This is a genomic window from Acinetobacter sp. YH12155, from assembly GCF_013418255.1.
Lineage (GTDB): Bacteria > Pseudomonadota > Gammaproteobacteria > Pseudomonadales > Moraxellaceae > Acinetobacter > Acinetobacter indicus.
Map to the genome: position 1 here is coordinate 230,687 of NZ_VPCK01000001.1, position 57,671 is coordinate 288,357.

The following is a 57,671-nucleotide window of genomic DNA, read 5'->3' on the forward strand; positions in this document are numbered from 1 at the left end:
ACGTATGGTCCGATTATAGCGTTCAATATACGCATTCTGCTGTGGCTTACCCGGTTGAATATATTCAATACGAATACCGTGCTCAGTAGCCCAGCGCACAAATTCGTGACTGATAAATTCGGGACCATTATCGCATCGGATCACTAACGGTTTTTCTCTCCACTCCAGCAATTGATTCAACGTACGAATAACCCTGATTGTGGGCAATGAGAACCCTGCTTCAGTGGCTAGGCCTTCGCGGCGGTAATCATCAATCACATTCAATAATCGAAACTTGCGACCATCGGAAAGCTGATCATGCATAAAATCTAATGACCAAACCTGATTTTCTCGGATTGGTTCTTTCAATGGTTCAGGCGCATGCCGTTTTAGTCTTCTTCTCGGTTTAATACGCAGATTCAGTGCCAACTCACAGTAAATGCGGTAAACCCGCTTGTGATTCTGAAGATATCCTCCTTTTAGTTGAGCACTTTTTAAAACGCTTTGAAAAAATGTACGACAAACAAATTCAGGGAGTAAGTGAAAAAGCCACCGCCTTTATGCAAAGTTATGCTTGGCCAGGCAACATTCGTGAACTGGAAAACTTGTTGGAGCGTGCAGTACTGCTCACCGAAGCGCAACAAATGATTAAACTGAATGCGTTATTCCCACAAAAGCATGAACACGATGCTGAAGATGTGCAAGACAGCACAGATTTAGACAGATTGGTCACCGAAGGTTTTGACTTAGAACAGCATGAGCAACAATTGATTATGACCGCCATGCAAAAAGCCAAACAGAATGTATCTGAAGCTGCCCGCTTATTGGGAATTTCACTTGCCGCACTGGATTATCGTTTAAAAAAATACGCCATGCGTTAAAACTTCCTTCAATAAAAAAAGCCTTGTTTTTCAACAAGGCTTTTGCACTTTAAAGCAGCAATATTACCAACTCAGGGTCTGTGTGCCTGGGCGGAAAATCGCTTCACCCATCACATCTGGATTTGAATATTTTAAACCTTTGATTAAATCACCCTCGGCAACACCATACTGATCCATACACATTTTGCAAATATAGACCTCACCACCTTTGGCCATAATGCTTTTTAGCATTTTTTGATGCTCAGCATATTTATGTTCAAAACGGTTAGATGCCAACATCACACCCTGATCAACCAAGTAAATGGTCAGTGGATGACCTTTGCCAAACTGGTTATTGCTCATGCCAATTGCCATTTTGGTACGGTGTGCATCATTACTGGTGAGCAATACAAATAGCGGATCTTTGTTATTCTCTGCCATAGCAGGCGATAGACTTGCAAAGCTCAGGAATAAAGACAGACACAACAGCTTAATCAATTTCATGGTTGATCTCAGAGTCAATTTAGATGTGATTAAAATAGTAGCATAATAAATATAATATATTTAAATAATTAATATATTATGCTTCGCATCTACAATTGACTTAAAAACCAGTGCTGCAAATGACCAAGTGCAGCCATCCCAGCTACAAAAAAAACAAAGCGCCACCCAATAGGCAGCGCTAAATACAAATTAAGCATTCGTGTTTTAAATAAACAGTTTAAGCGGCTAAATTTTTCTTAAGCTCATCTTCTACAATGCTAATTTCTAGCTCACTGAAACGACGGATTTCACCTTCTGCATGTTTTTCTAACATACCACCAATCAATGGAACTTTAACTTTAATGGTCCAGTCCAACTGAATTTCAATTTTTTCTTGATTACCTGTAACGGTACGCTCGCCTTTGGCTTCCAAAGGTAAGTTAGCGCCCAACTCAACTGTAGAAGTAAGTGCTGATAAGTTGGTCACATCATTACGTTTTAAACGAAATGCATCTTTTAATAGTTTTTTTGCCATATCTGGAATATTCACATCCAAGTTATAAGCACGACGCAGGGTGTAAATATCACCATTCTTTTTTGATTCTAAAATTTCTAAATTTTCACCTGGAATACGTTTACACACCGCTTCATGTAACGCAATATCTGCCACTAAACGCTTAAATTCGTCAATTGAAACGCCATGAATAGTGGCATTAACAGTAAATTGATGAGCCATTTGAGTTCCTTTTATTTTGTTTATTGATGGAGTAGGTCTAGCATCATCGTGCAATATAATTTGGCTGATGCTCAACGGGTATAAGTTGTTTTATATCCTAAATACAACTTTATTTTCAGGCTATTAAAGTATTTTTTCCACCTGTTGTCATTGACTCTAATTGTTCAAATCTGTGTGTAGGATGCCAAATTCAGCAGCATAAATATCATGACTATATAAAGTAAGATAATGCCCACAAAATTCGATTTTGGCATAAAAATGCTCTGCCCCATCATCCAATCCTGTGGCATACCAAGTGGTGCCTTGAGGAAAATCATCCAACCATTGGGCTTGATAAAAATCTGCAATTGAATCGAACTGTAAATAACGTTCTGGATTAGACAGAATATTTTGTGCAAGATGATCAAACTGAGCAAGCTGTGCCTGTTTAAAATGGATCAGGTTACTCATGCTTATCCTTTAAGGCAAAACTTGCACATGTTGTTGCTGACGTATTTTGCTCCATTCACGCCATCCTAAATAAGCCAATACCACAAATCCTACATAAAGCGCTGCGGTTAAAAATAAAGCTTTATAAATAAACATGCCTACGTAGAGTAGATCGACCACAATCCAAAGCAACCATGTAGCCAAATATTTACGACTGGTCCAATAGGTTGCCAACAGACTCAAAGCTGCAAGTTGTGCATCTAATAACGGTACAGATGCCTGCGTCCACTGCATTAAACTTAGACCAAAAATAAGCCCCAAGCCCATACTGAGTATAAGCTGCTGCAGCATTTTATTTTGCGATAAGGTCTGAATCACGATGGCTTGAGTGTCTTGCTGTGTAGTTTTCCACTGGTAAAAACCGTAAATTGCCATTACCATAAATAAGGTTTGCAATACTGTTTCGCCATACAATTGATATTCAAAGAATAAATAGGCATACAACAAACAGGCAATAAAATTTACCACCCAACAAGCAATATGCCGTTTGATGGTTAACGTCACGCCTAAGACACTGATCAATACAGCAATTATTTCTAAAACCGACATTGATGCAGCCTATGAAAAAGAAAAATGCATGATACCTTGTTTCTGTAATACTGCTCAAACTCAGACTGAGTTAAGCACAAGTCAAAACAATAAAAATAAACACCCGATAAAATTGGCTTTATACATCTGCATGATTATATTTATGTTCTTGTCCAAAACGGTCTACATGGGTAATAAAAACACCATATTTACCCACATAATATTCCAAAGATTGTTGATAAAAACTCCAGTAAATCGACCACTCACCTAAATCTAACTGACGAATCTGCGTTTGGGCTTTAGCAGGCATTTTATTGAGTAATTCTTGCTGTATGGTTGTGGCATCATCAGGGTCGGAAGTAGAAACTTTTAGGCTTAAAAATAACGCTGCGACATCATCAAACAGTTGCTGTTCATAGGCAGCGACTTCTTCAATCACCTCTTCAACCGGTCGCGGGCATTTCTGGCTAATCGGGCCTTGTACCATATTGCAATAGGCGGCCTGATGTTTCTGAAAGGCACGGTTAATTCTGATTTTGATCATGACTTTCCACAGCGCATAAAAGGCCAGAAAAATCAGGAGGATTGCCAGTATTTTTGCCATAAGCCCGCTTACCTCAATGGTTCGGTTCTCATTTCCCAACGTTTGGTCTCGTGTCTCTTATTTCAGCACTCTTACAGATGGATCATGCCTGACGATGAGGATGATTCCATGCGCTCATCAAGATGACCCCATCGCATCTGCGCTGCCAAACTGCTGTCTTTTTATTCATTTTGACACAAAACAGTATCAATCCCCCAATAAAAAATTCTCACAACGCCTAAAAAACTGCGTAAATCACAACAAGATTGTCATTTTATTGAAGGTTTATTTACATTCAAATAGGTTCTTGTTTATGCCTTTACCAACACAATGATTAGATCCGCTCGAATTCAAGATGTCCCGAGCCTTATTCGCGTTTTGCACGACAGTATCCGATCCTGTAGCCTCGATCATCAACATCGTGAAATCAAGATTCAACGCCTGCTCGAAAATAAAAATCAGGAAAATCTGCTGTTACTGATGCACTATAACAACTGCTGGGTGTATGAGCTACAGCATCAGGTGGTCGGTTTTATTCTGGCCAGCGATCAGGGTGAAGTATTAATGAATTATGTCGCGCCCGATGTCCAGCAGCGCGGTATTGGCAAGCTGCTGCTCAATGAAGTGCTGCATTATTATCAGCAACGCCAGATGAAACGGATTGTACTGGCCAGCACCCGCACGGCGCTGCCCTTTTATCAAAAATATGGCTTTCAGATTCAGCCGCAGGCAATTGAGCCTGTTTTACATATTCCTTTGGTCAAATATCTGGACTAAAGATTTTTCTCTGGCTTAATGTCCGGCAATCCTGCACTGATCCCGGCCGGCTTCTTTGGCCAGATACAGCTGCTGATCGGCTGCTTTCATAAATTCCAGTACACTGGCATAGGGCTGCTTGCCGGTCATCCAGGCCACGCCCATACTGACCGTAACATAGTCTTTCGTATCCTGACGGGCAATGTGCTGCATTTGCTCGGCACGAACCGCCTGTAATACCTGTGCCATCATCGGCTCTAATAAGGCAATCGGGACATTGTGCAGTATCAAGGCAAATTCTTCACCGCCATAACGTGCCACATAGGCATTTTCAGGCAAGGCACGATTTAAGATCAGCACCAGCTGCTGCAAAACCTGATCTCCTTTTAAGTGGCCATAATGATCGTTATATTTTTTAAAATAATCGACATCCAGCATCACAAACGCCAGGGTATGTTCAGGCTGCTGACAGGTCTGCTCAAAACGTAGCAGGATTTCATCATTCAAGGCACGGCGATTATAGGCACCGGTCAGCGCATCAATTTTTACCTGCAATTCCAGCTTGGCATTTAACTGGCTTAACTGGGCGGTACGTTCCTTGACTTTAACATCCAGCGAATTATTCAGGCTCAGCAAACGGTTATTCAGTTTTTCAATATAGGCAGTATCACGCGCATAGTTACGTGCCTGCTGCAGCATAATCAGCAAGGCATACAGACTGGTAGAAATAAACGATAAAGGAATTGATTCAATCAGGTTTAAGGCCAGCAACAGATCATGAATAAAGCTGCCAAACAGCAGCAATACTGCACATATGGTTAATTTGGAATAACTCAGTTTCTGCCGCAAAGTTTCGGCAAAACCGTAGATAAAATTGACCAGCACCAGCAGACTGAATAAAGAACTCCATAACGCCAGCTGTTCCAGCACCATCGGCGGTGCCCATAATGCAGCGACCAGATTAATGGCAATGAGCAACAGCGCAGCACAATATACCCAGCGATGTAAATAACGCTGGTTAAACAGGAACATATAGCTCAAGAAAAATAAAATGGCCAGAAAACTGAACAGATATTGCAGCCGCAGTCCCCAGATCCAGTTGATGTCGGTAAAGGCGGTATAGGCATACGGGGCTGCAAACAGGTTATGCAGCGCCAGAAACACAATAAAAATGCCAAATACAAACACACTTTGTGCATTCGGCGGCATCACCCCACGGAAAAAGGAAAAGACCAGGGTAAACAGTCCAATCCCGAGCACACCGCCGCTGATCATGGCCACGCTCATCATCAGGCGCTGGTATTGGTAGTTTATGGTACGGCTGAGTCCAATTTTTATTGAATGTTCCAGCCCGCCCCTGAAGTTCTGGAAACTGGAGGCCTGAATCGCCAGGGTAAAATATTCACTGTCGGCAATAAAATAGGCAAGCCGATGACTATTGCCGTTTTCATGGCGGGCAGCATCAGGACCGGCTTCCCCCACGCGTGCCAGCGGCTCACCATTTAAATACACCCGGTAGGCACCCTGCTGGCTAGGCATCCAGATCGCAATGCGGCGACCGACAAACTCTTTTGGCAACTGAAAATGCCCAATAAATGTGCCATAGCCTTCCATTTGGCCAGTCAGTTGCTGAAAAGAAGCCGGTAAATGCACCCGTTCTGCAGTCAGTACTGCACTGGGCTGTTGAATAAACTGCTGATTGTAAAACAGCCACGAACCATCCAAATTGGTGCTGGAGCGTTCACTAAACTGCAGGGTCGTAATCAGCTGCTGCTGATAATAGGAGTCTGGTGGGGAATCATAATGATGTGCTCGCGCCGGAGCAAGGCTGAGTGCACACAGACACAGCCAGGCCATCAACAGGAGAGAAATCCGAAAGTAGGCGCGCTGTTCCAATAAAATGATAATCCCTGCAGACATTGGAAAGGAATGATTTTAATGTACTGTGTATTGAAGGGCTTTCAAATTACTTTTTGCACTATTTTTGCACAAGCCGACCAGAGACATCCTGTTCTCCGGTCAGGGAATGTGGAAGGCTTATTCGTCGCGGGTTTTCACGTCAAATAATTCAATTTCAAAAATCAGGTTGGAATTGGCCGGAATAATATTGCCAATTTTACGCTCGCCATATGCCAAATGGGATGGCACGATCAGCTTGCGCTTACCGCCAACTTTCATCCCGAGAATGCCCTGATCCCAACCTTTAATCACACGGCCGGTACCAATCACGGTTTCAAAATAGTTACCGCGGTCAATGGAAGAGTCGAACTTGGTACCATCTTCCAGCCAGCCGGTATAGTGAGTGGTAATTAAAGCGCCTTTGACCGCTTCTTTGCCCTCACCCACTTTTAAATCAATAATTTCTAATTCTTTTGACATGCGTCTGCTCTCTTCAACCAAATCAATTGTGCATGAGTATAAAAGGAATTGATGACAGCTGCATAATTTAGGCCGCTAAATTGCAGCCGTTTATTGACCTGACACCACAGCAGCAACCGGATGGGTTACTGCAACTGTTCCCATTCAATCACGGCCTGGGCCTGATCGCCAATTAAGGTCCATTCGCCATCCATCACATTTAACTGTAGCTGCATGGTACGTTCACACAGTTGCTGAATTGCTTCGGTGGTGGCGGTAGACAGTTTCCAGACCTGAACATTTTTCAGGGTTTTCAGCTTGCTGGAGCGTTTATACCAGTCATCGACATTGCTGCCATAGGCCACCACCGCCACCTGCTGGCAACGGGCGCTGGCTTTTTTGACTTTATCTTCATCCGGGCAGCCGACTTCAATCCAGTTTATTAACTGGTCTGTAAGATCTTTTTGCCACAGCGCCGGCTCATCGGTTTCAAACAGGTCTTTGGTGAATTCCAGTGCCTCATCGGCATAGCGGGCAAATGCCAGAATACGCACCATCAGGCGCTCGATGGTTTCAGACGGATGCAAGGCCATGGTGAGCTGATAGTCACCATATTGATGCACATCCATATTGGCAATATTTAAATCTGCTTTATAAATTGTTGCTTTAAGCGCCATACACGTGATCCTCAAATTTGGCGCCTAGCATATCGGATTTTGCTGCCCCGTGCTGAACAGATTCTAGGCAGTATTGTCAATACGACAGGCCAGCAGCTGTTCCTCAAACACACTCCAGTCCCGGGTGTTACGATAAATCAGCTCGATCCGGTTATCGGTATTTTCGGGCGATGACTGATAGTTAAATTGCTGCGGATTGAAATTAAAGGTTTTCCAGCCCTGATTGGTGTGAAAAATTGCTTTAATCCGCAACCAGTCCTGCTGCTCACAGAGCAGATCCAGTAGCGCATAAAAGTCAAATTGCCAGCGCCGGGAAAATTTCCAGCCGGCCACCGAATACCCCTGCGCCGTTTCCACATAATGATAGGGCAACTGTTTAATTTCCGGCAGCTCTGCCTGTGCCGGCAGTGTGCGTTGCAGCTGCAATAAAGGCTGGATTTTACGCTGGATGCCGACATGGGCCAGATCAATTTCAGCCAATGGCAGCTGACCGTTTTCAGCAGCTAGCCAGCGCGGTGCATAGGCCTGATATTCCTGTTTTAATTTTTCCAGGCCCTGTTCATCTGCCGGCTGCATCTGATCCGGATGTGAAATCACAATAATCTGGGCGGCTTTTAACTGGTCGGTATACAGGTTTTGCTGGGTCCAGTCGGCATCGTGCAAACGTGAACCATCCACCACCGTGACCAAGGCGCGCATGTCCAGATGGCTGTGCCAGTGCGGTTCGGTCAGCTGTTCCAGCAATTGCAGCGGATGGCCCAATCCGGTGGGTTCAATAAACAGCCGGTCGGGCTTGGCTTCATCTAGCAAGCGTGACAAGGCAATCTGCATTGGTAACTGGCTGCTGCAACATAAACAGCCACCGAGCAGTTCCTTAATTTCAAAACCGTCACTTTGTGGCAAAATCTGCTGGTCAATGCCGATCTGGCCAAATTCGTTCATCAACACCGCCCAGACTTCCTGCTCCGGTTTTTGACGCAGCAACTGCTGTAACAGCGTGGTTTTCCCGGCTCCCAGAAAACCGGAAATAATATGGGTTGGAACGGCGCGTGTCGGTGCAATCAGTTTCACAGGTCTACTCTTTGGCTGGGCAACGTTTGCATGCTATGCAAGATTGCCATGTGGTTCAAGCCAGCACTGCGGCTTTCTGGCTGAGATTTTTTCAGCTTGAGCCAGAAAATGCGCCTACCTTTGCTATCTTTTAGAAAAATTTAATTACATTTATCTGCCTGCAGTTTTTCTCCGTAACACTGAAATATCGGTAGCAATGTAATTTTATTTATCCCGGCATGGGGATAGTTCGAGCTATCTCCTCTGTAAGTTCGCCGATTTTAGATGCAAAAAACGGTAAATTCTTACCCAATTGCTACATTTTCTTCATTCATGTAGAGCCAATGTTAAGCAGATTTTTTGCTTTGTTGCTTCGATTGCTCAATCTCCCACTGCGGCATAGCATGAAGCCTGTCCTCGATGCAGGTGATGTGCATACGAGGTCAACTCTAAAATGAATATTAAAGGATGCCCAAAATGAAATTAACTCAAATTTTACTTGCGACCACGTTTGCGGCTGCTACCGCAACCACTTTTGCTGCACCAGCAGCACCAGCCAATACCCAAACTGAAGACAAAGTGATTGTCAGCACCCAGGAGCAGCCAGCAGCAGCGGCCAATGCCGGGGCAGCAGATCAGCCTGCGTCTGAAGCCGTATCAAGCGATGAAAAAGAGAAAACTGCACGTTAAGAGTTGCCATACTGTGCGTTGCTATCTTTGATGGCAGCACCGTATTAAATACCATTGTGTGAAGGTGGAACCGCTTTGATGCGGTTTCACTTTTTTATGGAAATGGTCTTTTTACTATAGAAATAAATGATCGTAACATCATCCTGAATGATCGTATTTTTATTATAAATATTCATCTAATCAACAAATTATAAAAATCATCTTATTTACTACCCTCTACAGTCGACCTCTGTTTCCACTATGGCATAACTTGTTGAATCCCGGCCTTTCACCGTTAATGGACGTTAATCTGACGTGATGGATGGACCTCGCGATGAACACAACAAACTATACAACTGAAGTGGCAATTTTGGGTGCCGGTCCGGTCGGCTTAACCATCGCCAATTATTTAAGCAAACAAGGTATTCAGGTGATGGTAGTGGAACAGCTGGATCGCCTGATTGATTACCCACGCGCCATCGGGATTGATGATGAATCGTTGCGGACCATTCAATCTTTAGGTCTGGTCGATCAGGTCTTGCCGCATACCACGCCCAATCATGCCATGCGCTTTCTTACCCCAAACGGCCGCTGCTTCGCCGATATTCAACCGCTGACCCGCGAATTTGGTTTCTCGCGCCGCAATGCCTTTATCCAGCCGCAGGTCGATCAGGTGCTGTTAAACGGCTTGACCCAATATGAACAGACCCAAGTACTTTTTTCCCGGGAACTGACCGAGTTTCGTCAAGATGCAAGTGGCGTGACGCTCAAACTGCATACCCGTGAGGGTCAGCAGGAAGTGATTCAGGCACAATATCTGATTGCCTGCGATGGCGGCAACTCTCTGGTACGCCGTCGTCTGAATATTGCCTTTGATGGTAAAACAGCTCCGAACCAGTGGATTGTGATTGATATTGATAATGATCCACTGGCCACGCCGCATATTTATCTGTGCTGTGACCCGGTGCGTCCTTATGTGTCCGCCGCCCTGCCACATGGCATCCGCCGTTTCGAGTTTATGGTGATGCCGGGCGAAACCCAGGAAGAACTGAGCAAACCGGAAAATATCGCCAAGTTACTGTCTAAAGTACTACCAACCACCGATGGCATCGAGGTGATTCGCCAGCGCGTCTATACCCACAATGCGCGTATTGCCGAAAAATTCCGTGTTGACCGGATTTTACTGGCCGGTGATGCAGCACACATTATGCCGGTGTGGCAGGGTCAGGGCTATAACAGCGGCATGCGTGATGCCTTTAACCTGGCCTGGAAAATGGCGCTGGTGATTCAGGGCAAAGCCGCTGCCGAGCTGCTCGATTCATACCAGATTGAACGTAAAGACCATGCCAAAGCCATGATTGATTTATCGGTGATGGCCGGGCATGTGCTGGCGCCGCCAAAACAATGGCACGGTATTGTCCGTGATGGCATTTCTTATGTGCTGAACTACATCAAGCCAATCAAACAGTATTTGCTGGAAATGCGCTTTAAGCCGATGCCGAAATATCAGGATGGCGCCCTGTTGCCACAAACCGATAAATACTCGCCGGTCGGTAAAATGTTTATTCAGCCGCAGGTACAACTGGCCTCAGGTGAAACGGTGCTGCTGGATGACGTACTGGGCAATGACTTTGCGATTATCGCTTGGGGCGTTGATCCAAAATGGGGACTGTCTGACAGCAGCATGCAGCAATGGCAGAAACTGGGGGTGAAATTTATTCAGGTGATTCCTGCGGTGCAGCTCAAACATCCACAGCCGAAACACTCTGCAGATGTGATTACCATTGGTGATCTGGGCACAGAAATTCGCAGCTGGTTTGGCAAAACCACAGGCTCGGTGGTAATTTTACGCCCTGACCGTTTCGTTGCGGCGCTGGCAATTCCGCAAACCCTGGAAAGTACCAGTCAGCAACTGTTCCAGAAACTGCATGCCCAATAAGATGAACCCTTCAAAAAACCACGCTCAGGCGTGGTTTTTTGCTATTCGCGCTCATGTTCATGCCGCTATTTCAATGCTGATCCAGCTGCTGAAACCAGATCACCTGACTTAAGGATGGCCGCTGCGCCATCCATTGCAGATACGGCCGGAATTCTTCCAGATAAGGAATGGCCTTCAGAGCAATGGCATAGGCCAGCCAGTACGCCAGATACAAATCTGCGGCACTCATACGCTCACCGAGCAAATAGGGGTTGGCCTGCTGCAGTCCCTGTTTTAAAAACGCCATCAGATCTTTCGGCAATCCCATCCCTAAACCGCGTTTATGCTGTTCGAGCTGGGCCTGACTGATCTGGAAATTGCTCAAGTCAATCCATTCGGTTAATGGGCCATGACAGAAAAATAGCCATTTGAAATAGGCGCCGCGCTGCGGATCATCCAGGGCCGGGGCCAAACCTTGTTCAAAGAAATGATCAGCCAGATAGGCAAAAATTGCCGGGGTTTCACTAATAAAAACCGGGCCATCGACCAGTAGCGGCACTTTGCCCAAAGGATTCATGGCCCGATACTCTGGCTGTTGCAGATCTTCCCAACTGACCTGAATAATCTCGATCTGATCCTGAATCTGCAGCTCCTGTAATAGCGGCATTAGGGTCTGACCACGTGATTGAGGATGCGTATACAGTTGCATGTGGAGTTCCTCGACAGTGCATCAATGCTTATATTTTAAGCCTGCTGTCCGGCGAGAAACGCTGTTGATTTGTGTCCATCTTTAACGGCTTCACCAATTTTAAAAAACCGGCTGCGCCGATATGTAGTTGGGCGTAACACGTTTGCTTTAGCCAAAATCCATATAAAACTGTGCTTTCAATACTTTTAAAATCAGCTCAATCGCTTCGCTGCGATGTTGTTTGCGATAGCTGGCATAGAGGCCAATCATCGGCAGTGGCTCTAATGTATTTTTCACCACAATTTTATCGCCAAGTAGCGGAATCACATAAGCCGGCACCAGACTCCAGCCGACGCCCATCCCGACCAGATTAACGTTCATCAGAATATTGGTGGAATGCTGCACCACATGAATCTCCAGCCTAGACTGCTTTAAAAAGTCCTGAATAATTTTGTACAGCTGCGGTGAGGCGTGCTCATCACTAATCACAAAATCCTGCTGCTGAAAACTTTTGATGCTGATATGTTTTAAGCTGGCCGCCGGAGAATCTTTCGGCACAATCAGGGTCAGTGGTTCATCAAAAATCTGGATTGACTCAAACGCTCCCGATTCATCTGGATAGCGGGTAAAAGCAATATCAATTTCCGCCCGACTTAAGGCCTTAAACTGCTCGGCATCCGGCAGGCTATGAAAATGGATTTTTAAATCGGGAAACTGGGCACGAATATTCGGCATGATATAAGGAAACACTTTCATTTCGGCCACCGGCACAAAGCCGATATTCAACTGTGCTTTTTGCGCCTGTGCCACTTGCCGCGCTTCCTGAATGGCTTTGTCGGCATAGTCCAGACACAAACGCGCCTGCTTTAAAAAGGCCTCGCCTTCTGGAGTCAGTTCCACTTTACGGTTGGAACGCAGCAATAACTGTACCCCGACCTCCTGTTCCAGATCTTTAATTTGCTGGCTTAAAGATGGCTGCACGGTATACATTCTGGCTGCGGCCCGGGTAAAGTTCAGCTCTTCTGCTACCGCAACAAAATAACGTAAATGTCTTAATTCCATGTTGAAGCCTCTTAGGGAGCCTGACGCAAGGTTGGTGTGACCATGGCTTTGTAAAGCAGCAAGGTCAACAGCACCAGCACGGCGCAGAGTAAATAGGTCAGCTGGAAGCCCATCCAGGCAATCAGGATGCCCATCAGCACGGAACCGAGTGCCAGCCCCAGATCAAACAGGGTAAAGAACGTTGAAATCGCATGACCCATGCGCTGTTTATTGACCGTTTGAATGGCCACGGTTTGCAGACACGGAAACAAGGTGCCGTAGCCAATACCAATAAACACCGCCGACAGCCATAAAATCCACGGATTAGATAAAAAGCTGACAATCACCAGTCCCATGGCAAAACACACAAAGGACGGATACATCACCGCACTTGGACCTTTACGATCATAACGCTTGCCGACCCACGGCCGCACCACAATCATGGACACAGCAAAGACCACAAAGAACAGACTGGTATAGGCCAGTAACTGCTTGGCTTCACTATAGGCAGTAATAAAACTGATCACGCTGGAATAGGCCAAGGCAGTCAGCATGGCCACCAGCCCCACCGGAATGACCCGGGTTTCGACAATATCATGCAGGCTCAGCCGGGGTTTCGTGGCAGATGGATCAGACAGATTAGCTGGTTTGACCCGATCATCCTGCAGTTTCAGGCTAAGGCAGAACAGAAAACCCATCGCCATAATCACTGCCAGCACGGCAAACAACACCCGAAAACTGGTGAACTGGATGGTGGTTAAGGCAATTAAAGGCCCAAAAACCACGCCCAAATTGGTCGACATCACAAAATAACCAATGCCCTCGCCTTTACGCGCTTCTGGAATAAAGTCACTGGCCACCGGCACCGCCACCGTGGTTAAAATACTGAACCAGATGCCATGTAAAAAACGCACCAGCAGCAGGCTCCACATGCTGTCAATCCAGATATAGCAAAAGGCAAACAGCACAAAGCACAGCTCAGAACCACGAAAAGACAGTTTCTTGCCCAGCTTTTCCACGATTAAACCGGAAAACGGCCGGATGGCAATCGAGGACACCAGAAACAGGGTCAGAGCCAAACCGGCTTCTTTGACCGTGCCGCCCAGATCATTCATGATATAAATTGGTAATACGGCTAGCAGGGCAAAATAATAAACAAACAGAAACAGGTTATTGAAAAGACACAGAATAAATGCACGATTCCATAATGCAGCAGAACTTTGAGCAGACATAGGCTTAGCGCTCCTGCGCATCAATAAGCGGCTGAACCCGGACTGGTCCCAGCACCATCTCAATCAGCTGCTGAATATAGTCGGCATCGGGCATCCGGTTAAAGAAAATAATCTGGTAATGAATCGGTGCATATAGCGTGTCGAGCATCAGTTCAAACGGATACTGCGCCACAATTTCGCCACGCTGAATCGCCAGCTGAATCAGCTTGCGCATCTGTTCACGCCGTGGCAGCAAATATTCACGAAAAAATGCTGCGGCAGTTTCACGCTGCTCGGCCATCACCACCAGTACCGCCCGCCCAACCTGATGGTTCAGCGCCTGACTCAGCTTAAACAATTGCTGGGTCAGGTTAAACTGCAAAGACTGGCTAAAGTCGAGTTCAAAAATCGAGGCGGTTTGCAGCTTAAAGGCATCGAACACCAGTTCGGATTTATGTTTCCACCAGCGGTAGATGGTCGATTTCCCCACACCGGCCCGCGTGGCAATATCCTCAATGGTCAGATGGCTATAGTCATACTCTGCCAGTGCCTCGACCACAGCATTTAAAATACATTGCTGCCGCCGTGATGATTTTTCAGTTTCCATACCCAGTCCAAAACGAAACGATACGTATCGTTTTATAATAAGCCAGTTGGTGCCGGCTGGCGAGTGATTCTTCTGTCGTCTGGTATAAAAAATGTGGCAATAAAAAAGACCTGAAATTTCAGGTCTTTCTTCAACACAGTGAAAGTCAGACTTAAATCGACTTCTTGTAAATACTGCAAGATGGATGAGTACCTTCCTGTAAACGTGCCACTTTACGCTGTTCTGCCGCTTCAAAACGGCAGCGTTTCCAGTCATTGTCCAGATTTAAGGCCGGCACCTGTTTGGGTTTGCCCTGCTCATCAACTGCGACCATGGTAAAATAGCAACTGTTGGTATGACGCACGGTGCGTTTTTGAATGTTCTGCGCTTCGACGCGAATGCCAATTTCCATGGAAGTACGGCCTACATGGTTCACACTGGCCAGGAAAGTCACCAACTCGCCGACATGAATTGGTTCCTTAAAGTTCACTTTATCTACCGAAAGTGTCACCACATAGCTGCCTGAATAACGGCTGGCACAGGCATAAGCCACCTGATCCAGTAATTTTAGAATTGTTCCCCCATGAACATTACCGGAAAAGTTTGCCATATCTGGCGTCATTAACACCGACATGGTTAATTCAGATTGATCTTCTAAGATGGGTTTAAGCTGATCTAATGGGGACATCTTGTTTTCGGCTCTTATAAAAGACAGGATATGTGAATATTATTATATCGTTTTTAACACAAATTAAATGTTCAATTCGGCAATAAAGTCATCATTATTATTTATGGTGATTGGGGTATTATTTAGAAAAATATATAGTGTTTTGCGCTATTACTTGAATTTTCAATTATTTATCCACATCCCGACACCACTTGAACAGGATTTCAGCAGGCGCGTCAGGAGGTGGATTTTTTCCATTCGGGCAGATGAGTTCAGCCCAAAATTGGACTTTTTACTGCCTGAGCTTTTAAGCCGGGTTGATATGACGCAACATTTCCGGCGACACGTGACCATAATTTAAAACATTTTGTACATCGAGCTGGGCTTCAATTTCATAGGAACCATCGGCATTAATTTTTTTAATGGTAAAAATAATTTGTTCCATGTTGGCCAGTTGTACAGATTGTCCAATGTGTAATTGCTTCATGCTCATGCCCTGCTCAGTTTTAGCTTCTAAGATAAATCGTTATATTCTGATGCGGCCAGTATAAGAGCTTTATTAACAACAGGTAAACTTAAATAGCTGAATTAAAATACACTTATATATAAACTTTAAATATTAATCACAACCTTTTGAGCATGAATCGAAATACCTTTATTGAATAACATCAGGCAATTAACGCCAAAAGCAAATTGCGATATGAGCATTCTTGCCATTTTTATTCGACTTAAGTTATAGAAAAAACCGGCAGCATTCTAGCGCCACGAATGTATCTCAACAGTATTTTGTTGCAGGTTATAGGTTTGAATCCGGTGACCATCGGCATAGCCTTTATGCTGATAGACCTGCGAAATCTGCCCCAGCTTGCCATAGGCGGCGACCACACCGGCCTGCATGGTGGCTTCACGACCCTGCACATCAAAAATATGTGCTTTTTCGCGTAAATCTGGCTGAATCACAATATCGGCATGTTTCAGCTCTTCCTGAGCCAGATGCTTCTGCATGATATTAATATTCTGGTTAAACAGCCCCCAGACATGGCTGGTTTCGGTATACATCGGCTGGGCCAGAATATCGACCGCAATCACAATGTCCGCACCCAGTTCGCGGGCCACATTTACCGGCACCGGACTGACCAGTCCACCATCGACATATTCGGCATCGGCAATTCGGGTCGGAATAAACATGCTTGGAATGGACACCGAAGCCCGTACTGCCTGTCCGGTATTGCCGGCATTAAATACCACTTTCTTGCCCTGTTTTAATTCAGTGGCCACCACATACATCGGAATTGGCAGCTGCTCTAACGGCAACTGGTTGACCTGCGTATTGACATAGTTCTCGACTTTTTTGCCATCGAAGAAGCCTTTCATATCCAGCTTGATGTCACGGACATCATTGGCCTTCATGTTCAGGGCAATCTGACGCAGCTCATGCGCGCTTTTGCCGCTGGCATAAATCGACCCGACAATACTGCCGGCACTGGTCCCGACGATAAAATCCGGACGGATGCCATTTTGTTCCAGCACTTCAATTACGCCAATATGGGCATAACCGCGCGCGCCGCCGCTGCCCAGCACCAAGGCAATGACCGGGTCCTGTCCGGTATATTGCGGCAACGTTTTAAAGTTCATGCGTGCGTTCTGCTGGCTGGCCTCTGCCATTGCCGGGGTTGCCATTAATTGGGAGGACACCCGCTGATGCTGTTCTGGCAGATGCTGACAGGCGCCTAAGGTCAGCATGACTGCCCCCATCACACTGATAAAGCCAAGATTTTTATTCAACATGAATTCCTCGATCTGAACTCGACAGGCCTGCTGTAGTCTAAGGAGATTTTCTGCAGTGCATTGTTTAAATTCGTTAAACTGTCATCTGCTCAGTTTAAACTTAAGTCGGGTTTTTTAAAATTCTAGCCAATGTCTTCTTTATCTTATTCACAGATTTTTCTGATTTTCTTTAAGCTGGGATGCTTGTCTTTCGGGGGCCCAGCCGCGCATCTGGTGTTTTTTCACCAGACTTTTGTGCAGCGTTTGCACTGGCTCAAAGATGAAGACTATGCCCAGGTCGTCGCTTTAGCGCAACTGTTGCCCGGCCCGACCAGCAGTCAGGTTGGACTGGCCATTGGCTATTTAAAACGTGGCTATTTAGGCTCGGTGGTGGCCTGGCTGGGTTTTACCCTGCCCTCGGCCTTGCTGATGACGCTACTGGCCTTTATCGGTCAGCAGTTATTCCCGTGGATCAGTTCGGCGTATTTTCATGCCATTCAACTGATTGTACTGGCGGTGGTGTTCTGGGCCTTCTGGCAAATGCTGCAAAGCTTTTGCAAAAGCTGGTGGCAATACCTGCTGATGCTTGTGTCTGCGCTCATGATCTGGTTCCTGCCACTGTCATATAACCAGATTCTGGTGATTGTGCTGGCTGGTCTGGCCGGCATGTGGATTGCCAAAGCACAACCTCAAAGCGGCAGTCATACCACGCCGAGTTTTCAGCTGGAACAGCGCAGTTTCGGCTCGACTACACTCTGGCTAATCTTGTTTATCTGTCCGTTTCTGCTGCTCGGTGCGCTGAACTGGATCAATCCGAATCTGCTAACTGAAGGCTTTTTAGGCTTTTATCAGTCTGCTGCACTGGTCTTTGGTGGTGGGCATATTATTTTACCGCTGCTGCATCAGGACTTTGTCAGTACCGGCATGATCTCAGCCCAGCAGTTTGATTTAGGCTATGCCTTTGCCCAGCTCATGCCGGGTCCTTTATTCAGCTTTGCCAGCTATGTCGGCTATTTTCTGGATTTAACTGCCTATCCTGTGCTGAACGCGATTATTGCCACCATCGCCATTTTCCTGCCCTCGTTCTTTCTGATTTTTGCTACCCTGCCGCATTGGTCCTGGCTGATGCATCAGGACAAAATCAAACATGCGGTGATTGGTATTAATGCCGCGGTGGTGGGTTTATTGCTCGCGCTCATTGTTGATATGGGACAGGATTATTTAACATCAGTGCTGGATCTGGCGTTTGTGATGTTTGTGATTGTTTTACTGAAAAGCAAACTGCCGGTGTGGGTCAGCCTGATTGGCAGCTTTGGCGTGTATATGGGTTTGCTGTCTTTGCTAAGCTAAAGCATCTAAAAGATAACCTGCTATTAATAAAACAACAGCCTCATGATGAGGCTGTTGCTGTTTGTATTACCAAATATCGGAATTAACCCGGTCTTTAAATTTAGGATGATTGTCCAGTTTAAATTCCGGTTCTTTCACGCCACGCTTCAGCTGAGCTTTGAAGTCTTTTAGCAGCATCAACACAAATGGCGTCAGCAGTAAAATGGCAAACAGGTTGATGGTGGCCATCACGCCCATAAACAGATCGGCCATCGACCAGATCAGTGGTACGGTGGCAATCGCGCCGAAATACACCATAAACAGCACCAGCAGACGGAAAATCAGCATGATCTTGCGGTTATTGTTAATAAACTGCACGTTGCCTTCGGCATAGGCGTAGTTCCCAATAATCGACGAATAAGCAAACATAAACAGGATAATGGCCAGGAAGTCATCGCCCCAATGGCCAATCTGGCTTTCCAGCGCCATCTGGGTCAGGGTCACCCCTTCAAAACCGGCATTCTGATATAAACCGGAAGACAAAATGATGATTGCGGTACATGAACAGACAATAAAGGTGTCCACGAATACGCCCAGCATCTGTACCAGCCCCTGATTCACTGGATGTTTTACATCCGACACAGCAGCCGCGTTTGGTACAGAACCCATCCCCGCTTCATTGGAGAACAGACCACGCTTGATGCCCATCATCATCGCCATCGACACCATCGCCCCAAAGAAACCACCGGCAGCGGCATCAAATTCAAAAGCCTTGCTGAAAATCAGGCGGAAAATATCCGGAATAATCGGCAGATTAATCACGGCGATATACAATGCCACCACCAGATACAGCAGCGCCATAATCGGGACAAATTTCTCCGCCACTTTGGCAATGCGTTTAATCCCGCCAAAAATAATCATAGCGGTCATGACAACCAGAACCAGGCCCAACCAGGACAGTTCAAAACTGAACGCACCCATTGGAACAGTCAGATTGGCCTGATTCCAGCCCCAAGCATGTGATGTGGCACTGATAATCGAGTTGGCTTGCACCGCGTTAAACACGAAACCGTAAGTTAAAATCAGGGCAACCGCAAATACTACACCCAGCCATTTCTGTTTCAGGCCTTGGGTAATGTAATAGGCCGGACCACCACGGAACTGATGGTTGCTGGTATCACGCACCTTAAATAGCTGCGCCAGTGAAGATTCGACAAAGGCCGAACTCATGCCTAAAAATGCGGTAAACCACATCCAGAACACCGCACCCGGACCACCAATCGCAATCGCAATCGCAACACCGGCAACGTTACCAACCCCGACCCGACTGGCCAAACCTGTCACAAGGGCCTGAAATGGAGTAATCCCATAACTGTCTTCGCCTTTTTTACGGCTCGACTTCATGGCTTTAATACTGTGCCAGAACAGACGAATTTGTACAGCGCCGGTGATCAGGGTATAAAATACCCCGACAAAGACCAGAAAGATCACCAGAAAATCCCACAGCGGGGTATTTAGAAGCGTCACCCAGGACATTAGGGTTTCATTTAATTGTTCATTCATTTTTTCGCACCCTTTGCTGATTGAGTCATCCTAAAAAGAAAAGCCTTTTAACAAGGCTTTTCCACTCAAATTACTTAAACAAAAAACTTAAGAATGACTTGAATGACAGTCGCATTAATCAAGTCGACAAAGAAAGCACCACACAGCGGTACAATCAGGAAGGCTTTATGAGAAGCACCGTACATATTGGTAATGGCCTGCATGTTGGCAACCGCAGTAGGTGTTGCACCCATACCAAAACCACAGTGACCCGCAGCCAGTACAGCAGCATCGTAGTTTTTACCCATAACACGGAAGGTAATGAAGGCCGCATACAAGGCCATGGTGATGGTTTGCGCGCCTAGAATGACCATTAACGGGCCAGCCAGATCTGCCAGTTGCCATAATTTCAATGACAGCAATGCCATCGCCAAATATAAAGACAATGAAGCGTTACCAAATACGTCAATCGCACGGTCAAAAATAGTGACTTTGAAAATACCTTCTAATACGTTACGCAGAATTACCCCACCAGCCAAAGCCCAGACGAAAGTTGGCAACTCAAACAGCGTACCTTTGGCATAACCAGTCATAAACTCGGCAAAGGCCAGACAGGCTGCAAATAAACCTAAAGTGGTAATGGCATTGTCTGCGGTAATTAAACGCACCTGATGCGGATATTCAAATGGTACAAACTCACCCGGTACCGGTTCAACTGGCGTATTGTCACGCTGTTCAATTTGTGCATCGGTACGTGGTGTAGCCAACTGATAACGGTTGATCAGCAGCTTGGCCAATGGCCCACCAATAATACCACCAATAATCAGACCGAAGGTCGCACTGGCCATCCCCAGGGCCAAAGCACCCTGAATACCATGTTCAACCTCAAGGATTTCACCCCATGCACCCGCAGTCCCGTGACCACCGGTTAAGGTAATGGAACCGGCAATCATACCAATTAGCGGATCAATGCCCAATACTGTCGCCAGACTAATCCCGACAAAGTTTTGTACAATGATGAATAGTGAAATTGCGATCAGAAAGATCACCAGACCAATACCGCCTTCACGCAGTTTGGCAAAGTTGGCACTTAAACCGATGGAGGCAAAGAAAATCAGCATAAAACTGGTTTGTAGCGCACTACTGGTGGTAATGCTGTAGCCCCAGAAATTGTGCACGATTAAAGACACTACCGCAGCGACCAAACCGCCCGCGACAGGTTCCGGGATGTTGTAACGTCTTAGAAAATCAATATTGTTAACTAAAAAACGTCCCAAAAGGAGAACGATTACAGCCGCAATTAAGGTGTAAAACGCATTAAAAGTAAATTCCATGGCAATATCCATTTAATATGGTCAATGCTTATTGTTTTCCGGTTCTGATTATTTAAACCTGATGATATAAGCACCTTTTATGATAAGGCTGCTCTGTTTAATTTAAATAAACGGGAAAACTCTGCAATATGAATAATGTAAATCAGAAAAATTTCTGATTTGGCGATGAAGCATCTGAGCTGGAGCGCAAGACTCAGCTTCGCTCCTCAAATTCATATCAACCGGCACTGCCTGAAAAAGAAGGAGTGAAAAATAAAATACAGACACTTCAGTGGCAGGGTAATGTCAGGCTGAAATCTCTGAATAGGCTTACTATAGAAAGATAATCTCATATAGGCTCCTAAACATAGAAAATGCATTGCTTCATGTAGCCAACAAATACATCTTAATTCATAGAAAAAGCTGAACAATACAGCTTAAAAAATCGCACATTATGCATCTTTTTCTCTAAAAATCTTTATTTTTTTAACGCTATTCGCTATTAGTCTAACTTATTGCTTTTAACTATAAATTTAAGCAACTGAATTTAAAATTGTTTTTTTAAAAATCGGTAAATAAAAAAAAGAGGTGGCAAGCCACCTCTTTTTTGGTTCAGCACTTAGAAGTTATAACGTGCCATTAAACCAAAACGGTTATCTTTAAACTTGTTACCTGCAAAGGTTTCACGCTCACCGTTGATATATTCAATACCCAAATCAACTGGTTTTACTGGCGAATAAATGAAGTTTAACCATGCTTGATACACTTCTTTATTTGCATCTTCATTTGAGACTGCGTAGTCTGTGCCATCATCTGAAAAAATAGCACCATAGCCCAGTGTTGAACGCAAGTTTGGCGCAAACTTATAAGTCGCACCGACCTGGAAAGCAGTAAATTCGTTTTGTTCAATGTCACCATTCTCTGGATTAACATAGAATGCAGAGTTACTACCGTATAAATAATTGCTGTTGCCTTGAACATAAGAAACATCAGCCGATACTTTTAGCGGTTCTGCAACCTGATAATTCACACCTGCTGCTACACCCCAACCTGTTTTATCATCACCTGATTCAGCCTTATAGTGTTCAACTAATGCACGTGCTGATGCGGCACCCTTACCTTCGGCAAAACCTTGAGTCAATTTAGCAGTTAATACAGGTAAACGGTAAGTCACATTTGAGCCGGTGGTTACTGGTTTATCATCATCATTTAATTTAAGTGCCTGAGCAGAGCTATTCCCTTCTTCAGCAGAAACCAACAATTGAGTCGCCGGTGCCAGTTTGTGGCTATAACGCACTTGTGGAATACGGGTAGTACCGCCGCCGACGTTGGTACCAAAGTCAATCATTTCTGGTGCATGATTTGACAGGAAGTTAGAGGTGGTTTGACCCAATAACCAGTTGTCCAGCGTTAAGTATGCATGACGGATACGTAATGCATCGTTGCTCCCTGCGAAGTCAACTTCAACTTTACCGCCCACTTTACGGTCACCTACTGGTGAAGAGAAATCGAGACCTAAACGTGTAGTTTTTGGGGTTGCACGTAATTTGTCTTTAGCAGCACCTGTGCTGGTATGTACCGAGTTGAAGTCATTGTCTGCACCTTCAACAATATAGTTGGCATCACCACGCACAAAACCGTACAGATTGACTTCAGCACCGCCCTTCGACTTTAAGGAAAATGGTGAAGCCGATTTTGCTGCAGGTGCCGGTTGCGCCTGAACTTGCTGGATCTGGACTTGTTGCTGTTGCTGAACCTGTTGCTGCTGTTGAATTAAAGCTTTGAGTGCTTGTACTTCTTGGCGTAATTCTTGAATTTGTTGTTGTTCAGTGCTTGCCGCCTGTACCGTAGAGGCCATTGCTGCTGTAATTGCGACCGCTAATGTTTTTGTGATAAGTGAAGTTTGGATTTTACGATCCATGGGTTTCTCCAGAGTAAAAAATAATGCGCATCCGTGCTCTTTTAAGACATTTTAAATACTGACTCAGATGGCAAGCATCCCTGATTTAAATGTCATTTAATCATCACACTTTTGCTATTTATCAAATAATTAAAAGTCTTATCGATAAAGAATTACACAAAACTGTAATCGTTTTATGCTTTCAATCTAACAATTAATTTATTTTATTAAAATCACTTTTAACGTATAAGGATAAAGGACTGATCAATTTTTCTAATTCTCATTTGCAAAAATATCGAATTATCATGGTTTTATCGAAAAGTAAAAGCTGCCTACCCGGTTAAATATTAGACTATTGTATATAGCGACAGTTGATTAGAACATAAACATTTTAAGGGATTTTTCATGGATAAAGGACAAGTACAACTGGTCGATCAGGCCATTAGCTCGCGTCATTCGGTGCGCGCCTTTTTAGATCGTCCGGTCGATCCGCAAATGATTAAAGATATTCTAAGCGTGGCCAGCCGCGCACCATCCGGCACCAATATTCAGCCGTGGAAGGTGTATGTGGTGACCGGTGAAAAGCGTCAGGAACTCATTGATCGGGTCTGTCAGGCACAAACTGAACTGTATTTACATCCTGAACGTGCGGCCGATTATCAGGCCACCTTTTCCTATTATCCGGAACAATGGTTCTCGCCGTTTATTGAGCGGCGCCGTGAAAATGGCTGGGGGCTGTATGGCCTGCTCAATATTGAAAAAGGCGAAAAACAGAAGATGGCCGCGCAGCATCTGCGTAATTTTCAGCTGTTTGATGCACCGGTAGGCCTGTTTTTTACCCTGCACCGTGACCTGGAAATTGGTTCAAAAATGGATCTTTCTATGATGATGCAAAACGTGATGATTGCCGCCAAGGCACGCGGGCTGGACACCTGCCCACAAGCGGCATGGAATAGTTTTCATCGCATTGTACTGGAGGTCTTAAATGCCCCGGCCGATGAAGAACTGGTCTGTGGTATGGCCCTGGGTTATGCCGATCCTGAGCATATTGTAAATAGCTTTATTACCCCACGGGTACCGGTCGAAGAATTTGCCGTGTTTATAGAATAATTGTTTAGCTGCGGCCCTCACGCTGCAACAGCTTAAAGAGCAAAGAAGAAACCGCCCGGGTTTCTTCTTTTTTATTTTAAAGATGGATCGGGTTTAGGCGGTTTTTAATTTCCGCTCCCGATGCATGATGTACATCGCACTCACCCCAATCAGAATAAACAGCAGCATCACACTGCCCATATTTAATAAAGCATCCCAGATCAGTACATTCAACATTAAGCCGCCAATTAAACCGCAGCTAAATTGCATACTGCCCATAATCGCGCTAGCTGTACCGGCACGGGCACCCTGCTCCGACATTGCCAACGCCATGGCATTGGGGCCAGTAAAACCAATTCCGGCCACAGCTAAAAACAGCCCGGCAAAAACCACAACAATCGGCGCATGGCTCATCAGCCCGGCGATGACCAGAATTAGCGCGCCAGTGCCCTGCACCGTACCGCCTATTTTTAAACGGGTCATTAAAGAGCTGCTGGTTGCCAAATGCTTGTTTAAGGTCGAGGCCAGCATAATACCGACCGCATTGGCACCAAAAGCAATCGAAAACTGCTGCTGGTTCAGGCCATAACCATCCATCAGAACAGCGGCAGAACTGCTGATATAACAGAACATCGCCCCGCCGGTAAAACAGCCGGCAATCATCGGTAAATAAAAACTGCGGTCCTTAAAAATCGCCAGATAGAGGGTCAGCACCTGATAGAAATTCAATTTCAGACGGCGCTCTGGCGGCAAGGTTTCCTGAAAGAAAAAATGAACACATAACCAGCAAACTAAACTCATCATGGCCAGACAGACAAAAATCGCCTGCCAGTCAAAAAAGCTCAGGACGATGGCCCCCAGACCCGGCGCAATAATGGGCGCAATGGCGGTCACAATCATCATGCTGGAAAAAGCCTGCGCGGAGGCCTGCATATCCAGCCGGTCACGAATTGCCGCACGGGCAATTACCACCCCAACACAGCCCCCTAAGGCCTGCAACACCCGCGCCGCAATCAGACTCCATTCATCCTGGGCATAAACACAGAGCAGGCTGGCCAGAAAATACAGTCCCAAACCAAAATACAGTGGGGTTTTACGGCCAATCCGGTCACTTAAAGGACCATAAATTAACTGTCCAATTGCCAGGCCCAGAAAATAAGCCGGCAGACTGTTGGCCACCATTTGCGTGCTGACCCCAAAATCATCTGCCATTTGGGGCAAGGCCGGCAGATACATATCAATCGACAGCGGACCAAGCGAGATCAGCAATGCCAGCAGTAAAATCCAGGAAGATGGATACTGCTGCGGGCTTGCACTGGCATGGGAATCGGACATATTCATATTTCTTTTTTAAATGACTGATTTAAAGACAAAGTACACAGTCCATAGTATTATTTCAGGGTACTGAAAGTGAAGTTTCACATAATTGCTGCCCGCTGCATAGCATCTGGCTTCGTTTAAGGAACAGTCTTGAAATCCTGGCTCACACGTCTCAAACACTTTGCCTACAACACGGCCTTTATCTATAACATCCGGATGATGATCGCCTTTGCCGGCACCGCCTTTGTTCCTTATCTGCTCGGCTATCAGCTGGCCACCATTCCGCTAACCTTGGGCGTGGTCGCAGCCGGTTTAAGCGATATTGATGACCGCTTCTCTTTAAGAATCCTGAACCAGACTTATACCTATATCGGCTTTTTTATTACCGCCGCCTCCATTCAGCTGCTGTTTCCACATCCGGTGCTGTTTGCCATTGGCCTGATTATCTCCTGTATCGGCCTGATTCTGCTTGGTTCTCTGGGCCGGCGTTATGCCACCATTGCCTATGGCTGTCTGGTGATTTCGGTTTATGCCATGCTCGGCGTGGACCTGTTTGAAGACTGGTACACCCAGCCAGCCTTGCTGGTGGTTGGTGCAGTCTGGTACGGGCTGATTTCCACCATCAGCTTTTTACTGTTTCCGGTACGGCAGCTACAAGACAAACTTTCGCAAAGCTATGCCTCGTTAGGCGATTTCCTGTTTGCCAAATCCAATCTGTTTGATGTCGATATGACCCCCGGCAGCTATCAGCAAAGCCTGATTGACCTGTCAATGGAAAATGGCAAGCTGATTGGCCTGTTTAATGAACTGAAAACCGCGCTACTGACCCGTTTAAAAGGTGACCGCGGCCAGAAAGACACCCGCCGCAGCCTGCAGTATTATTTTATTGCCCAGGATATTCATGAACGCGCCGACTCCGCGCATATTGACTATCAGAAACTGGCCAAAATTTTTGAACACAGCGACATCCTGTTCCGTTTCCAGCGCATTCTGGCGATTCAGGGCAAAGCCTGTAAAGATTTAAGCGAAAGCATCCTGAAGCGTGAACCCTATATTCACAGCAAACGCTTTAAACATGCTTTTGAAAACCTGAAACATTCGCTGCAAAAGCTGCGCAGCGAACAGCAGTATGATCAGGTCTGGGTCAATGCCCTGTTTGCCCTGTATCAGAATCTTAAATCCATTGACGCGCAGTTACGCAACCTGGAAACCGAGCGTTATATCAAGCTGGATAAAACCAAACATATTGAAAACCAGCTTAAAGATGATGACTTGAAAGGCTGGGATGATATGGTCATCCGGATCAAGCAGCATTTAACTCCGGAATCGGTGCTGTTCCGGCATGCCATTCGATTATCGGCGGTACTGCTGATTGGCTATATTTTTGTCCAGGTCACCAATATTGAATACGGCTACTGGATTTTACTGACCGCGCTGTTTGTCACCCAACCCAACTTTAACGCCACCAAACGCCGCTTACGGCTGCGGATTGTCGGTACGCTGGTCGGGATTCTGGTCGGTTATAGCATCTTATATTTTATTCCATCGGTCGAAGGTCAGCTGTTGCTGCTGGTAGTCAGCGGAATTCTGTTCTTTGAATTGCGCAGTAAGCAGTATGCACAAGCCACCGCCTTTATTACCATTCTGGCACTGATTAACTTTAACCTCGATGGTATGGGCTTTGCCGCCGCCCTGCCGCGTATGATTGATACTTTAATTGGCTGTGCACTGGCCTGGTTTGGCGTCAGCTTTATTTTCCCGGACTGGAAATTCCGCCGCTTGCCGCGCACCATCCGTCGTGCCTTAAATGCGCAGTGTGATTATCTGACCGAAGTGGTTGAGCAATACAAAACCGGGCGCAATAACGGCCTGACCTATCGCGTGGTACGCCGTGCAGCGCATAATACCGATGCCGAGTTAGCTTCGCTCATTTCTACCTTGGCCACTGAGCCGGATTTTGATGCCTCGCAAAAAGCTCAAGCCTTTGAACTGCTGTGCCTGAATCATACCTTTATCAGCTATATTGCCGCGCTGGGCGCACACCGGGAAAAAATTGAAGATCCGGAGATCTTAACCCTGCTGGATAAAGCGCTGGAAGATATTCGCGGTGCCTTACTGAACGATGAAGTACCCGATCTGTCTTCGCAAAATATGCTGCATACCATCCGGCAGCGTTTAAGCCAAAATCATCAGGAAGATCAACAGGGATTGATTATTTTGCAGCAGTTATCGCTGATGCTGACCATCCTGCATCAACTGAGTCAGCTGAAGCAGAGTTTAAGCCATGACCGTGATCAGGATGCCACCGAACTGGCCTCGTTATAATTCGGATGATTTTGCAACAATAGACTCCTGAAATGCTGTAATTAATGCTAAACTTTTCTGAGTTTGAAATTTGTTAGTTCCACTATGACCGCGAAAAATTTATACGCTTATACTTTACAGCCTGTGAACTACGACATTAGCGAAGCCGAGCAACGTCATGCCCAGCTTTTAATTTGGCGTAGCACCAACAAAATTGGCACCAAAGCCTGGGCGATCATGGGCATTATTACGGCCCTGTCTATTCTGGGGATTATCCTGATCAAGAACTATTCCACCATTTTCTGCTGGGTGGCTCTGGTCTGTGTAGTGCTGTACTTCCTGATCCGTAAATTCGGTCTGGAATGGTATGCCAAACGTAAAATGAACGAATTTCCAGTACAGGAAATTAAAGGCATCCGTCTAGGCGTACAACCGCACGGCATCATCATGCGTCAGCAAATGGGCCTGCAAGAAGGCATGGGCGCGATTAGCTGGAAAGATATTTATGAATGGTATTCTACCCCGGATTTCATTCTGGTGAACTTTACCGTCAAAGGTCAGCAAGGCGCTTATATCTTGCCAAAACGTCTGGATTCTAAAAACTTTTCTTTTAAAACCATTCGTAAGCACCTGCTTGAATCTGTAGGTGAGCCAAAACAGCTTTAAGCCTGTAAGCTCAAAAAAACCTCCACCCTGCTGGAGGTTTTTTTATCCGGTTTGTACCAATCTAAATGATAATGAGAATAAATATTATATTCAAACTCTATTCCATCTCGCTATTCTTCAGTTATAATTTCGCCCATTGTTCTCTTCACACTGCTGCTGTATTGCTATGCTTAAAAAAATATTTTTCCAGCTGCACTGGTTCCTTGGAATTAGTGCGGGCCTGATTCTCGCACTGATGGGTGTTACCGGTGCGATTTATTCCTATGAACAACAAATTCTAAAATGGATGAATCCGGACAGTTATACCGTGCAGGTCGAAAACCGGGCCAAGCTCACCCCGGCGGAAATCTATCAGCATTTTCAGCTGACTCAACCTGAAACCAAAATTAATAGCATTACTATCGCCTCCGATCCGGCAGCATCTTCGAGTGTCAATATTGCCAAAGAAGGCGCACGTCGCGGCCAGAATGTGCTGATTAACCCCTACAGCGCAGAAGTGTTACCCGAGATTAAAGGCCGTGAATTTTTCCAGTTTATCCAGCAGTTACACCGTAACCTGACCGTTGGCCCGGTCGGCAAGCAGATTACCGGCGCCTGTGCCTTGATGCTGATTTTCTTTGTCTTGAGTGGTCTGTATCTACGCTGGCCGAAAAAGCATTCGGTAAAACAGTGGTTCTTTGTGAAGCCGAAACTTAAAGGCCGGAACTTCATCTGGGATTTACACGCCGTTGTCGGCACCTGGGTGGTGATTTTCTACCTGATTCTGGCCTGTACCGGTCTGTACTGGTCCTATGACTGGTGGCGTAATGGCATGTTCAAGGTGCTGGGCGTAGAGCGTCCACAACCGCAAATGCAGGCCAATGCCGCGCCGCAAGGTCAGCGTGGTGCGCCGCAAGGCCGTGAACGTGGCGAAGGTACTGCGCGTGAAGGTCGTGGCGAGCGTGCGGAAGGACTGGATTCGCTGCAAATGCAGGCTGTATTAAACCAGACCTGGACTGGCGTACAGGCACAACTGGGACGCGACTACTCAACCATGACCCTGAATCTGCCCAAACAGGCCAATGGCGAGGTTAGCCTGAACTTTGTCGATGCAGTACCGCAGCATGAACGTGCCCGTAATAGTGCAACCTATAACTATCAGACGGCCAGCCTCACCGACATCAGCCTGTATGAAGATAAAAAACTCAATGAAAAAATCATGAGCAGCATGTTACCGGTTCACCGTGGCAGCTTCTTTGGTCCGGTGTACCAGTTCTTTGCCATGGTCGCTTCCCTGCTGATGCCGCTGTTCTTTGTGACCGGCTGGATGCTGTATCTGAAACGTCGCAAGCAGAAGAAACTGACCCAGGCAGCACGGAATAGCGCAAGCGCCGTCACGGTTGATCCAAATGCCAAACCGTGGCTGATTGCCTACGCCACCCAAACCGGCGTGGCTGAACAGCTGGCCTGGCGTACTGCGACCAGTTTGCAGGAAGCGCATCAGCCGGTGACCGTGAAACCGGTCCAGCAATTGAGTCTGGAAGATCTGCAATCGGTAGAACAGGTGCTGTTTGTAGCCAGTACCTATGGTACCGGTGAAGCACCTGATTTAGCCTCCAGCTTTGACAAGAAAATCCTGAGCAGCTCGGCCAATTTACAGCATCTGCGTTATGCGGTACTGGCGCTGGGCTCCAAGGAATATCCGGACAGCTACTGCAGCTTTGGTCATAAAATTGATCAGTGGTTACAACGCAATCAGGCACAGCCTCTGTTTGCCACCATTGAAGTGGACAATGCCAGCAATGAAGATATCCAACGCTGGAATACAGCACTAGCTCAAGCCACCCAGCTTGAATTGCAAGGCATGGACATTCACAAGACCTTTGACAGCTGGATTCTGAAACAGCGTGATCTGCTCAATCCGAACAGTCTGGGTGCACCAGCCTATAATATCGAGCTGGCGCCGCAACACGAAGCACACTGGGAAGCCGGTGATATTGCCGAAATCCAGCCAGGGAACAGTCCTGAGCGTCTGGCAGCCTTTATACAACAGCATCAGATTCAGCCAGGTACCCTGCTAGATTCGACCGGTGAACCGATTGAACAGGCGCTCTGGGACAAAGATCTGACGGTTGAAATCGAGCCGTTTGCCAATCTGGAACATTTACTGGAACAGTTACCGACCCTGCCTGCACGTGAATACTCAATTGCCAGCATTCCATCGCAGCAGATTTTGCGTCTGGTGGTCCGCCAGCAATCCGATGCCCAAGGTCAACTGGGTCTTGGTTCGGGCTGGCTCACCCAACATGCGCCGCTACAGAGCAGTATTGCCCTGCGCATTCGCACCAATGAATCGTTCCACCTGATTGATGACAACCGTCCAATCATCTGTATTGGTAACGGGACTGGTATTGCCGGGCTAATGAGTCTATTACAGGCACGTATCCGTCATGACTATACCCAGAACTGGCTGATTTTCGGTGAACGTCAGCGCGCACATGACTTTTTCTATGAAAATATTGTGTCTGCATGGCAAAGCACCGGCATGTTGCAGCGTCTGGATGTGGCCTTCTCGCGTGATCAGGAACAGAAAGTCTATGTACACCATAAATTGCGTGAACAGGCCAAAGAACTGCAACGCTGGATTGAGCAAGGTGCCGTGATTTATGTCTGCGGCAGTATTGATGGCATGGCCAGCGATGTTGACCAGACCCTGATTGAACTGCTTGGTGAAGCTACGGTGGATCAGTTACGCAGTGAAGGCCGTTACCGCCGTGATGTCTACTAAGTTTTGCTAACTTGCTGAAAACTAAAATTGAAAAAACCGGACTTGATGTCCGGTTTTTTCATCTTGATCTTTTATAATCTGCAGATACATCACGCTATTTATGATTATTCCGCCATGCAGAGTCACAGCCACGCCCCACTGAAACGTATCTTTAGCCTGATGGCTGCAGTTCTACTGCTGGCCAATGGTTTGTGGTTGCTCAGCCTGAACAGCTTTCATTTTGGTACCCTGCTGCCGATGCTGCTCGGTACAGCACTGTTCATTTATGCCTTGTGTTATGTTCCGCTACAGCGCTGGATTCGACAGCGCCCGATCTATCAACAAGGCTGGCGTTTAGTATGGGGTGCTTTCTGGGTCTGGCTACTCAGTGTGGTACTGTTCTTTGGCTACTTACACTGGCAAAGCCTGCATAGCCAACCCAATCCAAATACGCAGGCGATTCTGATTTTAGGCGGGGGAATCCAGCACAACCAGCCAACACCGACCTTGGCCAAACGCCTGGATGCCGGGGCAGTGTTGGCCAAGCAGCTGCCACAGATTCCCATTATCGTCAGTGGTGGCGCCGCTTTTGGGAATCAGTGGACCGAAGCCGAAGTGATGGCGCACTATTTAACAGAGCAGCATCATCTTCCGAAAACACGAATTCTATTGGAAGCACGCAGTACCAGTACCGCTCTGAATTTCCACAATTCCAAGGCCTTGTTGACTCAGCACGACATTCAGCTCAGTGATCCGATTGCCGTGGTGACCAGTGATTTTCATTTACCGCGTGCGCTGGCCATTGCCTGCAAACAGGGCTATCAGCAGCCCTTGCCCTATAGCGCTCCTACACCACTCTATATTCGCTATAACTCCTGGTTACGCGAATATTTTGCTTATGTAAGTGGTTGGCTACTCAATGAATATTAATACCCAATAAATATTAATTAAGGCGAATGGAACGTGGCGAAGGCAGTTGCAGGTTTTTATAGACCTCAGGTTTTTGCAAATAAATCTGGTAAAGATAGTTTTTAATATCCAGCAGCAGCTTTTCCGGTGCCACCAGTACATTCTGCCCTTCAGGACTAAGATTCATTGACACCAGTGTGCTTTCCTGCCTTAAAAATGGCAGGACTTTTTCAATAAAATCTTTAAAGCTGACTTCCTGAATATCGTAATTTTCCCAGTTGTCTTTGACCAGCAGTTTGGCCAGACTTTTATTTTGCCAGACCGCAAAAGCACGCTGTCCGGTGGGTGTGGCACATAAGGCCCAGCCGTCATGATACAGCGCAAACACTTGTCCCTGGCTGACCATAATTTCAATAAACTGTTTGTAAATATCTTGAACGTTATAGCTTGAAGTTTGAGATTTAGACGCGGCCTTGCGTTGATATGGATTTCGCATAGATCATCCAGTCCATTTTATTGTTTTATAATGCTGGGATTCTATGGAATATTTAAGATTTAGGCAAGAAAGATATGGTGGGCGCTGACGGGATCGAACCGCCGACATTCTGCTTGTAAGGCAGACGCTCTACCAACTGAGCTAAGCGCCCTGAAGAGTAAAAAATAATATATTATTTTTTACGACGCAAGACCAACGAAGTGTGTAGTCTTGTAATTGATCACATTTTTCACATCAGGGCATAAAAAATGGCGCAGCGGACGGGGCTCGAACCCGCGACCCCCGGCGTGACAGGCCGGTATTCTAACCAACTGAACTACCGCTGCAACGGTAATTGCGTAAGCAATTAAGGTCTTTTAAGCTTTACAGCTTGAATATGGTGGGCGCTGACGGGATCGAACCGCCGACATTCTGCTTGTAAGGCAGACGCTCTACCAACTGAGCTAAGCGCCCTGATTAAGATTGTCAATCTTGATTCCACTATAAGCTCAGGAAACTTATAGGGCTATTCTTTGAGTTGGCGCAGCGGACGGGGCTCGAACCCGCGACCCCCGGCGTGACAGGCCGGTATTCTAACCAACTGAACTACCGCTGCATCGCAAAAGAATCATGGTGGGCGCTGACGGGATCGAACCGCCGACATTCTGCTTGTAAGGCAGACGCTCTACCAACTGAGCTAAGCGCCCTCAAAAGCGTTTTATGTAAATGGCGCAGCGGACGGGGCTCGAACCCGCGACCCCCGGCGTGACAGGCCGGTATTCTAACCAACTGAACTACCGCTGCACTTACACAAAGTCACTATTGTGGTTCAAACGAATATTAAAGAAGCTTAAGTGGCGCAGCGGACGGGGCTCGAACCCGCGACCCCCGGCGTGACAGGCCGGTATTCTAACCAACTGAACTACCGCTGCACGTAAGAATCTTTAACGTAAAGGCTTGGTGGGCGCTGACGGGATCGAACCGCCGACATTCTGCTTGTAAGGCAGACGCTCTACCAACTGAGCTAAGCGCCCTTAACGTCTTCATCGTTTGTGAGGTGCATTATAGAGAATCTTTACCGCCTGTCAAACGCTTTTCTGCCAGTTTTCACTTTTTTATGACTGAGTGATTAAAAAATAAGTGATTCGCTAGAAAAACAAACAAATTCTGTATGTTATTTGACTTTATTCAAAAAATTTTATTTTTAGCTCACTTGAGAATAGAAGAAATTTCTTGCAATTACCCCCCTGCTCGCCTGCACATTTTTATTTTTTCCCTGTGAAAAATGGCAGCAAAATTCAGGCTTAAGTCTTATGGCTGTGGTTCAATGGCCAAGGGGCTAAAATCCAGCCGCTTTTCAGACAAATACACCAATGCCTGTTCTGGAATCAGCTCGAACAGCTCGATAATGTCGCGATTGCGCATCCGGATACAGCCATGTGACTTGGGAATGCCCATCGGTTCGGTATCTGGCGTGCCATGCAAATAAATATAACGTTTAAAGGTGTCACAGCCAGCGCCCTGGTTAAAACCATCCTCCAGCCCTGATAGCCATAAAATACGGGACAAAATCCAGTCACGTTCAGGAAACTGTTCGGCCAGCTCATCATCATAAATTTCACCCGTTGGCTGACGGGCAATAAACACGGTATTTTCCGGCGCATCTGCACCAAACTTGAGGGCCACCTGATGCCAGCCACGTGGGGTTTTGCCACTATTTTCTGCTTCACCAATGCCCTTTTCACCGGTAGACACCACATACAGTTTATTGTGTTTTGGTAGATATAAGGTCTGCTCAGATAAATCAACCAGAATATCCGCAGCATGTAGAGGGTAGATCATTCTTGCTTTACCTTTGGTGGAGTGACAACAACAGGTTCAGGGCGTAGCCATAACCAGATTGCCACCACAAACATGGTCAGGTTGGTAAAAATTTTGACTGCCAGCGGAGCCGTGGTAAATAACATGATGCAGGCACTGATCAGCATCATGATGGTGGCAAACCATTTGGCTTTACGCGGTACGGTGCCATTGGCACGCCAGTCTCTTAAGGTCTGGCCATATTTGGGATGGTTCAGCAACCAGGCATCCATTTGCGGCCAGCCTTTGGACGCGGCCCAGGCCGCTAAAATCAGAAAGACTGTTGTTGGCATACCGGGCAACACTGCACCAATGAAGCCGAGGATGACAAAAATCACCACCAAACTTCGCCAAAACAATACTCTCATACCGCAACCCTACCCGTCGAATTGCGCTAGTATAAAGCGTTTTTAAACTTTTCTTCGTTGTAATTCTGCTGTTTAACCATGGATTTACTGATGTCGCCTAACACCTTTACTGATATTTCTGCTGAACCCTGGTTAAATTTCCGCAATCCGCTGGTGCGGCAACTGGCCTTTAGCGTGGCCAGTCCCAACATTTTACAGCAGCTGCCACCAGCACTGGAGCAGCGTTATGGCTTTGATTTTCATCCTACAGATTGCTGGTTGCAGCACTTTGATCATTATCAAAGCCGGCTGAAGCATTTAGACCAGCATCCGGCTGCACTGGAAGATTTTTTAAGCCAGCTCAAAAGTACCCGGCTAGGGCTGCGGTTTGAAATGCTGCTCTGGTTCTGGCTGACCGAGCGTGACTATCATCCTTATGAATTGCTCGGACATAGCATTCAGATAATTGATGGACCACGCACCACGGGCGAACTCGATTTTCTGCTGCTAAACCATGACCACCAGCAAGTTGAACATTGGGAAGTGGCGCTCAAATATTATCTGGCTGAACGTGATTTGAGTCTGCCCTACTGGTATGGGCTGAACCGCAGCGACACCTTATTACGCAAGTTAACCCACTTTACCCAAAAGCAGTTTCAGTTTCAGCAGGCCCAAGGTCATACCATTCAACAGCGCTTTGCCGTGTTAAAAGGCCAGCTGTATCTGCCTGAACATGCTACTGCACAGGCTCTTCCTGACTGGGTCAATCCCGAGCGCAGAATTGGCACCTGGGGCCAGCATTTGCCGAAAAATCATCAGGATTTTTACCGACTGCAACGGCATGAATGGATTTGCCCACATGCCAGTCCAAGCAGTTCAGCCAACGCATTCTGGAGCAATGGCTTATATCTGAATCAGGACCAGTCTGCATTTTATATGTATCGCAACCCGGTGCTGATGGATGCGTGTTATCAGCACTATTGGACTAAAAGCCTATCTTTGAACAACATTTAATTACTCAACCACAATCAAAGCACTATATTTTTTTGGCTGTATATTTCTTACTCTAATTTTCACATCAGAATAATTTATGCTTAATGATACGGAGATGATGATGAAAAAAATTCTAGCGACTTCATTACTAATGATGTTTGTTCTGACTGGTTGTAATACAGTAAAAGGTCTAGGTGAAGATGTCTCTTCAGCAGGTAATGCGGTAAGTAATACGGCTGAAAAAACTCAGGACGAAATCCGTCAATAATCAAATTTCAATGCAAATTCCCGGCAAAAACCTTATCTCCTGATAAGGTTTTTTTATATTAAAAACTCCCCTTCTCGGCATGATTCCCCTATTATAGGGGCAAATTTTTTGCATGATTCCAAAGCCATGAACCACTCAGATACGCTCGAGCTCAGCTTACAGTTATTACGTCAACCTTCCGTAACACCTGTTGATCATAACTGCCAAGACATCATGGCGGAACGCTTAAAAAAGATTGGCTTTAATATTGAATCAATGCGTTTTGAAGATGTCGATAATCTTTGGGCGCGTAAAGGCACAGAAGGCCCGGTGTTCTGTTTTGCCGGTCATACCGATGTGGTCCCTACCGGTAGTTTAGATGCCTGGCATTCTGACCCGTTTGCTCCAGAAATTCGTGATGGCAAGCTCTATGGCCGCGGTAGTGCCGATATGAAAACGGCATTGGCAGCCATGGTGGTGGCTTCAGAACGCTTTGTGGCCAAACATCCAGATCATAAAGGCTCAATTGCGTTCTTAATTACCTCAGATGAAGAAGGTCCATCCATTAACGGTACCGTAAAGGTGGTTGAAACCCTGGAAGCACGTAATGAAAAAATGGACTGGTGTCTGGTCGGTGAACCATCAAGCACCCATCGTCTGGGTGATATTGTCAAAAATGGCCGTCGTGGTTCATTAAATGCGGTATTAACCGTGAAAGGCAAACAGGGCCATGTGGCTTATCCACATCTGGCAATTAACCCGATTCATACTGCCTCTAAAGCGCTGGCTGAACTGTGCGAAACTGTTTGGGACAATGGCAACGAATACTTCCCGGCCACCTCTTTCCAGGTGTCGAATATTCAGGCCGGTACCGGTGCAACCAACGTGGTACCGGGCACCATGACCGTGACCTTTAACTTCCGCTACTCGACTGAAGTGACTGCTGAGCAGCTCAAAGCCCGGGTACTGGAAATTCTGGACCGCCATCAACTGAACTATGACATTCAATGGACACTGTCCGGTTTACCATTCCTGACCCCAGTTGGTGAACTGGTCAATGCCGCCAAAAATGCAATTCGCAATGTGACTGGTGTTGAAACTGAACTGTCTACTTCGGGCGGAACATCAGATGGCCGCTTTATCGCGCCAACCGGTGCACAAGTGCTGGAACTCGGTGTGCTGAACGCGACCATTCACCAGATCAATGAACACGTGAATATTGATGATTTAGAACCACTGGCTGAAATTTATGAGCAGATTCTTGAAGGCCTGCTGACTTAATTTTTTGCTGTTGCATAAAAAAGGAACTCCGCGGAGTTCCTTTTTTTGTGTCTGTTGCCAACTGTTAAATTAGCTATTCAAACCCAGACTGGCCTGAATATGCGCCAGATTCGGGACATGGAATACCTGCTCACCCATACGTACATACTGGAATACCGCCGGATGCTGGCCTTCACGCTCATCATCGACCACTTCCGAAATACGCAGACGGATGGTTTTTGGCATGGCATTGCACATCAGGGCAAAGCGCTGGTCAATTTCATCACCTTCAATCACCAAGGCAACGCCCTGATTTTGCTCTGGATGGGTAACACGGTACACCGGCAGTTTTAGATCATGCCACTCGACATGATCGACTGCGGTAGAACTGTCCAGCGCCGACAGGACAATATTCTGCGGAATCAGCATATCTTCCTGATCATGACATTCCACAATATAGGCATCAATAAAACCGGTCGAAACGGTAATCAGATGTTGCAGTTCCTGCTGGCTAATCTGGTCGATTTTGCTGGTGCTGTTGCTTTGACTCATGCTTTAGCCTCACTGCTATGCAAAATGTTTTCAATATTGGCAAGCAATTCTGCTTCCTGGAACGGTTTACCCATATAGTGCGTTACCCCCAAGCTAAAGGCACGTTCGCGGTGTTTTTCACCGGTACGCGAGGTAATCATGATAATTGGCAAGTCACGATGGATGTCATGGTGGCGTACCAGGTTGGTCACCTCAAAGCCATCCATACGCGGCATTTCAATATCCAGCAGCATCAGATCCGGTTTAACATTTTCCAGCTGCTCAATCGCATCGACACCGTCTTTGGCCGTGACCACATCAAAGCCCTGACGTTCGAGCAGACGTGACGTGACCTTACGTACGGTCACCGAGTCATCCACAATCATCACCAGACGACGGGTATCACGACGCTGTACTTCACGCGGCTCCATCACATGCTTGATGCGCTGGGTTGCCTGAATCTGACGGGCAATATTCTGACCATCCAGAATCAGACAGACCTGACCATCACCGAGAATGGTCGCGCCGGCAATCGAACCCACGCTGGAGAACTGCTGCCCAATCGGTTTCATCACAATCTGGCCACGTGAACCAATCAGCTGATCGACCAGTAAGGCAATGGTCTGACCAGTATTGCCTTTAATCAGCAGCACCGGCAATGAATGCGCGATATTGCTTAAACGCGGCAATGGCTGATTGGCAACAAACTCGGACAGATAGCGCAACTTATAGTTTTGCTGATCAATCTTGAAGTAGTCATCTTTGCTGGTGAAGTAACTTTCCAGCGCAGAAGGTGAAATTCGTACAATACGGTCAATTTGCGCCAATGGAATTGCGAACTGCTGATCGCCAACTTTTACCATCAGGGCATCGGATACCGCCACTGTGGTCGGTACGCGAATACTGAAAGTAGTGCCTTTACCGAGTTCAGAATCGACCTCGACATGGCCGCCCAGCGCTTTAATTTCGCTTTGCACCACGTCCAGACCGACGCCACGACCTGAAATCTGGGTCACGGCTTGTGCGGTACTAAAGCCCGGATGGAAAATCAGCTGCAGAATTTCTTTCTTGTCCAGCTGCTGCTCTGGCTGAATCAGGCCAAGGCTCAGGGCTTTGGCGTGAATCTTGGTTTCATCAATACCTTTACCATCATCGGTAAAGCTAATCAGTACATCAGTGCCCTGACGGCCGATGTTCAGCTCAATCTGGCCCACTTCCGGCTTCGCTGCCTGTTTACGTACAGCGGCATCTTCCAGACCATGGTCCACCGCATTACGCAGCATGTGTTCAAATGGTGAAATCAGGCGTTCCAGAATGGTCCGGTCCAGCTCGCCTTCGGTATTGTGTACCACCAGCTCGGCAGGACGGTTTAAGGTCGATGAAGTCTGACGCACAATCCGCTGTAAACGTGGCAACATGCGCGAGAACGGTACCAGACGGGTACGCATCAGGCTTTCCTGAATTTCTGCCTGAATCCGCGACTGTTGCAGTAACAGACCTTCGGCATCACGAATCTTGTCCGCCAGCGTGGTCTTAAAGTCCACCAAGTCCGACGCCGATTCCGCCAACGATTTTGACAGCTGGTTCAAGGAGGAGTACTGGTCCATCTCCAGCGGGTCGAAGTCGGTATAGCGTGAATGTTCATCACCATGTTTGGCAATAATCTGGCTTTCCAGCTCGCCTTCCATTCGGCGTAACTGATCGGCCAGACGTTTAATCGCCAGTTCCATTTCATTCAGGGTACCGCCCAGCTGACCCAGCTCCATCTCGATTCGCGAGCGGTTAATCGCGTTTTCACCCGACAGGTCAATCATCTTCTCAACCAGATCAGCCGAAATACGGATCATCTCATTGCTGTTATCCAGCTGTGCGGTTTCGCTCCATTCGCCCTGCATGGATGGCGGCTCGGCACCATCACCCTGCACAAATTCGAAGGTTTTGCTTGGCGCCAGCAGATCGGCGGTATTGAAGCGTTCTGGCAGCTGCGCCGTCGCATTGACGTATTCAATCGACTCCAGGCTGGCTTTCAGGCTATCAAAATTGCTGTAATCGCGCTGGAAGATGGCTTCTTTTAACCAAGCCACAGTGGTGTTGAGCAAGGCATCATAGGCATTGGAATTAAACTGATGCACCGCGAACTGTTCAAAGGTATTTTCCAGCTGATAGGCAATCACGGCCACCGGCTCGATTTCGGCCATACGCGCGCCGCCTTTCAGGCTGTGCGCAGCACGTTGTAACTGCAGCAAAATGCTTCGATCACTACGATGGTCAAACCACTGCTTTAACAGGCTTTCTGTGGTGTCGAGCAGCTCTTCAGCTTCTTCCAGGAAGGTTTCTTCCACAATCGAATGCAGATTGTCTTCACCGTCATTTTCAGTAGTAGATACCGCATCTGTAGGGATGGTTTGCTCAGCCAGGGTCGGTGCATCTTCCAGTACCGGTTCGCTGCTGGTGTCTGGCTGCTCATCTTCAGGCGCAGTATAGGCTGTTTCTGCAGGTGCTGGCTGTTCCAGTTCAAACTCAAGTGCAGATGCATCAGACTGTTGTACATCTGCGCTAGAGGTTGCTTCAGCCGCCACTGCCAGCGATTCAGCTTCAACCAGTTGACCTTGGGCCAGTTCGCTAATATTTTCCAGAATCGCCAGTGATTCTTGCGCCGGATAATCGACCTGCTGTTCACGGATGGTCTGGATACGGTCCGCAATATTGTCCTGAACCAGACGGATAATCTGAATCAATGCGGTCGATGCGCTCATCTGACGGTTAATGATGCGCTCATAAATGGTTTCTAAATGGTGCGCAATCAGACCGATATGGCTGGCTGCAATCATGTTGGCACCACCTTTTAAGGTGTGCAAATGGCGCATCAGATTGTTCAGCGCAGCAGTATTGCTCGGGTCTTGGCTCCAGCTGTTAACATCCTGGTCAATACCCGTAAGTAACTCTTCGGCCTCTTCCAGGAAAATGTCCAGCAGGTCTGGATCAAAGTCCTTGTTGGCTTCAGCGCTATCCATGTATTGACGGTCAGCTTCCAGACGCTGTGACAATACGGCCAGATTCAGCCCGGCACCGGCTTCAACCGTTTCGGTTACAGCTTCTATGGTATCAGTTTCTGGGCTTAGTGCTTCAATATCCTGCTGTACAAAGGCACTCAGGTTATTGATGATCTGCTGAGCATCTTCGCTTAAGCTGACGCGTTGCCCGGCAGCCAGGGTATCAAACAGATGGATAAATTCCTGATGCGCCTGTCCAAATAATTCAAAGGCATAATCGCTATGCAGCAGGCTTGGCTTGTCCAGCAAGGCCGCATAGGCCAGTTGTAATTCCTGGGTAAAATCATGAATACCCTGAGAGGCGCGGTTATCGGTACGCTCTACCAGCAGCTTCGCCTGATGGCTCAGGGTCTGGATATATTCCGGATATTCAGCCTGCGCACGCTGGTCAAATTCGAACTCAGCATCGAGCAACTGATCAATATTCAGTTCAATCAGCTTGGATACCAGACCTTGCGGATTCACTGATTCATCAACATCTTCCAGGCTAAAGCCATAGTTCTGCCATGCAGTATTGAAAGTCTGATAAATCCGGTCCATGCCGGCACTGTCATTCTGCGGCAACAGATGCAGATAATCCCGCACAAATTCAGCATATTGCAATAACAGTGCGGTTTCTTTGGAAGTCGATTCAATTTCATCCTGTAACAGGGTCTTGAACAGGTTTTCTACCTTGGAGCTGGCATCAAAAATCTGCTCGATGTGTGCCATGGATGAACTGCCGCGCAAGGTATGCAGGGCACGAATCAGGCCATTGTAATCTTGGGTTTTCAGCTCATCGTGTGCCAGGAAGCGATCCACCGTTAACAGGTGTTCTTCCGCTTCTTCAATAAAGATGGCCAGTGTTTCAGCTGCTAGCGGATCTTCTTCAACACTATCAGCCACAGCCAGCTCGGTGTCTGCAGCAACCTGCTCATCAGTACTTGCTGTATCAAACTCCAGACCGGTGATACTGTCGCTGGACCTTAGGCTGCTTGCCAGTTGTAACAGCTCTTCTAAAGCCGGTTCAGGACTTAAATTTTGTTGTAATTGTTGTCCTAATAGCACCAATGGACGCAGGTCCAGTGCCATCGGCTGGGCATGTTTAAAGCTTGGATAAAGTTTGTATTCAAAGACGTTCGCCACCGCGGTTGCAAACTGCTGCACCTGCGCTGACAGGGTCAGGCTACCGGAAATGACCCGGTTTAAGGTATCTTCAACCGTCCAGGCCAGCTCCCCTGCCGACTTGGCCCCAACCATACGTCCCGAACCTTTTAAGGTATGAAAATGACGGCGAATGGTGGTTAGCGTTTCCTGATCGTTAGGCTGCGTGGCCCATTGAGCCAACAGGTCTTTTAGCTCAACGAAGATTTCTTCAATTTCTTCAACAAAAATTTCTAGAATTTCTGCATCTTGATCAAGATAACTATCTTCAGGAAGCGCAGTCGTTTCAACTAAATTTTTTAATATTTCTTTCATAGCTAAGGCTTCTTATGTTTTCAGCGCCCAGCGGCACTCAAACTTAATTGTAACCATCACGTGTAACCTAACCCTGAAGTTAAGCTGATCTTGTCGATGCTTGGCTTGATCTGTGTAAAACAGAGAGCTTCCCGAAAGAAGCTCTCTGTGGCTTCCTTAGTCCGGAAGTTTAAAGTCGGTTACAGATTCACGTAATGATTCTGCCATGCTGGCCAGTTCAGAAACCGAACGTGCCGTATCGAAGGTTGCTGTTGTGGTTTGCGAGGTAATTTCCTGTACGACGTTCATCGTGGTCGCAATATGACCCGCCGAAGCCGACTGCAGTTTCGCAGCGTCAGAAATGTTGGCAATCAGTTTCGCCAGGTTATTCGATACAGTCTGAATTTCATCCAGTGCCACACCGGCATCCTTGGTCAAGTTCGCACCACGAACAACCTCAGAGGTGGTTTGTTCCATCGAAATTACCGCTTCGTTGGTATCGGTCTGAATGGTTTTAACCAGCGTTTCAATCTGCTTGGTTGCAGATGCTGAACGTTCCGCAAGACGCTGTACTTCGTCGGCTACGACCGCGAAACCACGACCTGCTTCACCGGCCATCGACGCCTGAATTGCTGCGTTTAAAGCCAGAATGTTAGTCTGGTCGGCAATATCGTTAATCAGGGCAACGATGTTACCAATTTCCTGCGAAGATTCACCCAGACGTTTAATACGTTTCGAGGTTTCCTGAATCTGCTCACGAATGATATCCATACCCTGAATTGAACGGTTTACAACTTCCGCACCATTCGATGCAATTTGTACTGAACGTTCCGCAACCGCTGCAGATTCTTCGGCGTTGGCAGATACCTGGTCAATCGACATCGCCATTTCGTTAATCGCGGCAGATGCACCGGCAATTTCCTGCGCCTGGTGTTCAGATGCTTCGGCCAGCTGGTTGGTAATTTCCTGAGTATTGGCGGTATAACGCGCTACTTCGTGAGAAGTTTCATGAATACGCGATACCAGGTCACGTAACTGGTCAATTGCGAAGTTAATCGAGTCGGCAATCGCACCGGTAAAGTCTTCCGATACGGTCGCGTATGAACGTAAGTCACCATCCGCCAGGTCGGCAATTTCATCCAGTAAACGTAAAATCGCGTTCTGGTTACGGTCATATTCGTCTTGCAGACGGGTTACACGTTGTTTATCGGATTGACCACGTAAAGTCAGTAATTTGAATACCAGTACCAGGAAGACCAATAAGCTGGCAATTAACAGTACGGCCGGAATAATGACTGCCGGGCCTGCACCGCTAGATAATTTATTTAACTGGTTTAACAGCTCATCTGACTGACTAAAAATGTCCGATGCAGCCTGACGTACACGTACAATCTGCGCCGAGTTATTTAATACCGTTGCCGATGCAGATTTTAAAACGTCATCATATTCAAACTGGATGCCTTCTAAAGCTTCACGTAGGCCTGGGTCCGCAATACGCTGTACACCGAGCTCTGCACTACCGTTCAGCTGGGCATTCAAGTAAGCACCGAATGTTTCGGTATCGGCACTGAAGTCATCAGCAGATTCACGCGAGTTTTCTGAACCGGTTAATACCGAGCTGATTGAACGCAGGATACGTTCTGCAATGAACACCTGGTTCTTGGCAATAACCACCTGGCTACTTGGCATGTCCTGACGTGCCATCTGGTCAACCATCAGGTTATATTCGGCCTGAATCCCCGGAATGGTTTCACTGATCGCGATGTTGGTGTCATACAGTTTGCTAATAATAGCCTGTTGCGAGCTGATCGCATCAATATTCTGAGAAACTTTGGCCCAGTCGGCTTCGACTTTTTCCAGCTCGGCCGAGTTACTGCCAATATCTTTTACCGTTTCCAGGTTGTCTTTAAAGCTTTGTTGTGACTGGGTCAGCTTCTGGATCGATTCTTTGGTGCCTGAAGCAGTGGCTTCAGTGGCCTGACGTGAAATGGTCTGCGATAACAAACGTAATTCACCCAGACTCTGGGTTAACTGGTTGGTACGCGGTACGCTATAGAATAAAGACAAAAGACTGATAATCGAGACCAACAGCGCAACTGCGGCAATGAAAATAAGTGGCTTTGATTTATTGGTATCACCGAATACACCCGCAAACTGGTCAATTTGCGTCTGTAATTTTGCGACCGATGCCGAACCGCTTTTGCGGTTGGTTCCATCGCCTGAGTTTTTCTTTTTAAGTTTAAAGCCCATGCAGCTTCTCCCCGATTTTCGCCTTTATATATGCGTACGCGATAGTTAATTTATAAATTTTATAGATGCGTTCATAAATTTTGGGTTTTGCAATAAACGACTAAATAAGAAAATATGCCATTGCTGGTTATGCTGGTGGAAATACCCCTGACAATATTCTTGTAAATTACTATCTAAATCATTGTGTTTAGAAAAGAAACTTTTCTTATTAAAGTGTTGGATCCCCAAAACTTGATCTACAACCAAACCGACATAATGGTCTTGATGACTAATACACATTACTTTTTGAGTCGGTGAATAAGCACTGCTATGTCCAGAAACATAATGTGCCAAGTCTGAAACTGAGAGTAATCGGCCCCGGATATTGGCCAGTCCCATCACCCAGTTCTGGGTGTTAGGTACCGGCGTATATTTTGGTGGATAGATAACCTCAGTGACTTCCCCCAACGGGGCAACGAAATATTGCCCCATCATCTCAAACGCAATGCCAGACCATCGGTTTACTTCATTTTCAGTTGTAACGTAGTTTTTATTTCCCCGTTTAGACAACCGAAGTAATTCGATAAATCCATTTGCGGCCATAAGTTATCCTGCATTCAGGTGTTGATTAATAACGTCTATTAATTGTTGTTCATCTACAGGTTTAGTCAGATAATCGCTGGCACCCTGACGTTTCCCCCAAACGCGGTCAGTGGCTTGGTCTTTGGTACTCACGATCACAATTGGAATATGCTTGGTGGTATCCCCACGGGCAATTTGACGGGTTGCCTGGAAACCGTTTACACCCGGCATCACCACATCCATCAGCACCAAGTCAGGAAGCTCGGCCTGTGCCATGGTCACCCCGTCTGCACCATTGGCTGCTTCAAGCACTTCAAAACCATGCTTGGTCAGAATTTCTTTGAAGCGGAATGTTTCTGTTGGAGAATCATCTACAATTAAAATACGTGCCATCTTTATATTCCCCGAGTTATGCGCTTACGTGATTACGAATCGCGTTTAAAAGCTCATCTTTACTAAAAGGTTTGGTTAAATATTCATCTGAACCCACCACGCGGCCTTTGGCCTGATCGAACAGACCATCTTTACTGGACAGCATGATGACTGGAATATTCTGGTAGTTTTGCGAGTTTTTAATTAATGCGCAGGTTTGATAGCCATCTAGACGTGGCATCATGATGTCAACAAAAACGATATCCGGATTTGCATCGGCAATTTTAGACAATGCTTCAAAACCGTCGACGGCAGTGACCACTTCATAGCCTTCACGCTGTAATAAAGTTTCAGCTGTACGACGAATGGTTTTTGAATCATCAATCACCATGACTTTTAGATTTTGGAGTTTATCGTCCATTTAATGACCCTTCCCATTTTGTTTGTACAAGCAATTCGGTGTAGTAGAATTTTATTTACATAATTATGGTTATTTTTAACATATCTTTACTTTAGGTTTCAATGAACAGTTTTTGCCCAAACCTACACTTTATAGGAACTTTGTATAACTGCTTCACACTTTTCCATGACCATTGATTTTTTTTTGTCTATTGTATTTTTTAAATTTCTGATTCTGGTCTAATATAACAGTTTAAAGACTTAAAAATAAGTAAATTAGTCAACTTTATCTCGGGGAAGCTTGTGCGTACTTTTTTTCAAAAAGCTCTCACAAAAAGGGCGCATACATCATTGTTCAGTAAATCATTACTGGGCCTGCTGCTGGCTTTACAGATAGGACAGCTGTCTGCCAATACCGACAACAAGCCGGCGTGGTATCGCTACTACGATAAAAACGGCGTGGCCAATATCAGCAGCAATGTTACGCCAAACCATATCCGCTATGGCTATGAAGCACTGGACCGCAACATGCAGGTGATTCAGCGTGCGCGTCCCTATAATAGCGAAACCGATGCCCGTCAGGCGCCACAACGTGCCGCGCAGGCCCGTCAGCGCGAGCAGGATTTAAAACTAAAACAGGCCTATACCAACAGTCATATTGCTACCCAGCAACGTGACAATGCGCTGGCACATATTAAAAAGCAGATTGCCTTTCAGCAGGAACAGTTAAAACAATTACAGAATGACCGGATTGTGTTTAAACGTCAGGAAATGGAATATCTGCGCAAAGTCAAACCGGTCCCGGAACAGCTGAAAAACAATTTAAACAACAACCTGACCAACTTAAATCAGAAAAGACAGCAGATTCAATCGTTACAAACGAGCTATCGAAAAACACAGGCAGAATACGACAGAATTATTACTCGCTTAAAAGCACTTGAATAAAGTGAAGTTTTTAATTGAATTGTCATGTGACAAGAAAAATAAGGATAAATATGCATGCGACCAGCACCGCGTATATCACATACTTCTACCCGTTTTCGTACGCCCCTACTCGGCCTCAGTACACTTTGCCTGTGCCTGCTGCTGACCGCCTGCCAGAACTCAGAACCGGAACAGGCCCGTAGCGAACCAGAAACCATTGAACTGATTCAGGATGATGTGGTGGCCGTGCAAACCGGCGACTCGGTGTCCAAAACTGCCTTTACCGGCACCATTCGTGCCGTACAACACAGCAGCATTCAGGCACAGGTCACGGCCACCGCCAGTGCAGTCAATGCGCAAGTGGGTCAGCGGGTTAGCAAAGGTCAGGTGCTGGTCCGTTTAAACAATCAGGATAATGCCGCGCGTCTGGCGCAAGCACGCGCCAACCTTGCCTCCACGCAGGCACAAGCCAATCAGGCCCGGGTGATGATGGAGCGTAAACGTCGCCTGCTGAATCAGGGCTTTATTTCCAAAGTTGAATATGAACAAAGTCAGGTCGATTATCGTGCCCAGCTGGAAAATGTCCGTGCCCAGCAGGCCAACGTCGATATTGCCGAAAAAGCCGACCGTGATGGCACCATTCTCAGCCCGATTAGCGGCGTGATTACCCAGCGTCAGGTCGAACCCGGCCAGACGGTTTCTGCCGGCCAGACCCTGTTTGAAATTGTCAATCCGGACCGGCTGGAAATTCAGGCCAAACTGCCAAGTGACCAGCAGTCTGCGCTCAAGGTCGGCCAAAAGATTGAATATAAAATTCAGGGCAATCCGGCCCAGCTGACCGCCACCTTAAGCCGGATATCTCCAATTGCCGATCTGGCCAGCCGTCAGATCGAGTTTTTTGCCACACCCAATGAATCCATCAACTCGCTCAGCATCGGTGCCTTTGTTGAAGGCAATATTGTTTCATCCAACTCGATTTCTGGTCAGCTGATTCCTTTAGACACCATTCAGGATATACAAAACAAACCTTATGTCTGGGCCATTCGCCAGAACAAGATTGTCCGGATCGATATTCACGTGCTCGAGCAGCGCTATAGTGATAATACCGCCATTGTAAGCGGATTGCAGGCCGGCGATTTAGTGAGTCGGGTCAAGTTTAGTCCGCAGAATGAACAGCAACCGGTCAGCATCAGCCAGACCGCCGAAAACGCCTCAGGATAGAAAACTATGTGGTTTACCCGAATTAGTGTCAAATATCCCGTTTTTACGGTCATGATGATGCTGTGTCTGATGGTGCTGGGTCTGGCTTCCTGGCAGCGTATGGGCGTTGAAGAATTTCCGGATGTCGACTTTCCGTTTGTGGTGGTCTATACCAACTATCCGGGCGCCTCGCCGGAAACGGTTGAATCTGAAATTACCAAGAAAATGGAAGATCAGATCAACACCATTTCCGGTCTCAAACAGGTAATTTCCCAGTCCAGTGAGGGCCTCTCCACCATTATTGCCGAGTTCAACTTGGAGGTATCTTCTGCCGTAGCAGCGCAGGATGTACGCGATAAAATTGCCAGTGTCACCGCCGAATTCCGTGATGAAATCCAGGACCCGGTGGTGGAGCGTTACGACCCGACGGCCAACGCGATTATGTCGATTGTGTTTGAATCCGAGCAGATGTCACTGCGTGATTTAAGTGCTTATCTGGATCAACGCATTGTGCCGCAACTGCGCACTGTACCGGGGGTGGGAACAGTCAATTTACTCGGTGATGCACAGCGCCAGATCCGGATTGAAGTACAACCAGAAAAACTGCAAAGTTTCGGGATTGGCGTAGATCAGGTCATCAACACCCTAAAAGCAGAAAATGTTGAAGTGCCGGGCGGCACCCTGAAACAGGCCAACAGCGAGCTGGTGGTTGAAATTAACTCCAAGGTTATCCATCCGCTGGCCTTTGGGGACCTGATTATTGCCAATAAAAATGGTGCACCGATTTATCTGAAACAGGTCGCTGACATTCAGGATAGCCAGGCCGAGCTAGAGTCCAGTGCCTTTTTAGATGGCAAAACTGCGGTTGCGGTGGATATTCTGCGCAGTTCAGATTCTAATGTCATTGAGGTGGTCGATAACACCTATAAAGTGCTGGATGACCTTCAGCAACAATTGCCTGAGGGCACCACAGCCAAAGTGGTGGTCGACAGCTCCAAAGGCATTCGCGGCAGTATCCGTGATGTGGCCCGCACCATTATTGAAGGTGCAGCGCTGGCAGTACTGATCGTCCTGCTGTTTTTAGGCTCGTTCCGCTCCACCGCCATTACCGGCCTGACCCTGCCAATTGCCCTGCTCGGCACATTGACCTTTATTTGGGCCTTTGGTTTTACCATCAACATGATGACCTTGCTGGCCCTGTCTTTAAGTATTGGTCTGCTGATTGATGACGCGATTGTGGTGCGGGAAAATATTGTCCGTCATGCCGACATGGGCAAAGACCATGTTAGCGCAGCGCTGGATGGTACCAAAGAAATTGGTCTGGCGGTTCTGGCCACCACCCTGACCATTGTTGCGGTATTCCTGCCGGTGGCCTTTATGGGCGGGATTATTGGCCGTTTCTTCTATCAGTTTGGGGTCACGGTCAGTACCGCAGTTCTGATTTCCATGTTTGTTAGCTTTAGCCTGGACCCGATGCTGTCGGCACACTGGGCCGAGCGTAAGAACCCCAACAAACAGCCAGGCCGGGTGAAACGTTTTCTGAACTGGATTTCCACCAAACTGGACAATCTTAGTCATATCTATGAAAAGCTGCTAAAACTGGCCTTACGGTTCCGTCTGATTACCCTGCTGATTGCCGTAGCTTCGTTATTTGGCGCACTCGGTTTATCCAAACTGATTGGTACCGAATTTGTACCGGTACCGGACAAAGGTGAAATCCGGATTAAATTTGAAACCCCGGTGGATGCCTCGCTGGAATATTCACAGGCCAAACTGAAACAGGTCGATCAGATTATTCGCCAGCATCCACAGGTTATTTCTACCTATGGTTCGGTTAACAGTCTGACTGACCGCGGTAAAAACCATGTCAATTTACGCGTACGTGTTACGCCGCGCAATGAGCGTGAACAAACCCTGACTGACCTGAATAATGAATTCCGTGAACGCCTGCAAACCGTGGCTGGCATTCGTGTCACCTCGGTGGCCTCGGCAGATGAAACCGTATCGGGCGGGCAAAAACCGGTGATGATTTCGATTAAAGGGCCGGATTTAAACCAGCTACAACAGATTTCCGACCGCTTTATGCTGGAAATTGCCCAGGTAGATGGCATTGTCGATCTGGAAAGCTCCTTGAAAGAACCGAAACCGACGCTGGAAGTGCAGATCAACCGGGTACTGGCCAGTGATTTAGGCCTGTCTGTGAACCAGATTGCCAACGTGATTCGTCCACTGATTGCCGGCGATGACGTCACCACCTGGCAAGATGAAAACGGCGAAACCTATGATGTAAATGTCCGTCTGACTGAAGACCGCCGCAGCCTGCCGGGTGATGTCCAGCAAATGTCGCTGACCTCACAAAAAACCGATGCCAATGGTCAAGCCATTCTGGTGCCGTTGGCCAGTGTGGCCAGCTTTGAAGAAAACCTCGGCGCTTCGCAGATTAACCGTCGTGATCTGGCCCGTGAAGTTCTGGTTGAGGCCAATACCGCAGGTCGCCCAGCTGGTGATATTGGCCGGGACATTGAAGCCATTCAAAACAACTTTGAATTGCCACCAGGTTACAGTTTCGACACCCAGGGTTCCAATGCCGATATGGCTGAGTCCGCAGGTTATGCACTGACCGCCATCACCCTGTCGATTGTGTTTATTTATATTGTGCTGGGCTCGCAATTTAACAGCTTTATTCACCCAGCTGCGATTATGGCCTCGTTGCCACTGTCGCTGATTGGGGTGTTTTTGGCGCTGTTCCTGCTGAACTCCACCATGAACCTGTTCTCGATTATCGGGATTATCATGCTGATGGGACTGGTCACCAAGAACGCCATCCTGCTGATCGACTTTATTAAAAAGGCCATGGACAGAGGTGAGCCGCGTTATGAGGCGATTATTCAGGCCGGTAAAACCCGTTTACGCCCGATTCTAATGACCACGTCTGCCATGGTAATGGGCATGGTCCCGCTGGCACTCGGTCTGGGTGAAGGCGGCGAACAGAGTGCGCCCATGGCCCATGCGGTAATTGGCGGGGTGATTACCTCGACCCTGCTCACGCTGGTGGTGGTGCCCGTCATCTTCACCTATCTGGATGATTTCAAGAATTTCATGCTGCGCCAAAGCCGCAAACTGATGTCTTGAGCCAGAAGAAAACACAATGAGGTGACATTCCGAATGTTCACCTCATTTTTTTATCGTATAATCTCTGCTTTCACGATTAATTATCAGGACAGTTTCCATGCGCGCGAGTCGCTTTTTGTTTGCTACGTTAAGAGAAACCCCAAATGATGCTGAAGTGATTTCACATCAGCTCATGTTACGTGCGGGGATGATCCGTAAATTGGCTTCAGGTCTGTATACCTGGTTGCCGATGGGGGTACGCGTATTAAATAAAGTCGAAGCGATTGTCCGTGAAGAAATGAACCGCGCCGGCGCTTTAGAAACCTTTATGCCAGTGACCCAGCCTGCATCGTTATGGGAAGAATCAGGCCGTTATGTGCAATATGGTCCGGAATTACTGCGTTTTACCGACCGTCACAACAACCCGTTTGTGCTGGGCCCAACCCATGAAGAAGTGATTACCGATCTGGCACGCACTGAGCTGAAAAGTTACAAACAGCTGCCAATGAACTTCTATCAGATTCAGACCAAATTCCGTGACGAAATCCGTCCACGTTTCGGGGTGATGCGTTCACGTGAATTCATCATGAAAGATGCCTATTCTTTCCACGTTGATCAGGCTTCTTTGCAAGAAACGTATGATGTCATGTATGACACCTACTGCCGGATCTTTAGCCGTCTTGGTCTGGATTTCCGTCCGGTACAGGCCGATACCGGCTCAATTGGTGGTTCAGGTTCCCATGAATTCCACGTTCTGGCAGACAGCGGTGAAGATGATATCGCCTTCTCGACTGAATCAGATTACGCAGCCAATATTGAAATGGCGGAAGCGATTCTGGTCGGTGAGCGTGCAGCGCCAAGCCAAGCCTTAACTGTTGTAGATACTCCAAATCAAAAGACCATCGCGGATGTATCAAGCTTCCTCGGTACTGATCCTGCGCATTCTGTTAAAGCTTTACTGGTACAAGGCATTGCCGATGAAAATGGCACTGTTCCGGTGATTGCCCTGTTCCTGCGCGGTGACCATGAACTGAATGAAATTAAAGCTGAAAAACATCCTTTAATTGCAGCGCCATTAACCTTCGCTACTGAAGAGCAAATTGCTGCGCTTGGTCTGACCGCTGGTTTTGTAGGTCCACAAGGCTTGGTTGAAAAAGGCATGACCGTGATTGTCGATCGTGCTGCTTCTGTCTTGTCTGATTTTGTTGCAGGTGCCAACGCCGCAGATCAACACGCAACAGGTGTGAACTGGGAACGTGATGCTCAGTTTACTGAAGTTTATGACCTGCGTAATGTGGTAGAAGGCGATCCATCTCCAGATGGTAAAGGTGTACTTCAAATTAAACGCGGAATTGAAGTGGGCCATATTTTCCAGCTGGGCCAAAAATATTCTGAAGCACTGAACTGTAAAGTGTTAGGCGAAGATGGCAAACCATTTGTAGTGACCATGGGCTGTTATGGTATTGGTGTGACCCGTGTCGTGGCTTCTGCAATTGAACAGAATTATGATGAGAAAGGGATTATCTGGCCAGCTGCCATTGCTCCATTTGAAGTCGCAATTGTACCAATGAATGCACACAAGTCACCGCGCACATTAGAAGCTGCAGAAGCCTTATATGCAGAATTAAGTGCTGCCGGTTATGATGTACTACTGGATGACCGTAATGAACGCCCAGGAGTGAAATTCTCTGATCTGGAGTTAACCGGTATTCCACACCGTATTGTGATTGGTGAAAAAGGCTTAGATGCGGGTACTTTTGAATATAAAGGTCGCCGTGATGCTGAATCAACCAACTTAAGCAAAGATGAGTTATTGGCGAAGCTCGCAAAATAATAAGTCTTTGTATATAAAAAATCCCGCTTCGGCGGGATTTTTTAGTTTTAAGGCTTAGCAGAACTTCATACTTCCATAGCAATTACGGTATGGTTGCTCAAGCATTGTAATATTCCCTTGAGCAGCCAAACCGGTTTGTACAATATTGGACATTAAGGTAGTTAAAGGCTGATTAATATTAATCGTAAAAGCATCTTCTAAATACATTGACCATCCCTTGGTTGCTTTTGCATCCTCAGCAAAACCAGGGAAACGAATACCATTCCCTAAAGAAGTTAAGGCAATACCAAACAAGTTAGAGTCAACATCAATTTGATGTACATTGCCTAAATTATAAGGCAAGACATAGGCATTTAATAAATTGGTGAGTTTAGTACTATAAGCACCATCCAGCTCCAAAGTACCTTGCTCAGGAACAGGAAGATTTAAACCTTTTAATGTTTCCTGTTTCATATAAATTTGAATTCCTGTACGTAATAAAGGCAATAACGTATTTCCAATCGTTTCTGTACCAATAGCACTACACTTGCCAGGATCATGACCGGTACACATTTGGTTAATTGTCAGATTTTGTACAACTTCATCGACCAAGCTTCCTAATTGCAAACCATGGATTTGTACTTGGGTCATACGATTTCCGTTTGCGACAATACCTAAGTTTTCCCGTTGAGCTGCTGCTGTATTAATCGTCTGGTCACGATATTCCACAGTTACAGCACCAAAAAAAAGATTAAGGATTTCAGCATTTTTAACCCCTAAATATGCACTTGCTTCATATTGTTGCTTTTCCCCACCAGCAAGAAGACCATAATCACCAACGAAATCTTGAGAATACTTTGAAGCATCTGCATCGGAACAGTTTGCTGTTCCCTGCTTACAGGTAACCGCCACATTGGTTTGTGCCTGAATATATAAATTATTGATTCCGGTTAAATAACCACTAAAATTATTCATAGCACCAATGCTCATCGGGCCTTGGGCTTTATCCGCACCCACTCTTACCCCGACCACTTCACGAGTTGCAGCTTGGTCGCCTCCTTTGATCGCAAATTGGAAAAAGGGATTCGTTAAGACAAAATCTCTTAACTCTTTTTGATTACTTAAACTGTTATCAAAATCTTGGCCTTTGGGCTGTCCTGCAATATTGGTAGGTAAGGTAATACAATTTCCACTCGCGCCCACCACACAGCCCAATGACAGAGCAGAGATATCAATATCACAAGCACCCGCACCATTTTCACCGCCACAGCCAAGTTGCAAGGATTTAATATTGGCATTTAGTGATAACTCAGCATCAATTCCCAGTTTAAAAAAATCTAAACCTTGACTAGCATCTGTTTCTTTCACGACAGAAAATAGAGCCTGTCCTGTCACATCCGATAATTCAGCATCTTCAAGCACAGATAAGGCATGACTTGTGTTCGTCATGGATAAAGCTGAACCTATAAGAGCCCACATTATTGTTTTTTTCATACTCAAATCCTTAAGCCAATTTCATCTACTTAGCGTGGTGTGATCCCTAAAGTGCTACGCATATTGCCACCAGGAATGGCAAAATCAGCAATTTTTTGCATCGTTCCAGATGGAGACATCGCCATTTCTGCTTTAAAAGCTTGTCCCAATCCAGGCTGCATTGTCGCTTTATAATTAAAGTTCACCTGATTATCCAAGACCACCGTATCTTGTTTCACTAGAACACGGGCATCTAAACCGACATGACCTTGCATTTTGTTTAAATTTACACTGGAGGTTTTAGTCCCGACGCCATTCTGGTCTTCATTAATCAGGCTGATATAACTGCCCAAAACACTTGGATCATCTTTATCTGTCTCTGCAATCGGATTAAATTCAAAATTTGCTTTTAAAGATAAAAAATTAGTATCGGGTGTGGCATTCGTGGACTCAAGACCAGGAATAATCATAAGTTCACCTTTACCATCAAGCTTGAAGGCTAAAGAAGCCAAGATGTCATCTTTTCTGGCAAAGTTATCGATAGGAACTACCCGGTTCTGGCACTCCACTTCAGCACAGTTATATAAAGAGCCAGGCAACTGACCAATTGCAATTTCAGCTTTTGCAGCCAGCAGCAAGTTATCTGCCTTGACATAAATGCCATCTTCTTCAAAACCAATCACCCCATCCGATTTCAGGTACGCATCTATATTTCTTAGGCCCGCATAATAGTTGACTTCTTCACCACTGTATTTACCGGTCGCACCATCAATAATCAGAATAGAGGTTGTACTTGGTGCACCTGTTTTCTGGTCAATACCATAGCCTTCCGTCGAAAGTGCCAGGTTATAGCCTAAACCAGAACGGTCAACGCCATTACGACTATAATTTTTTGCATACAAAGCCAGGTTGGTATTTAAGTTAAAGATTGGAATACCAATTCCCCACTCATCAGAAGTTGCGGTAATGGCATCAATTGAGTTATCTGAAATGAATCTGGCCTTACGCGCGATGGCCTGAAAATCCATACCTCGCACCGCAATAAGCGCTAAATTTTGTGCATTCTGATCAGGGCTAATGTTATAAATCAATTCTAGAGTATTACTGCCCAGCACCTTTTGCATATTCTCATTGATAATAAAGTTTAAAGATTTGGCCTGAACGGTATTAATAAAAATATCACCAAAATCAATATAGGCGTTGCGTTTAGTCAAATCATCAACATTATTACTATCACGTACTGCAAGTGGCGATAAGTTAGAAAATTCAATTGCATAGCTGCCTGTACCTGTATGCCCAATCTCGAGTGTAGTCGGAGCCCTGCCATTGAGTAGCGGGTTGCCTTCTCGGGTAAATTCGGCAGACATACCCAGATGTAAACCACCCGGACCGGCTATATCATAACCACCGGCTTGCCGTGTTGTTTCAGTCAAATCGCCTGAATTACGACTAACCGTATTAAACTTCCCAATTCCAGCCTGGTTGGCATTAATAAAGAGCTTACCATTGGTCACTGCTCCAGAAGCTCCCATACGAATCAGGTTATTCTGGCTTCCCTCTGGACCATAACGTAAATCAATATTCACCCCTGGATTGGTTGCTCCTGACCGGTTATCGGATACATTGGTCAGATCTTCTACCCGTCCTAAATTTACAATATGGTCTTGGCCAGTAGGACTGTTTTTAGTTGCCAGCACAATCCCTTCATCCTGATCCAAATACATATACCCATCTGCAGACAGGTTAAAGTTAAAATCTTTTAAGGTCAGGTTCTGGCCATTTAGACCATAAGAAATACTGGCATTTTTAAGCTCAAAATCTAAATGAGCCAGATCATTCCGGTTAAATAATCCATTACTGGTAATTAAGTTAAAACGTAGTGGTGAAATAGTATGAAAGCTTAAAGACCCCAGGTTCTGATCTGTTTGGTTATCACCACAGTTCGGCTCACAAATGAGCATGATGTTCTGAACCGTAGATTTAAATGGCGAAATACTCGCCTGGATATGCATGCCGACACCATTTGCTGTGGTACCAACGTCAACATCAAGGGTACTTTTAATATTCTGCCCCCCCGAGCTGAGCACTTCAATATCATGCATCCCCAGTTTCATACTGCCGGTATTGTGATAGTCCACCCAGTTCAATTGATCAATTGTCACCTTCGAAACTTCATGGGTAATAGAAATACCATCCTGCCCTGTCACCTGACTGAGACTACGATCAGAAATAGGCTGTAGTGCGTATGCCTGCTGAGCTAAACAGATAGATAAGGCAAGTACATTTAATTTTATTGTTTTATTCATTTCAATGTCCTTTTGAAATCCCAACGCTTAACAGCGGCTGGTTGCAGCTCCTGAGCAGTTATAACTGAAAATTTTAATATCTCCTGACAGATGCAAGTTGCCATGAACATTCAGTCCCATGAATCCCTGTTCCTGCCCCTGATCAAATGAAGGAACCTGAGAACCATTGTTATAGGTGGTATATCGGGTATTGTTTAAATAACCTTCATCACCTGACTCAACCGCCAGACTCGCAAAACCCAAATTCCTGATTTTTAGAGGATGCTTATCATAAAATTTAAGCAGCATCGCTGTTTGTGGATTTTTATCCTTATTAATAATGGTGGTGCCTTCCAAGGAGAATTTATCAATCTGAATCGTGCCCTGAATCTGTTTAAACACCAGCCACTTCTGACCATTTTCATCACGATGATTATTGGGAGAAAAAGCAAAACGGCATAACACATCATTGCTACATTCATACTGATAATTTGCCGTAGTGACCTCACCATTACTGAGTTCGGAAATATTCTTGAGACTCATGTCATTGGCATATTTATGGTTTAAAGAAAGCGTCCAGCTTAAATCGGCACCGCCCTGCCCGACCGTATTTAACAGTTCATCTTGATTTAAACTGACCAGTTGAGCAGAACTGAATGTGCTGACACAAAGAGCCAGTGGAAAGCAGATTTTTTTCAGCATCTCAAATTCCCTCTTATAGTCCCGTGGTCTTAAACTTCAAGTGCTGGATCAGCACACCATCAATTGCCACCGAGCCCAAGTTTACAGGTGCTGCAGTTGCATGCGGGCTTCTAAATACCACACCGGTAGAATTACTCGCAGTGTTGGCTTTTAACAGATTCGTGGTCGGATCACGTGTCACGCTACCAATTGAAATACTGCTATGTGTTGCATT

At 46.4% G+C, this 57,671-nt stretch carries 49 protein-coding genes, 8 tRNA genes and 2 pseudogenes (2 of these 59 running past the window's edge); 17 read left to right on the forward strand and 42 right to left on the reverse strand.

Translation table 11 applies throughout. The features are described from left to right. Nucleotides 1–453, reverse strand: a pseudogene (locus FTU86_RS01105) (IS3 family transposase) (its annotated part extends 135 nt beyond the left edge of the window); the annotation flags it as partial. On the opposite strand from FTU86_RS01105, the pseudogene FTU86_RS01110 reads away from it, so the two are divergent. Beyond that, a pseudogene (locus tag FTU86_RS01110) lies at nucleotides 444–860 on the forward strand (helix-turn-helix domain-containing protein); the annotation flags it as partial. The pseudogenes FTU86_RS01105 and FTU86_RS01110 sit on opposite strands and share 10 nt — an antisense overlap. A 63-nt stretch (nucleotides 861–923) precedes the next feature. Here the strand turns inward: FTU86_RS01110 and FTU86_RS01115 are convergent. The 5 genes from FTU86_RS01115 to FTU86_RS01135 all read right to left on the reverse strand — a co-directional run bounded on the left by FTU86_RS01115 (nucleotide 924) and on the right by FTU86_RS01135 (nucleotide 3,679). After that, a complete protein-coding gene (locus tag FTU86_RS01115) occupies nucleotides 924–1,343 on the reverse strand; it encodes a DsrE family protein (protein WP_104505546.1) in 420 nt (139 codons plus the stop codon). Between the two features lie 217 nt (nucleotides 1,344–1,560). After that, nucleotides 1,561–2,058, reverse strand: coding sequence for a DUF2505 domain-containing protein (locus tag FTU86_RS01120; protein WP_104488713.1), 498 nt, complete (start codon nucleotides 2,056–2,058; stop codon nucleotides 1,561–1,563). A gap of 156 nt (nucleotides 2,059–2,214) precedes the next feature. Continuing rightward, the gene (locus FTU86_RS01125; RefSeq protein ID WP_104488712.1) at nucleotides 2,215–2,508 is read right to left on the reverse strand and encodes a hypothetical protein; all 294 of its coding nucleotides are present in this window, start codon (nucleotides 2,506–2,508) and stop codon (nucleotides 2,215–2,217) included. A gap of 9 nt (nucleotides 2,509–2,517) precedes the next feature. After that, nucleotides 2,518–3,096 (reverse strand): nicotinamide riboside transporter PnuC, encoded by a 579-nt coding sequence (gene pnuC, locus FTU86_RS01130; RefSeq protein ID WP_104488711.1) that lies wholly within the window; start codon nucleotides 3,094–3,096, stop codon nucleotides 2,518–2,520. Nucleotides 3,097–3,214: 118 nt separating this feature from the next. Further along, entirely contained in the window at nucleotides 3,215–3,679 is a 465-nt protein-coding gene (locus FTU86_RS01135; RefSeq protein ID WP_104505545.1) for a hypothetical protein, read from the reverse strand. A gap of 309 nt (nucleotides 3,680–3,988) precedes the next feature. On the opposite strand from FTU86_RS01135, the gene FTU86_RS01140 reads away from it, so the two are divergent. Beyond that, nucleotides 3,989–4,435, forward strand: a complete 447-nt coding sequence (locus FTU86_RS01140; protein ID WP_045796254.1) for a GNAT family N-acetyltransferase — start codon at nucleotides 3,989–3,991, stop codon at nucleotides 4,433–4,435. Nucleotides 4,436–4,450: 15 nt separating this feature from the next. Here FTU86_RS01140 and FTU86_RS01145 read toward each other — a convergent pair whose 3' ends face one another. From FTU86_RS01145 to FTU86_RS01160, 4 genes are all read right to left on the reverse strand, one after another. Further along, a complete protein-coding gene (locus tag FTU86_RS01145; RefSeq protein ID WP_168389846.1) occupies nucleotides 4,451–6,334 on the reverse strand; it encodes a diguanylate cyclase in 1,884 nt (627 codons plus the stop codon). 117 nt (nucleotides 6,335–6,451) lie between these two features. Beyond that, a complete protein-coding gene (locus FTU86_RS01150) occupies nucleotides 6,452–6,793 on the reverse strand; it encodes an FKBP-type peptidyl-prolyl cis-trans isomerase (protein WP_005179461.1) in 342 nt (113 codons plus the stop codon). A gap of 125 nt (nucleotides 6,794–6,918) precedes the next feature. Further along, a complete protein-coding gene (locus tag FTU86_RS01155; RefSeq protein ID WP_180036486.1) occupies nucleotides 6,919–7,449 on the reverse strand; it encodes a YaeQ family protein in 531 nt (176 codons plus the stop codon). 63 nt (nucleotides 7,450–7,512) lie between these two features. Then, the gene (locus FTU86_RS01160) at nucleotides 7,513–8,520 is read right to left on the reverse strand and encodes a GTP-binding protein (RefSeq protein ID WP_180048298.1); all 1,008 of its coding nucleotides are present in this window, start codon (nucleotides 8,518–8,520) and stop codon (nucleotides 7,513–7,515) included. A gap of 456 nt (nucleotides 8,521–8,976) precedes the next feature. Between FTU86_RS01160 and FTU86_RS01165 the strand changes: the two genes are divergently transcribed. Then, nucleotides 8,977–9,189 carry a hypothetical protein gene (locus FTU86_RS01165; RefSeq protein WP_104488708.1) on the forward strand — a complete coding sequence of 71 codons (213 nt, stop codon included), beginning with the start codon at nucleotides 8,977–8,979 and terminating at the stop codon, nucleotides 9,187–9,189. Between the two features lie 313 nt (nucleotides 9,190–9,502). Beyond that, nucleotides 9,503–11,107: a bifunctional 3-(3-hydroxy-phenyl)propionate/3-hydroxycinnamic acid hydroxylase gene (locus tag FTU86_RS01170; protein WP_180048299.1), complete on the forward strand. Its 1,605-nt coding sequence runs from the start codon at nucleotides 9,503–9,505 to the stop codon at nucleotides 11,105–11,107. Nucleotides 11,108–11,177: 70 nt separating this feature from the next. Here the strand turns inward: FTU86_RS01170 and FTU86_RS01175 are convergent, their stop codons facing one another. The 7 genes from FTU86_RS01175 to FTU86_RS01205 all read right to left on the reverse strand — a co-directional run bounded on the left by FTU86_RS01175 (nucleotide 11,178) and on the right by FTU86_RS01205 (nucleotide 17,067). Next, nucleotides 11,178–11,795: a glutathione S-transferase family protein gene (locus FTU86_RS01175; RefSeq protein ID WP_180048300.1), complete on the reverse strand. Its 618-nt coding sequence runs from the start codon at nucleotides 11,793–11,795 to the stop codon at nucleotides 11,178–11,180. A gap of 147 nt (nucleotides 11,796–11,942) precedes the next feature. Continuing rightward, complete coding sequence (locus FTU86_RS01180; RefSeq protein ID WP_005179483.1) at nucleotides 11,943–12,836, reverse strand: LysR substrate-binding domain-containing protein; 894 nt, start codon at nucleotides 12,834–12,836, stop codon at nucleotides 11,943–11,945. A gap of 11 nt (nucleotides 12,837–12,847) precedes the next feature. After that, a complete protein-coding gene (locus tag FTU86_RS01185) occupies nucleotides 12,848–14,047 on the reverse strand; it encodes an MFS transporter (RefSeq protein ID WP_168370091.1) in 1,200 nt (399 codons plus the stop codon). Between the two features lie 4 nt (nucleotides 14,048–14,051). Further along, complete coding sequence (locus FTU86_RS01190; protein WP_180036488.1) at nucleotides 14,052–14,633, reverse strand: TetR/AcrR family transcriptional regulator; 582 nt, start codon at nucleotides 14,631–14,633, stop codon at nucleotides 14,052–14,054. Nucleotides 14,634–14,784: 151 nt separating this feature from the next. Next, nucleotides 14,785–15,300 (reverse strand): acyl-CoA thioesterase, encoded by a 516-nt coding sequence (locus tag FTU86_RS01195; RefSeq protein ID WP_005179490.1) that lies wholly within the window; start codon nucleotides 15,298–15,300, stop codon nucleotides 14,785–14,787. A 286-nt stretch (nucleotides 15,301–15,586) separates the two neighbouring features. Continuing rightward, the gene (locus tag FTU86_RS01200; RefSeq protein ID WP_225876368.1) at nucleotides 15,587–15,766 is read right to left on the reverse strand and encodes a hypothetical protein; all 180 of its coding nucleotides are present in this window, start codon (nucleotides 15,764–15,766) and stop codon (nucleotides 15,587–15,589) included. A 269-nt stretch (nucleotides 15,767–16,035) separates the two neighbouring features. Continuing rightward, complete coding sequence (locus FTU86_RS01205) at nucleotides 16,036–17,067, reverse strand: patatin-like phospholipase family protein (RefSeq protein ID WP_180036489.1); 1,032 nt, start codon at nucleotides 17,065–17,067, stop codon at nucleotides 16,036–16,038. A gap of 129 nt (nucleotides 17,068–17,196) precedes the next feature. Between FTU86_RS01205 and chrA the strand changes: the two genes are divergently transcribed. Continuing rightward, nucleotides 17,197–18,396: a chromate efflux transporter gene (gene chrA / locus FTU86_RS01210; RefSeq protein WP_160241106.1), complete on the forward strand. Its 1,200-nt coding sequence runs from the start codon at nucleotides 17,197–17,199 to the stop codon at nucleotides 18,394–18,396. A gap of 66 nt (nucleotides 18,397–18,462) precedes the next feature. Here the strand turns inward: chrA and FTU86_RS01215 are convergent, their stop codons facing one another. From FTU86_RS01215 to FTU86_RS01225, 3 genes are all read right to left on the reverse strand, one after another. After that, entirely contained in the window at nucleotides 18,463–19,938 is a 1,476-nt protein-coding gene (locus FTU86_RS01215) for a sodium:alanine symporter family protein (RefSeq protein WP_180048301.1), read from the reverse strand. 74 nt (nucleotides 19,939–20,012) lie between these two features. Further along, complete coding sequence (gltS, locus tag FTU86_RS01220) at nucleotides 20,013–21,251, reverse strand: sodium/glutamate symporter (RefSeq protein WP_005179501.1); 1,239 nt, start codon at nucleotides 21,249–21,251, stop codon at nucleotides 20,013–20,015. Between the two features lie 598 nt (nucleotides 21,252–21,849). Further along, nucleotides 21,850–23,151 carry a DcaP family trimeric outer membrane transporter gene (locus tag FTU86_RS01225; RefSeq protein ID WP_180036490.1) on the reverse strand — a complete coding sequence of 434 codons (1,302 nt, stop codon included), beginning with the start codon at nucleotides 23,149–23,151 and terminating at the stop codon, nucleotides 21,850–21,852. 384 nt (nucleotides 23,152–23,535) lie between these two features. Between FTU86_RS01225 and FTU86_RS01230 the strand changes: the two genes are divergently transcribed. Beyond that, complete coding sequence (locus FTU86_RS01230) at nucleotides 23,536–24,240, forward strand: nitroreductase (protein WP_180036491.1); 705 nt, start codon at nucleotides 23,536–23,538, stop codon at nucleotides 24,238–24,240. Between the two features lie 93 nt (nucleotides 24,241–24,333). On the opposite strand, the gene FTU86_RS01235 is transcribed toward FTU86_RS01230, so the two are convergent. Further along, nucleotides 24,334–25,554: a multidrug effflux MFS transporter gene (locus FTU86_RS01235; RefSeq protein WP_180036492.1), complete on the reverse strand. Its 1,221-nt coding sequence runs from the start codon at nucleotides 25,552–25,554 to the stop codon at nucleotides 24,334–24,336. A gap of 135 nt (nucleotides 25,555–25,689) precedes the next feature. Between FTU86_RS01235 and yccS the strand changes: the two genes are divergently transcribed. From yccS to FTU86_RS01255, 4 genes are all read left to right on the forward strand, one after another. Beyond that, nucleotides 25,690–27,864, forward strand: coding sequence for a YccS family putative transporter (yccS, locus tag FTU86_RS01240; RefSeq protein ID WP_045796242.1), 2,175 nt, complete (start codon nucleotides 25,690–25,692; stop codon nucleotides 27,862–27,864). 84 nt (nucleotides 27,865–27,948) lie between these two features. Then, complete coding sequence (locus tag FTU86_RS01245) at nucleotides 27,949–28,509, forward strand: YcxB family protein (RefSeq protein WP_005179510.1); 561 nt, start codon at nucleotides 27,949–27,951, stop codon at nucleotides 28,507–28,509. Nucleotides 28,510–28,675: 166 nt separating this feature from the next. After that, a complete protein-coding gene (locus FTU86_RS01250) occupies nucleotides 28,676–31,276 on the forward strand; it encodes a sulfite reductase flavoprotein subunit alpha (RefSeq protein ID WP_180036493.1) in 2,601 nt (866 codons plus the stop codon). 114 nt (nucleotides 31,277–31,390) lie between these two features. Beyond that, entirely contained in the window at nucleotides 31,391–32,185 is a 795-nt protein-coding gene (locus FTU86_RS01255) for a YdcF family protein (RefSeq protein WP_180048302.1), read from the forward strand. Between the two features lie 13 nt (nucleotides 32,186–32,198). Here the strand turns inward: FTU86_RS01255 and FTU86_RS01260 are convergent, their stop codons facing one another. From FTU86_RS01260 to FTU86_RS01310, 11 genes are all read right to left on the reverse strand, one after another. Then, complete coding sequence (locus FTU86_RS01260; protein ID WP_005179520.1) at nucleotides 32,199–32,660, reverse strand: DUF2750 domain-containing protein; 462 nt, start codon at nucleotides 32,658–32,660, stop codon at nucleotides 32,199–32,201. A 75-nt stretch (nucleotides 32,661–32,735) separates the two neighbouring features. Continuing rightward, nucleotides 32,736–32,811 (reverse strand) — tRNA-Val (locus tag FTU86_RS01265). A 98-nt stretch (nucleotides 32,812–32,909) separates the two neighbouring features. Further along, nucleotides 32,910–32,986 (reverse strand) — tRNA-Asp (locus tag FTU86_RS01270). 51 nt (nucleotides 32,987–33,037) lie between these two features. Beyond that, nucleotides 33,038–33,113: transfer RNA gene (locus tag FTU86_RS01275), tRNA-Val, on the reverse strand. Between the two features lie 65 nt (nucleotides 33,114–33,178). After that, a tRNA-Asp gene (locus FTU86_RS01280) sits at nucleotides 33,179–33,255 on the reverse strand. Nucleotides 33,256–33,270: 15 nt separating this feature from the next. Further along, nucleotides 33,271–33,346: transfer RNA gene (locus tag FTU86_RS01285), tRNA-Val, on the reverse strand. A 20-nt stretch (nucleotides 33,347–33,366) separates the two neighbouring features. Further along, nucleotides 33,367–33,443, reverse strand: a tRNA-Asp gene (locus FTU86_RS01290). Nucleotides 33,444–33,494: 51 nt separating this feature from the next. Then, nucleotides 33,495–33,571: transfer RNA gene (locus tag FTU86_RS01295), tRNA-Asp, on the reverse strand. A 26-nt stretch (nucleotides 33,572–33,597) separates the two neighbouring features. Then, nucleotides 33,598–33,673 (reverse strand) — tRNA-Val (locus tag FTU86_RS01300). A gap of 277 nt (nucleotides 33,674–33,950) precedes the next feature. Then, nucleotides 33,951–34,481, reverse strand: a complete 531-nt coding sequence (gene elsL, locus FTU86_RS01305) for a cell wall-recycling L,D-carboxypeptidase ElsL (protein ID WP_104488696.1) — start codon at nucleotides 34,479–34,481, stop codon at nucleotides 33,951–33,953. Further along, entirely contained in the window at nucleotides 34,478–34,867 is a 390-nt protein-coding gene (locus FTU86_RS01310; RefSeq protein WP_075167111.1) for a YbaN family protein, read from the reverse strand. The genes elsL and FTU86_RS01310 overlap by 4 nt, the downstream gene beginning before the upstream one ends. A gap of 90 nt (nucleotides 34,868–34,957) precedes the next feature. Between FTU86_RS01310 and FTU86_RS01315 the strand changes: the two genes are divergently transcribed. The 3 genes from FTU86_RS01315 to dapE all read left to right on the forward strand — a co-directional run bounded on the left by FTU86_RS01315 (nucleotide 34,958) and on the right by dapE (nucleotide 37,367). Then, nucleotides 34,958–35,860 carry a DUF1853 family protein gene (locus tag FTU86_RS01315; protein WP_016659332.1) on the forward strand — a complete coding sequence of 301 codons (903 nt, stop codon included), beginning with the start codon at nucleotides 34,958–34,960 and terminating at the stop codon, nucleotides 35,858–35,860. 100 nt (nucleotides 35,861–35,960) lie between these two features. Then, nucleotides 35,961–36,107, forward strand: coding sequence for an entericidin A/B family lipoprotein (locus FTU86_RS01320; protein WP_005179532.1), 147 nt, complete (start codon nucleotides 35,961–35,963; stop codon nucleotides 36,105–36,107). Between the two features lie 126 nt (nucleotides 36,108–36,233). Continuing rightward, entirely contained in the window at nucleotides 36,234–37,367 is a 1,134-nt protein-coding gene (gene dapE, locus FTU86_RS01325) for a succinyl-diaminopimelate desuccinylase (RefSeq protein WP_005179534.1), read from the forward strand. A gap of 69 nt (nucleotides 37,368–37,436) precedes the next feature. Here dapE and FTU86_RS01330 read toward each other — a convergent pair whose 3' ends face one another. The 6 genes from FTU86_RS01330 to pilG all read right to left on the reverse strand — a co-directional run bounded on the left by FTU86_RS01330 (nucleotide 37,437) and on the right by pilG (nucleotide 45,971). Next, nucleotides 37,437–37,898: a hypothetical protein gene (locus tag FTU86_RS01330; RefSeq protein ID WP_075167114.1), complete on the reverse strand. Its 462-nt coding sequence runs from the start codon at nucleotides 37,896–37,898 to the stop codon at nucleotides 37,437–37,439. Beyond that, nucleotides 37,895–42,388: an Hpt domain-containing protein gene (locus FTU86_RS01335; protein ID WP_180036495.1), complete on the reverse strand. Its 4,494-nt coding sequence runs from the start codon at nucleotides 42,386–42,388 to the stop codon at nucleotides 37,895–37,897. Before FTU86_RS01335 ends, FTU86_RS01330 begins: the two co-directional genes overlap by 4 nt. A gap of 156 nt (nucleotides 42,389–42,544) precedes the next feature. Then, a complete protein-coding gene (locus FTU86_RS01340; protein WP_180036496.1) occupies nucleotides 42,545–44,617 on the reverse strand; it encodes a methyl-accepting chemotaxis protein in 2,073 nt (690 codons plus the stop codon). Nucleotides 44,618–44,662: 45 nt separating this feature from the next. Beyond that, a complete protein-coding gene (locus FTU86_RS01345) occupies nucleotides 44,663–45,199 on the reverse strand; it encodes a chemotaxis protein CheW (RefSeq protein ID WP_005179538.1) in 537 nt (178 codons plus the stop codon). 3 nt (nucleotides 45,200–45,202) lie between these two features. Further along, nucleotides 45,203–45,571, reverse strand: coding sequence for a PleD family two-component system response regulator (locus FTU86_RS01350; protein ID WP_005179539.1), 369 nt, complete (start codon nucleotides 45,569–45,571; stop codon nucleotides 45,203–45,205). A 16-nt stretch (nucleotides 45,572–45,587) separates the two neighbouring features. Continuing rightward, nucleotides 45,588–45,971, reverse strand: a complete 384-nt coding sequence (gene pilG, locus FTU86_RS01355; RefSeq protein ID WP_005179541.1) for a twitching motility response regulator PilG — start codon at nucleotides 45,969–45,971, stop codon at nucleotides 45,588–45,590. 329 nt (nucleotides 45,972–46,300) lie between these two features. On the opposite strand from pilG, the gene FTU86_RS01360 reads away from it, so the two are divergent. The 4 genes from FTU86_RS01360 to FTU86_RS01375 all read left to right on the forward strand — a co-directional run bounded on the left by FTU86_RS01360 (nucleotide 46,301) and on the right by FTU86_RS01375 (nucleotide 53,018). After that, the gene (locus FTU86_RS01360; RefSeq protein ID WP_171525083.1) at nucleotides 46,301–46,894 is read left to right on the forward strand and encodes a hypothetical protein; all 594 of its coding nucleotides are present in this window, start codon (nucleotides 46,301–46,303) and stop codon (nucleotides 46,892–46,894) included. 54 nt (nucleotides 46,895–46,948) lie between these two features. Next, entirely contained in the window at nucleotides 46,949–48,094 is a 1,146-nt protein-coding gene (locus tag FTU86_RS01365) for an efflux RND transporter periplasmic adaptor subunit (protein ID WP_180036497.1), read from the forward strand. A 6-nt stretch (nucleotides 48,095–48,100) separates the two neighbouring features. Further along, nucleotides 48,101–51,205: an efflux RND transporter permease subunit gene (locus tag FTU86_RS01370; RefSeq protein WP_180048303.1), complete on the forward strand. Its 3,105-nt coding sequence runs from the start codon at nucleotides 48,101–48,103 to the stop codon at nucleotides 51,203–51,205. A gap of 97 nt (nucleotides 51,206–51,302) precedes the next feature. Continuing rightward, entirely contained in the window at nucleotides 51,303–53,018 is a 1,716-nt protein-coding gene (locus FTU86_RS01375; protein ID WP_104469971.1) for a proline--tRNA ligase, read from the forward strand. Between the two features lie 54 nt (nucleotides 53,019–53,072). Here FTU86_RS01375 and FTU86_RS01380 read toward each other — a convergent pair whose 3' ends face one another. The 4 genes in view from FTU86_RS01380 to FTU86_RS01395 are tightly spaced (at most 29 nt apart) and all read right to left on the reverse strand, a layout consistent with a single transcriptional unit that may run on beyond the window. Beyond that, a complete protein-coding gene (locus FTU86_RS01380; RefSeq protein ID WP_152342489.1) occupies nucleotides 53,073–54,491 on the reverse strand; it encodes a hypothetical protein in 1,419 nt (472 codons plus the stop codon). A 29-nt stretch (nucleotides 54,492–54,520) separates the two neighbouring features. Continuing rightward, the gene (locus FTU86_RS01385; RefSeq protein ID WP_152342490.1) at nucleotides 54,521–56,776 is read right to left on the reverse strand and encodes a DUF6160 family protein; all 2,256 of its coding nucleotides are present in this window, start codon (nucleotides 56,774–56,776) and stop codon (nucleotides 54,521–54,523) included. Nucleotides 56,777–56,803: 27 nt separating this feature from the next. Beyond that, nucleotides 56,804–57,457: a hypothetical protein gene (locus tag FTU86_RS01390; RefSeq protein ID WP_104498303.1), complete on the reverse strand. Its 654-nt coding sequence runs from the start codon at nucleotides 57,455–57,457 to the stop codon at nucleotides 56,804–56,806. 13 nt (nucleotides 57,458–57,470) lie between these two features. Then, nucleotides 57,471–57,671, reverse strand: partial view of a hypothetical protein gene (locus tag FTU86_RS01395; RefSeq protein ID WP_168390799.1) — the 3' end only. It continues 1,260 nt past the right edge of the window; 201 of the gene's 1,461 nt are visible here — the last part of the coding sequence; its start codon lies off the right edge, out of view — the gene reads right to left on this strand; the stop codon is at nucleotides 57,471–57,473.

Bases quoted from the DNA above. Each gene is read 5' to 3' on its own strand.
- FTU86_RS01115 (WP_104505546.1), bottom strand. From the start codon at position 1,343: ATGAAATTGATTAAGCTGTTGTGTCTGTCTTTATTCCTGAGCTTTGCA.
- FTU86_RS01120 (WP_104488713.1), bottom strand. From the start codon at position 2,058: ATGGCTCATCAATTTACTGTTAATGCCACTATTCATGGCGTTTCAATT.
- FTU86_RS01125 (WP_104488712.1), bottom strand. From the start codon at position 2,508: ATGAGTAACCTGATCCATTTTAAACAGGCACAGCTTGCTCAGTTTGAT.
- pnuC (WP_104488711.1), bottom strand. From the start codon at position 3,096: ATGTCGGTTTTAGAAATAATTGCTGTATTGATCAGTGTCTTAGGCGTG.
- FTU86_RS01135 (WP_104505545.1), bottom strand. From the start codon at position 3,679: ATGGCAAAAATACTGGCAATCCTCCTGATTTTTCTGGCCTTTTATGCG.
- FTU86_RS01140 (WP_045796254.1), top strand. From the start codon at position 3,989: ATGATTAGATCCGCTCGAATTCAAGATGTCCCGAGCCTTATTCGCGTT.
- FTU86_RS01145 (WP_168389846.1), bottom strand. From the start codon at position 6,334: ATGTCTGCAGGGATTATCATTTTATTGGAACAGCGCGCCTACTTTCGG.
- FTU86_RS01150 (WP_005179461.1), bottom strand. From the start codon at position 6,793: ATGTCAAAAGAATTAGAAATTATTGATTTAAAAGTGGGTGAGGGCAAA.
- FTU86_RS01155 (WP_180036486.1), bottom strand. From the start codon at position 7,449: ATGGCGCTTAAAGCAACAATTTATAAAGCAGATTTAAATATTGCCAAT.
- FTU86_RS01165 (WP_104488708.1), top strand. From the start codon at position 8,977: ATGAAATTAACTCAAATTTTACTTGCGACCACGTTTGCGGCTGCTACC.
- FTU86_RS01170 (WP_180048299.1), top strand. From the start codon at position 9,503: ATGAACACAACAAACTATACAACTGAAGTGGCAATTTTGGGTGCCGGT.
- FTU86_RS01175 (WP_180048300.1), bottom strand. From the start codon at position 11,795: ATGCAACTGTATACGCATCCTCAATCACGTGGTCAGACCCTAATGCCG.
- FTU86_RS01180 (WP_005179483.1), bottom strand. From the start codon at position 12,836: ATGGAATTAAGACATTTACGTTATTTTGTTGCGGTAGCAGAAGAGCTG.
- FTU86_RS01185 (WP_168370091.1), bottom strand. From the start codon at position 14,047: ATGTCTGCTCAAAGTTCTGCTGCATTATGGAATCGTGCATTTATTCTG.
- FTU86_RS01190 (WP_180036488.1), bottom strand. From the start codon at position 14,633: ATGGAAACTGAAAAATCATCACGGCGGCAGCAATGTATTTTAAATGCT.
- FTU86_RS01195 (WP_005179490.1), bottom strand. From the start codon at position 15,300: ATGTCCCCATTAGATCAGCTTAAACCCATCTTAGAAGATCAATCTGAA.
- FTU86_RS01200 (WP_225876368.1), bottom strand. From the start codon at position 15,766: ATGAAGCAATTACACATTGGACAATCTGTACAACTGGCCAACATGGAA.
- FTU86_RS01205 (WP_180036489.1), bottom strand. From the start codon at position 17,067: ATGTTGAATAAAAATCTTGGCTTTATCAGTGTGATGGGGGCAGTCATG.
- chrA (WP_160241106.1), top strand. From the start codon at position 17,197: ATGTCTTCTTTATCTTATTCACAGATTTTTCTGATTTTCTTTAAGCTG.
- FTU86_RS01215 (WP_180048301.1), bottom strand. From the start codon at position 19,938: ATGAATGAACAATTAAATGAAACCCTAATGTCCTGGGTGACGCTTCTA.
- gltS (WP_005179501.1), bottom strand. From the start codon at position 21,251: ATGGAATTTACTTTTAATGCGTTTTACACCTTAATTGCGGCTGTAATC.
- FTU86_RS01225 (WP_180036490.1), bottom strand. From the start codon at position 23,151: ATGGATCGTAAAATCCAAACTTCACTTATCACAAAAACATTAGCGGTC.
- FTU86_RS01230 (WP_180036491.1), top strand. From the start codon at position 23,536: ATGGATAAAGGACAAGTACAACTGGTCGATCAGGCCATTAGCTCGCGT.
- FTU86_RS01235 (WP_180036492.1), bottom strand. From the start codon at position 25,554: ATGTCCGATTCCCATGCCAGTGCAAGCCCGCAGCAGTATCCATCTTCC.
- FTU86_RS01245 (WP_005179510.1), top strand. From the start codon at position 27,949: ATGACCGCGAAAAATTTATACGCTTATACTTTACAGCCTGTGAACTAC.
- FTU86_RS01250 (WP_180036493.1), top strand. From the start codon at position 28,676: ATGCTTAAAAAAATATTTTTCCAGCTGCACTGGTTCCTTGGAATTAGT.
- FTU86_RS01255 (WP_180048302.1), top strand. From the start codon at position 31,391: ATGCAGAGTCACAGCCACGCCCCACTGAAACGTATCTTTAGCCTGATG.
- FTU86_RS01260 (WP_005179520.1), bottom strand. From the start codon at position 32,660: ATGCGAAATCCATATCAACGCAAGGCCGCGTCTAAATCTCAAACTTCA.
- elsL (WP_104488696.1), bottom strand. From the start codon at position 34,481: ATGATCTACCCTCTACATGCTGCGGATATTCTGGTTGATTTATCTGAG.
- FTU86_RS01310 (WP_075167111.1), bottom strand. From the start codon at position 34,867: ATGAGAGTATTGTTTTGGCGAAGTTTGGTGGTGATTTTTGTCATCCTC.
- FTU86_RS01315 (WP_016659332.1), top strand. From the start codon at position 34,958: ATGTCGCCTAACACCTTTACTGATATTTCTGCTGAACCCTGGTTAAAT.
- FTU86_RS01320 (WP_005179532.1), top strand. From the start codon at position 35,961: ATGAAAAAAATTCTAGCGACTTCATTACTAATGATGTTTGTTCTGACT.
- dapE (WP_005179534.1), top strand. From the start codon at position 36,234: ATGAACCACTCAGATACGCTCGAGCTCAGCTTACAGTTATTACGTCAA.
- FTU86_RS01330 (WP_075167114.1), bottom strand. From the start codon at position 37,898: ATGAGTCAAAGCAACAGCACCAGCAAAATCGACCAGATTAGCCAGCAG.
- FTU86_RS01335 (WP_180036495.1), bottom strand. From the start codon at position 42,388: ATGAAAGAAATATTAAAAAATTTAGTTGAAACGACTGCGCTTCCTGAA.
- FTU86_RS01340 (WP_180036496.1), bottom strand. From the start codon at position 44,617: ATGGGCTTTAAACTTAAAAAGAAAAACTCAGGCGATGGAACCAACCGC.
- FTU86_RS01345 (WP_005179538.1), bottom strand. From the start codon at position 45,199: ATGGCCGCAAATGGATTTATCGAATTACTTCGGTTGTCTAAACGGGGA.
- FTU86_RS01350 (WP_005179539.1), bottom strand. From the start codon at position 45,571: ATGGCACGTATTTTAATTGTAGATGATTCTCCAACAGAAACATTCCGC.
- pilG (WP_005179541.1), bottom strand. From the start codon at position 45,971: ATGGACGATAAACTCCAAAATCTAAAAGTCATGGTGATTGATGATTCA.
- FTU86_RS01365 (WP_180036497.1), top strand. From the start codon at position 46,949: ATGCGACCAGCACCGCGTATATCACATACTTCTACCCGTTTTCGTACG.
- FTU86_RS01370 (WP_180048303.1), top strand. From the start codon at position 48,101: ATGTGGTTTACCCGAATTAGTGTCAAATATCCCGTTTTTACGGTCATG.
- FTU86_RS01375 (WP_104469971.1), top strand. From the start codon at position 51,303: ATGCGCGCGAGTCGCTTTTTGTTTGCTACGTTAAGAGAAACCCCAAAT.
- FTU86_RS01380 (WP_152342489.1), bottom strand. From the start codon at position 54,491: ATGAAAAAAACAATAATGTGGGCTCTTATAGGTTCAGCTTTATCCATG.
- FTU86_RS01385 (WP_152342490.1), bottom strand. From the start codon at position 56,776: ATGAATAAAACAATAAAATTAAATGTACTTGCCTTATCTATCTGTTTA.
- FTU86_RS01390 (WP_104498303.1), bottom strand. From the start codon at position 57,457: ATGCTGAAAAAAATCTGCTTTCCACTGGCTCTTTGTGTCAGCACATTC.